A 57,671-nucleotide genomic window follows, 5' to 3' on the forward strand; every position below is an offset into this window, starting at 1 on the left:
CTGGATGAGGCGCAGGCCATCAAGAACTCCACGACCCGGGCCTCGAAGGCGGTGCGTTCCCTGCCCAGCCGCCACCGCATCGCCCTGACCGGCACCCCCGTGGAGAACCGCCTCTCGGAGATGCGCTCCATCCTCGACTTCTGCAACCCCGGCGTCCTCGGTTCGACGAGCTTCTTCCGCAACCACTTCGCCAAGGCCATCGAACGCGAACACGACGAGGTGATGACCGAGCGGCTGCGCCTGCTCACCGCCCCGTTCATCCTGCGCCGGCTGAAGACGGACCCCACCATCATCGACGACCTGCCGGAGAAGAGCGAGGAGATCATCACCGTCGAGATGTCCGCCGAACAGGCCGCCCTCTACAAGGCCCTGGTCGAGGACGTGCAGAAACGCCTCGCGGAACGCGAGGGCATCGCCCGGCGCGGCCTGGTGCTGGCCACCATCACGCGCATCAAGCAGATCTGCAACCACCCCGCCCAGTACCTCGGCGACGGCTCCCCGGTGACCATCCGGGGCCGGCACCGTTCCGGCAAGGTGGAGGAGCTCATGCGCCTGCTGGATGAGGCCATCGAGACCGACCAGCGCGTGCTCATCTTCACCCAGTACAAGGCCTTCGGAGACATCCTCGTGCCCTACCTGTCGGAGCGTCTCGGCGAGAAGGTGCCCTTCCTCCACGGCGGGGTGACCAAGACGGGCCGGGACCAGATGGTCGCTGACTTCCAGTCCGCTGAGGGCCCACGCGCGATGATCCTCTCCCTCAAGGCCGGCGGCACAGGGCTGAACCTCACCGCCGCGAGCATGGTCGTGCACATGGACCGCTGGTGGAACCCGGCTGTGGAGAACCAGGCCACCGACCGGGCCTTCCGCATCGGGCAGCAGAAGGACGTGGCGGTGTACAAGATGATCACCGCCGGTACGCTGGAGGAATCCATCCAGGACATCCTCGACGGCAAGACAGAGCTCGCCGGTGCGGTCATCGGCGAGGGCGAGGGCTGGATCACCGAGCTGGGCCCGGAGGAGCTGGCCCAGCTCATGAGCTACCGCGGGAGGGAGAACTAGATGCCGCAGCGCCCCAGCGACGACAACGTCATCTACGCCAACTTCGGCGCCCGCACCCGCGTCAGCGGCCCCGGCGAGGTCAGCTCCCCGCCGAAGCGCCGCCGCGCCACGCTCTCACCTGCGGCCCAGCTGCTTGCCGACGTCGCCACCTCCCGCACCGACTCCGGCCGGCTCAGCCGTGGCCGCCGGTACGCCGACGCCGGGCACGTCATCTCCCTGGACATCCGCGCCGGGCGGGCGCACGCCCGGGTCGCCGGTTCCCAGAACGAGCCCTTCGCCGTCACCGTCCAGCTGCCTTACCGTTCGACGGATGATCTCGCCGTGGTCGCCGCGGAACTGGCGCGCACCCCCGACGGCATGCGCCACGCACGGCAGGGTGAGGTGTCGCAGCACCTGCTGGAGGTGCTGCTCACCGACGACATCAACGACATCCGCCTGTCCTGCGACTGCCCCGACCCCGCCCCGGTGTGCAAACATGAGGTCGCTGTGCTGGAGAAGCTCGCCGCGAAGATTGACGCCGATCCGCTGGCCCTGTTCACCTTCCGTGGTCTGGACCTGACCTCCCTGGAGGAGGCGGTGATGTCACAGGCCAGGGACGCCTCCCGCGAGGCGGAGAACGACCCGGAGCTGTTCTGGACCGGCCGCCAGCTGCCCGGGCTGCCCGAACCGCGGGTGGCGCCGGCGCTGGATGATTCCGACCTGGATCTGCTGCACAAGGCGATGCGTTCGATCTCCTACACCAACGTCGACCAGCTGCGCGCGGTCTCCGACATCGAGGATCTCTACGACGCCCTGTGCCGGGAGGCCGTGATAGACAGAGAGTCATGACCGCGACAACCTTCATCCACACCTCTGACCTGCAGCTGGGCATGACCCGCTGGTTCCTGGCAGGGGAGGCGCAGGCGCGTTTCGACGCCGCCCGCCTGGCCACCCTCCGCCGCCTGGGGGAGGTCGCGCTCGAACACGGGGCGGAGTTCATCGTCATCGCCGGTGACGTCTTCGACTCGAACTCGCTCTCGGCGCAGACCACGGGCCGGGCACTGGAGGAACTGCGGCGGTTACCCGTCCCGGTGTATCTCCTGCCCGGCAACCATGACCCCCTGGTGGCGGACTCGGTCTTCCGGCGTCTCGACCTGCCCGGTGTCCATGTCCTCGCCGACTCCCAGGTGGTGGCGGTGACCGAAGGCGTGGAGCTGCTCGGCGCACCCCTGCTGGCACGCAAGGCCACCACCGACCTGGTCCGGCAGGCCCTCGACGGCCTGGAACCGACGGAGAAGATCCGCATCATGGTCGCCCACGGCCAGGCCGAGGCCCGCAGCAACGAACACACCCCCGACCTCATCGACCTGGCGCATGCCGAGTCCCGCCTGGCGGAGGGCACCATCGACTACCTCGCGCTCGGCGACACCCACTCCGCCCAGCCGGTGGGTACCTCCGGGCGGGTGTGGTTCTCCGGCGCCCCCGAGACCACCGACTTCCGCGACCACGCCACCGCCGGGGGTGGGGAGACCAACTCCGGCAAGGCCCTGGTGGTGAAAGTGGAGAAGACCACCGCCACCGACACCGCCGTGCAGGTGGCGGAGGTCACCACCGGCCAGTGGACCTTCGAGGCCCTCGACCGGGAACTGGGCGGGGAGGAGGACGTGGCGGAATTCCTCGCCGCCCTCGACGCCTACCCGGACAAGGAACGCACCGTGATCAAATACGGCCTGCGCGGAACACTGGACATGTCCGCCACCCGGCTGCTCGAGGAGGGCATCGCGCAGCGCGAACCCGTCTTCGCCTCCCTCCGGGAACGGGCCCGCCTGACCGACCTGCACCTGGAACCGGGCCCGGAGGAACTCGACTCCCTGGGGCTCACCGGTTTCGCCGCCACCGCGCTGGGCGAGCTGGTCGAATCCGCCGGGACGGACCCCACCGCCCGCGACGCCGTCAACCTCTTCTTCCGCCTGGCCAAGGAGAACTAGCCCCCATGCGTATCCACTCCCTGAGCATCCGCAACGTCCGCGGCATCGAACAGCTGGACCTGTCCGGCCTTCCCGAGACCGGCGTCATCGTCATCCACGGCGACAACGAACAGGGCAAGTCCACCACCGTGGAGGCCCTGCGCACCGTGCTGATGGAGAAGCACGGAACCACAAGGAAGGAGGTCAAGGCCCTCCAACCGGTGGGCCGGGACGAATCCCCCACCGTCACCCTGCACGCCACGATCGGCCCGCACACCTTCACCATCACCAAGAACTGGCTGCGCCGTGCCAAGTCGGAGCTGAACATCAGCACGCCCCGACGGGAGAACCACACCGGCCGGGAGGCGGATGAACGCCTCGAGGAGATCATCCGTGAGCACCTGGACGAAAATCTGCTGCAGGTACTGTTCATGAGTCAGGAGGACCTCGGCGAGACCATCAGCGCCGTGGGCATCCCCTCCCTGACGAAGGCACTCGACGGCTACGGCGACGACGGTGGGGAAGCCGATGCCGGGACCGAGGACACCGCCCTGCTCGCCGCCGTGGAGAAGGAGTACACCCGCTACTGGTCGGCTAAACGCGGCGACGCTGCCAACGACCTCAAGAATGCCCACCGGGCCTGCGAGGACGCCCGGACCGAGCACACGGCCGCCCAGGCCGGGCACCGCGAACTGCAGGGCTTCGTCGACCGCCACGACCGGGTCTCCGAACGGCGTGACCGCGACGCCGCAGCCCTGCCCGGGGCTGAGGCCGAGGAGACGGAGCTCGCGCAGAAGTCGGAAGTGGCCAGGCAGGCCCACGAGAAGGCGACCCACCTGCGCCGGGAACTCCAGCTGGCCACCGAGGCCCACCAGCGCGCCGGGGAGGCCGTGGCCCAGCGCGGCCGCCTGCGCCTGGCCGTGACGCAGGCCGAGGAGGAGCTCGAACTTCGCAGCCGCGGGCTGGAGGAGGCACAGCACGCCGCGGAACAGGAGCACACCCAGCTGCAGCAGCTGGGGGAACAGCTCGCCGCCGCGAAGCTCGATCTGGAGAAGACCGCCGGGCAGTTGCGGGAAGCACGCCGCCACCAGCGCCTGGTGACGGCCGCCGCGCGCCGGGCCGAGCTGTCCGCACAGCTCAGCCAGGTCGGCGAACTCAACGAGCGGGTCCGTGCGCTGCGGGAACAGGCCGGAGGCCGGCAGCTCACCGACGCTGATGTCACCGCCGTGGAGGAGGCCACCACGGAGGTGACCCTGCAGCGCCGCCTGCGCGAGCAGACCGCCGCGAAGCTTGAGCTGGGCGCCCCGGCCGGCACCCAGATCACCGTGGACGGGGAGTCCCGCACGTTTGACAGCGCCCCCCTCCACGTCGAACTCGCCCAGGGCACAGAGCTGACCCTCGGGGAGATCACCGCCCGCTACCTGCCCGGCCGCGACGAGACCTCCGGCACCGATCCGGTCGCCGCGGCCGGGGCCCGGCTCGCCGACCTGCTGGCGGAGCTGGGGCTGCCGGACCTGCCGGCCGTGCGGGCTGCCCGTGAGCAGGCCCGCACCGCCGCCGAGGAACTGGCCCAGCTGCTGCGGGAGCGCACCGGCCTGCTCGGCGGGGCGGATGAGGAGACACTCGCGGCTGAGCTGGCGCGCCTCGACCAGGAACTGGCCGAGGTGGAGCTGCCGGAAATCGACGCCGCCGCGGCCGCCCGCGCGGTCGAGGATGCGGAACAGGCCGAGGAGGAGGCGCGGAAACTCATCGACGTCCTGGGCGCCGACCTCGCCCCCTGGCAGGAACGCAAGGCCCAGACCACCCTGACCACCCTGAGTGTGCGGATCGAGGCCGCCGAGGCGAACCTCGCCGCCGCGCAGCAGAGTCTGGCAGAGGCGGTCGACCGCGCCGGGGACGAGATCCTGGAGACCGCTCTGCTCGAGTGCGGGAAGGTCCGGGAGGGGGCGGAGGCGCGTTCCCGGGATGCGGAGGCCGAGGTCGCCGCCGTGGATCCGGAGCTGGCCGAGAGTCTCCACCTGGGGGCGCAGGAACGGGTGGAGTCGCTGGAGGCGTCGATAAGCGAGGCCGAGCTGACCCTCCGCGAGCTGCAGGGGCGGATCGAACAGGCCACCGGTGCCGCGGAACGCCTGGACAAGGCGGCCGCGGCACTGGCGGCGGCGCAGCACCAGTTCGGCTCGGTCAGCCGCCGGGCAGAAGCCGTGCGCCTGCTGCGCGGCACCCTCCACCGGCACCGGGACGCCGCGCGCGCCCGCTACGCCCGGCCCTTCGCCGAGCAGCTGACCAGCCTGGCGCGCACCGTTTTCGGCCCGCAGGTGGAGTTCTCGCTCTCTGAGGACCTCGAGGTCACCCAGCGCAGCATCGGCGCGGACACGGTGCCGGTGGACGGGCTGTCGGCAGGGGCGAAGGAGCAGCTGGCGATCCTCACCCGCTTCGCCATCGCAGGCCTGACCTCCCGGGAGAGCGTCGACGGCACGGTGCCCGTCCCCGTGATCATCGACGACGCCCTCGGCTCCACCGACCAGGGGCGCCTCGGTCTGATGGCCACGCTGTTCAGCCAGATGGGCCGGACCAGCCAGGTGATCGTCCTCACGTGTGAACCCCAGCGTTACAACCGGGTCGTCGGGCGCACCGAATACGCCATCGAGGACCTCAAATCGAGCGGGATGCTGCTCTAGGAGAGCCGCAGGACGCCAGAACCCCCGCACCTCGAGGAGAGTGGGTGCGGGGGTGGAACTGGGGGAGAGGCCTTCCGGCCTCCGGGGTCTTAGGCCTGCTTGATGCCGGAGCCGTCAATCTCGATGGTGATCTGCTCGGAGACCAGCACGCCACCGGAGCCCAGCGGGGCCTGGAAGTCGACGCCGAAGTCCTTGCGGTTGATCTTGGTGGTGGCCTCGAAGCCGATACGGGTGTTGCCGAACGGATCCTCCTCGACGCCGAAGACCTCGACGTCCAGGGTGACCGGCTTGGTGATGCCCTTGAGGGTCAGGTCGCCGGTGACGGTACCGGAGTTGCCGTGGACATCAAAGGAGGTGGACTCGAAGGTCATCTCCGGGAACTGCTCGACGGCGAAGAAGTCGTCGCCGCGGACGTGGCCGTCACGGTCGGCGTTGCCGGTGTTCACGGAGGCGGTCCTGATGGTGGCCTTGACCACGGAGTTCTGCTGGTTCGCGGTGTCGACGACCGCCGAGGCCTCGAAGTCCTCGAACTTGCCGCGCACCTTGGTGACCATGGCGTGGCGGGCGGTGAAACCGATCTCGGTGTGGGTGGTGTCCAGGACCCAGGTGCCGTTGTAGTCAGTCATTTCTTGATCTCCTTGAGTTGGTGTGTGCTGTCGCTAAAATTCTCGACCGCTCCCCGGACTGCCCGGTGGGCCTGCCGTGGTGCGGTGTGATGACCACTCTAACAAATGTTGATGACTTGTCAACATGTGGTGTATGATTAGTTTCAACGAATAAGAAAAAAGCAGGTCATGGACCCTAACCACAGGAGTGGACACAGATGAGTGCAAGTACCGATCCGGCACCCGCGATTATTGATGCAACCTATGACGGGGTTATAGTCGATGACATGGCAACCGAGGCTCGTTGGCTCAACGATGAAGAACAGGCGGTGTGGCGGCTCATCCTCGCCGGCATGCGCAAGATCGACCGGGTGTTGGATGAGACCCTGCTGAGCTGCAGCGACCTCTCCAGCTCCGAGTTCTCCGTGCTGGTGTCCCTCTCCGAGGCGGAGGACCAGGCGCTGCGCCTGCGTGACCTCTGCGCCGGACTGGACTGGGACCGTTCGCGCACCTCCCACCAGATCACCCGCATGGAACGCCGCGGACTGGTGACCAAACGCAAGAGCGAGGGCGACGCCCGCGGCGTCATCGTCTCACTCACCGACGACGGCATGCGCCGGCTGCGCGCCGCCGCCCCCGAGCACGTGGAGAGCGTCCGCCGGGTCGTCTTCGACCACATGACGCCGGAGCAGCTGACCCACGTCAGGGCCTTCATGGAAGGTGTCGTCGCGGTGAGCAACGTGCCGGGCCACCCGGACTTCTGCGGCTCCCTCACGGAACCCGCCGACGCAGACACCGACTCCGACTGCTGAACCGGCTGGAGAGTCAGGGTTTCCTCAGGGCCTTTCCCCATGTTCTTCACCCCGCCGGGCTGACACAATGGGAGTTGACAGAGAAACAGACCTGAGGAGCCTGACATGAACGACTTCAACACCCCGATGCACCAGCGACGCCTCCACCGTTCCAGCACCGAGCGCTTCGTCGGCGGTGTCCTCGGCGGCATCGCCGAAACCTACGGCTGGAACCCCACCCTGGTCCGCCTGATCTTCGTGGCCTCCTTCCTCCTGCCCGGCCCCCAGATCCTGGCGTACATCATCGCCTGGTTCATCATGCCGCAGGGCTGAAAACATCGCCCGTCCCCCACGTGAGAACGTGGGGGACGGGCGGTGTTCCGCTTGCTAAGCGTAGAGACCTAGAAGAAGTCCTCTCGGGTGGCGTTCGGGTGCTGCGCCAGCGGGGTGACCTTGATGTCCATGTACTTGTACATCGGGAAACCGGAGAGCACCTCATGCAGGTGATCGTTGTCGCGCACATCGTAGATGGAGTAGTTGGCGTACTCGCCGACCACGCGCCAGATACCCTTCATCACGCCCTCCTTCTGGAGGTTGCCGGAGTACTCCTTCTCCCGGACCTGGAAATCGGCGACCTGCTCAGGGGTGAGGGAATCGGGGAACGTGACATCCATGCGTGCCAGAAACAGCATTGCGCGGCCTTTCATGATCGTGGGTACAGACGATTCCTCACCCTACCTGCGCCCACGGCACCCTGCTACAACACCCCGATGACGAAGATGAGCAGGAGCGCCACCGCCAGGATCAGTCCGCCCGTCGCCCACCACCGGTTTTTCGGGGCGGGCGCGGCAGCACGGATACTGGGAGGCTCGTCGGTCGTCTCAGGATTCGCAAGAGGCTCAGTCATGCCCCACAGGCTAGCCCATGCCCTGCGGGTGCCGAAACCTCCCGCCGGGCATGGGCTGCTGGTGCGTCAGAGGAGCTGACGCAGCACATACGGCAGGATGCCGCCGTGCTGGTAGTAGGCCTCCTCCGCCGGGGTGTCCACACGCACGACCGCCTCGAACTCGATGGTGCGGCCGTCATCGGCCTCACCCCGTACGGTGACTGTCTCCGGGAAGTCCTCCCGGCCCTCCAGGCCCGTGATGGAGAAGACCTCCTCACCGGTGATACCCAGACTCTCCGCGGACTCACCCTCCGGGAACTGCAGCGGCAGCACACCCATACCCACCAGGTTGGAGCGGTGGATGCGCTCAAAGGACTGCGCGATCACCGCACGCACACCCAGCAGCGTGGTGCCCTTGGCCGCCCAGTCACGGGAGGAACCGGAACCGTATTCGGTGCCCGCGATGACCACCAGCGGAACCCTCTCCTCCGCGTACTGCATCGCCGCCTCATAGATCGAGGTCTGCTCCCCGTCCGGGAAGTGGCGGGTCACGCCGCCCTCCGTGCCCGGGGCCAGCAGATTGCGCAGACGCACGTTGGCGAAGGTGCCGCGCACCATCACGTGGTGGTTGCCGCGGCGCGAACCGTAGGAGTTGAAGTCCTTCGGTGCCACGCCCTGCTCCTGCAGGTAACGGCCGGCCGGGGAGTTCGGGTTGATGTTGCCGGCCGGGGAGATGTGGTCGGTGGTGACGGAATCGCCCAGCAGCGCCAGCACGCGGGCACCCGTGACATCGGTGACCGGCTCCGGTTCCGCACCCATCCCGTCGAAATAGGGGGGCTTGCGGATGTAGGTGGACTCCCCGCTCCAGGCGTACTTGTCGCCCTCCGGTACGTCCATGCCGCGCCAGTTCTCGTCACCGGTGAAGACATCCGCGTAGCCCTCCTCGAACATCTCGGAGCGGACGTTCTCGCCGACCACCTCGCGGATCTCCTCGTCGGAGGGCCAGATGTCCCGCAGGTAGACGTCCTCGCCGTCGGCGTTCTTCGCCAGCGGCTCGGTGAGCAGGTCCGTGTGCAGGCTGCCGGCCAGCGCATAGGCGATGACCAGCGGCGGGGAGGCCAGGAAGTTCATCTTGACCTCCGGGTGGATCCGGCCCTCGAAGTTACGGTTGCCCGAGAGCACCGAGGCCACGTTGAGGTCGTTGCCGGTGGCCGCCTGACTGACCTCCGGGATCAGCGGCCCGGAGTTGCCGATACAGGTGGTGCAGCCGTAACCGATGTTGTTGAAGCCCAGGGCGTCGAGGTACTCCGTCAACCCCGCACGCTCCAGGTAGTCCGTGACCACGCGGGAACCCGGCGCCAGGGTCGTCTTCACCCAGGGGCGGGTCTGCAGGCCCTTCTCCACCGCCTTCTTGGCCAGCAGAGCCGCGCCCAGCATGACCGAGGGGTTGGAGGTGTTGGTGCACGAGGTGATCGCCGCGATGACCACGTCGCCGTGATCGATGATCGCCGGTGTCCCACCGATGGTCACATCCACCGGGTCACTGGGCCAACCCAGCTTCGCGTTGGCGGTCAGCTGCTCCCGGGTGAGCTTCCGCGGCGGCGGATCCTTCCGGGGGCCCGTCGTCAGGGAGACCGGGTCACTGGCCGGGAAGGAATCCGCGGAGGCGTCGTCCACGCCACCGTCGGCCGGCTCGTAGATGGATCGCTCGCCGGCGAGCAGACCCAGGACCGTCGCAGGGGCATCACCCAGCGGGATCCGGTCCTGGGGGCGCTTCGGCCCGGCGATGGAGGGCTCGACGGTGGCCAGGTCCAGCTCCACGACCTGCGTGTACTGGGCCGGGTTCTCCGGATCGTGCCACAGGCCCTGCTGCTTCGCGTAGGCCTCGACCAGCTTGATCTGTTGCTCCGCGCGGCCGGTCAGGCGCATGTAGTCCAGGGTCTCGTCGTCGATGGGGAAGATCGCGACCGTCGCACCGTACTCCGGGCTCATGTTACCCAGGGTGGCGCGGTTGGCCAGTGGGACACTGGCGACGCCGGGGCCGAAGAACTCGACGAATTTGCCCACCACCCGGGTCTCACGCAGCAGCTCGACCACGGTGAGCACGAGGTCGGTGGCGGTGGTGCCGGTGGGTAGTTCACCGGTCAGCTTCAGTCCCACGACCTCGGGGATGAGCAGGCTGGCGGGCTGGCCGAGCATGGCGGCCTCCGCCTCGATGCCACCCACGCCCCAGCCGAGCACACCGAGGCCGTTGACCATGGGGGTGTGCGAGTCGGTGCCGACGAGGGTGTCCGGGTAGGCCTGGGTCACGCCGTCGCGCTCCCGGGTGAACACCACCCGCGAGAGGTACTCGAGGTTGACCTGGTGGCAGATGCCGGTGTCCGGCGGGACCACCACGAAATCACTGAAGGACTCCTGCGCCCAGCGCAGCAGCTGGTAGCGCTCCTCGTTGCGCTCGAACTCCAGTTGCGCGTTGATGCCCAGGGCCTCCGGGGTACCGAAGGCGTCGGCGATCAGCGAGTGGTCGATGACCAGCTCACCGGGGATCAGCGGGTTGATCTTCTTCGGGTCGCCGCCCAGGTCGGTCATCGCGTCGCGCATGGCCACCAGGTCGACCACACAGGGCACGCCGGTGAAGTCCTGCATGAGGACGCGGGCGGGGGAGTACTGGATCTCCCGTTCGGAGGTGTCCTCCGGAGTCCAGTTGACCAGGGCGTCGATCTGCTCCCGGGTGACCAGGCGGCCGTCCTCGTTGCGCAGCAGGTTCTCCAGGAGAATCTTGAGGCTGTAGGGCAGGCGGGATGTGGTCTCCACCTTGTCCAGGCGGAAGATCTCGTAATCGGTGTCACCCACTCTCAGCTGATCGCGGGTGTTGAAACTGTTCGTGCTCATAACGGGCCATACCTCTCATGTGATGAGTGGCTGCCCCTTCATCAGAGCGCCGCACCGTGATGGGACAGGGTGTGGCGGAGGGGGTGCTCAACCACTCGGGAAACGGTCGGGGATGGGGCGGGGGAAGGTACTCAGGGGCGAGCTTCTCCGGGGATTCCGGCCATGGGCACCTCCAGGTTGCTCGTCAATTTCTCATGGGGAGCGGCGCCCGTGCTCTGCGGACGCCCTCATTTCCCAACGTACGTGACCTGGAACACTTCCGCCATGAGTTGCGGCTGGTTCTCCCTGCTTATCGACGTCCCCCGCCCAGCAGCCCGCCCAGCAGGTCACCGAAGATGCCACCGCCCGGGGCAGCCTGGCCTCCGCCGCCGCCGAGCACCTGGCCGAGAATCTGCTCGAGCATCCCGCCCTGCGAGGAGGCCGCCTCCGTGGTGCCGCGCTGCTGCAGCCGACCAGCCAGCCAGGACATGACGATCGGTGCGAGCAGTGGCAGCAGCTTCTTCACCAGGTCGTTGCCGCCGGCCACACCGCCGAGCTGGCTGACCACCTGGTCCTCCTGAGAGCCGAAGATGTGGTGGGCGATCTTGGCGCCGTCGTCGGTGTCGATGGCCTCGACATCCACCTCGCCCTCCGCGAGGGAGGGGTCATGCTTGCCCAGGGCGGTGGCCAGTGAATCCCGGCCCTCCGGGGCCTGGGCATTGGCGCCCATCCCCATCAACAGGGCGGGCAGGACGTTCTCGGCAGCCTGGCGGATATTCGCCGGATCCTCCCCGAGCTGGTTGGCGATGCGGTCGACGGGCAGCTTGGACAGAAGGTCATCGATGTTGGGTGACATGGTTCACATCGTAGTCGTGTTCATCCAGCCTGGGCGGGGTTCGGGCCCGGATTGCTGCTGCAGCCTGCGTGAGCGTGGGGAGCTGGTCGGGTGCCGGCGACATTCCATGATCTTCTGTCGCCTGCCTACATCTACGGGGAGGCATCCGGTGCTGCTGACTACCTGCTCACCCATGGACTGCGGGATCGTACGGACCACTCATGAGCGTGGATTGGGTTCATCGTCTGCGCCCCAGCTTGTCCCCACCTGAGCTGCACTGGGGCGCCGCGACCGTGACTTCCCGCATGCTCCATCTGCCGCTGCCTGGGGGCTGGCAGCTATTTTTCTGACCAACTCTGCAGAAAATCGCTTGTGGGTTCAGGGGTGGGGCGTGACCTCAGTGAGGCGGGGCCCGGTAGGGTGCAAAAATTCAGATCCCGGGCTCCGTCTTCGCGACGGTGACCCGGGATCTGCGGCTTCAGTCGAACCTGCACTGTTCCTACTGTCTCTTCCGGCACTCTCGTGACATCCGATCGAGTAGCTTCTGTGTTTTCTTTTGTTCGGTGAAGCACTACCTGAAGTGTAACCCAGCTCACTTCTGTTGGCAATGGCCCCGCAAAGAATTTTTCGACCGCAGGGGCCCCGGGCTGGTTGGGCCCGGCTTGGAGATGAAAAATGACACCGGTCCGACCCCGGAGAGAGGGGTGGAACGGTGTCTTCTGTTGTGTCCCCGACACGATTCGAACGTGCGACCTTTGGTACCGGAAACCAATGCTCTATCCACTGAGCTACGGAGACAGCGCGGCCATCCCATGCGGGATGGCAACGATGAAAGTGTAGCACCTGCCCGGTGCCGGGACCCAAATCACCCCACTCAGCCGTTCAGGCCCGGCACGTCGGTGGTCTCCACCCTCCCGGTGCGCAGGTAGTCGACGACAACCTCGTCGACGGCCTCGTTGCCCCAGGCGACGTGCCCGTGGCCGTTGCCGTGAACGGTGAGGACCTGGGCATTCATTGCCTCGGACAGGGGGCCGTGAAGGGAATGGGGGGTCTGCGGGTCGCCGGTGCCCTGGACGACGAGGGGGCGGGTGGCCAACGGGGAGCCGTCGATGGGCGGCAGGTCCGTCACGGGATCGGCACCGGAGCAGACCGCCCCGGAGGCGAAACGCGCGTTGGGGTAGGTGAAGATGTCACCGGTGACGTACTGGGCCCAGGCGTAGCGGGGGAGATGGCGCAGTGATCCCGGCTGGTGGTTTTCGTTGCAGATGAGCAGCAGCTGCATCTGCTCGCCGATCATCGAGTCACGTTCCTCCGCGAGTTCCTCCTCGGTCAGTTCCTCCTCCACCTCCTCGTAGGCGGTGTAGTAGTAGTCCTCGAGAGGTTCCTCGCCGTTGATCACCTGGGCGAGGAAGTCCCACTGCGCGACGTCGGGCAGTAGTTCGCGGGTGGTGTTGAGGGTGAGGGAATCGGACTGGTCACCACCGGTGAACACCTGGGAGGCCAGGCCCCGGAAGAAGGAGTTGAAGGAACTGGTGGCGTTCATGACACCGACCCCGAAGCCGCCGGTGAAGCCGAGTCCCGGCGGCAGGTCACCGGCGGTGGCGGCCGGGGCGGCGACCGTGGGGGTGGTGCCCGTCTCAGCGAAGACCTGCCGCGCCCATGCCCCGTGGACACCGCGCGGGGTGTCACCGAGGCCGTAGACGTCATTATTGGAAGCGACCCAGGCCATGAAGTCGTGGAGGGAGTCCTCGTAGCCTTCCTGCTGGGCGCCGAGGATGCCGTTCCAGGCCAACTCAGGGTTCATCACTGAGTCAAGAACGACCCGGTCGGTGTGCTCCGGATAGCGGGTGGCGTAGCCGGAGGCGAGGAAGGTGCCGTAGGACACCCCCAGGAGGGAGATCTGCTCCTCCTCCAGAGCCTGCCGGACCAGCTCCCAGTCGTCGATGGTGTTGCTGGTGGTCAGGGACGTGGGGTAACCGGGCGAATGCTGTCCACACAGTTCGCGGAGAAATCCGCCGCGACGCACGTGCATGCCCAGCGAGCTGGGTTCCTCCTCCCCACAGTTGACGGGGGTGGAGCCGGTCAGACCACGGGGCTGGACCGCCACCCGGTCCCATTCGGCCATGATGGCCACGGGCCAGATGCCGCCGTCGTTGTTGAAGAAGGAGTAGGCCTCCGCGCCGGGGCCACCGGGGTTGCCGAAGAGCGTGCCGCGCCGGGCGGTGGGGTCGACCGCCGGGATGCGGACGAAACCGACGGAGATCTGGGCGCCATCGGGCTCGGCGTGGTTCATGGGGACACCGATACGCCCGCATTCAGCGTTGCTGTCGCTGACCAGATCGGGGCACTCCTCCCACGTGATCTGCGGGGTCGGGGCGGCGACCACTGCCGGGGCCGAGGAGAGGAGCGCCGCGGCACCCAGGGCGGCGGCGAGGGGGCGGATCAGGGCGCGCATGCGGGCATCAACTCTCCGGTGGCGGCGGACGGGGGAAAATCTGGCAGGGGAACATCCTAACCCGGGGTGCATGTCTGCGAACTGTGAAAAGCCGGACACCCGGCGGGTGAGCGGAATATGAGAGCCTCCTGTCAGTGCACTACACTTTCTGCCCATGACACCTGCTGATCTTGCGTCCCTCATCCGGGAGACCGCCACCGAAGTGCTGGCGTCCCGCGACCTCGATATTTCTGTCTTACCCGAGCAGGTCGTGGTCGAGCGCCCCCGCAACCCCGAGCACGGCGATTACGCCACCAACCTGGCCCTGCAGGTGGCCAAGAAGGTGGGCACCAACCCGCGTGAGCTGGCGACCTGGCTTGCCGAGGCCCTCGTGGCCGACGCAGCCGTCGACTCCGCCGAGATCGCCGGCCCGGGTTTCCTCAACATCCGGTTGGCCGCCGCCGCGCAGGGTGAGATCGTGGCGAAGATCCTCGAGGCGGGGGAGCGCTTCGGCCACGTGGACCGCTTCGCCGGCGAGAAGATCAACCTGGAGTTCGTCTCCGCCAACCCGACCGGCCCCATCCACCTCGGTGGCACCCGCTGGGCCGCCGTCGGCGATTCCCTGGGCCGGGTGCTCACCGCCGCCGGTGCGGAGGTCACCCGCGAGTACTACTTCAACGACCACGGTGGCCAGATCGACCGCTTCGCCCGCTCCCTGCTGGCCGCCGCCAAGGGTGAGCCCACCCCGGAGGACGGCTACGGCGGGGACTACATCGGCGAGATCGCTGCGGCGGTCGTCGAGAAGCAGCCGGATGCGCTGAGCACCGGGGACCCGCAGGAGACCTTCCGCGCCATCGGCGTGGAGATGATGTTCGGGCACATCCGGGAATCCCTCCACGAGTTCGGCACCGACTTCGACGTCTACTTCCACGAGAATTCCCTCTTCGAGTCCGGCGCGGTGGACAAGGCCGTGCAGACGCTCAAGGACAACGGCAACCTCTACGAATCCGAGGGCGCCTGGTGGCTGCGTTCCACCAACTTCGGTGACGACAAGGACCGCGTCGTGATCAAGTCCGACGGTGAGGCCGCCTACATCGCCGGTGACATCGCGTATGTCGCCGATAAATTCGACCGCGGCCACACCCTGTGCATCTACATGCTGGGTGCTGACCACCACGGTTACGTCGCCCGCCTCAAGGCCGCGGCCGCAGCGCTGGGCTACGACCCGGACCAGGTTGAGGTCATGATCGGCCAGATGGTCAACCTGCTGCGCGACGGACAGGCCGTGCGCATGTCCAAGCGCGCCGGCACCGTGATCACCCTCGACGACCTGGTGGAGGCGATCGGCATCGACGCCGCCCGCTACTCGCTCATCCGTTCCTCGGTCGACTCCTCCCTGGACATCGACCTGGCGCTGTGGGCCTCCCAGTCCTCCGACAACCCCGTCTACTATGTGCAGTACGGACACGCACGCCTGTGCTCCATCGCCCGCAAGGCCGCCGAAGTGGGCGTGACCTACGAGAACGCCGACTACTTCCTGCTCACACACGAGCGCGAGGGCGACCTCATCCGCACCCTGGGTGAGTTCCCGGCCGTCGTGCTGGCTGCCGCCGAACTGCGCGAACCGCACCGTATCGCCCGTTACGCCGAGGAACTGGCGGGTGTCTTCCACCGCTTCTACGACAACTGCCAGATCCTGCCCAAGGCCGACGAAGAGGCCGCCCCGATCCACCCCGCCCGCCTGGCACTCGCCGCGGCAACCCGCCAGACCCTGGCCAACGCGCTCGGCCTGGTCGGTGTCACGGCACCGGAGAGGATGTAGTTGATGACCGACTTCAACGATCTGCCGGCACACGTCTGGCCCCGCAACGCCGTCCGCCAGGAGGACGGCGTGGTCACCATCGCCGGGGTGCCCCTGCCGGAGATCGCCGAGGAGTACGGCACCCCCGTCTTCGTCGTCGACGAGGACGACTTCCGTTCCCGCTGCCAGGACATGGCTCGCGCCTTCGGCGGCCCGGAGAACGTCCACTACGCCTCCAAGGCCTTCCTCACCCGCACCATCGCCCGCTGGGTCGACGAGGAGGGGTTGTCCCTGGACGTCGCCTCCCTCAACGAGCTGAAGATCGCCCAGGCCGCCGATTTCCCGGCCGGGCGCATCACCGCCCACGGCAACAACAAGGGCGCGGACTTCCTGCGCGCCTGCGTGCAGGCAGGTGTGGGCCACGTCGTCCTCGACTCCGAGCAGGAACTCGTCCTCCTCGACTGCATCGCCGCCGCTGAGCAGCGTGTGCAGCAGGTGATGATCCGCGTGAAGCCGGGCATCGAGGCCCACACCCACGAGGCCATCGCCACCAGCCACGAGGACCAGAAGTTCGGCTTCTCCCTGGCCTCCGGTTCGGCCTTCCGCGCCGCCGAGGCCGCCGTGCGGGCCCCGAACCTCGAGCTTGTCGGCCTCCACTGCCACGTCGGCTCCCAGGTCTTCGACGCCACCGGCTTCACCATGGCCGCCGACCGCGTCCTGGCCCTCTACTCGCGGATCCACCGCGAGCTCGGCGTCCAGCTGCCCGAACTCGACCTCGGCGGCGGCTACGGCATCGCCTACACCGAGGACGAGGAGGCCCTCGACGTCGACGAGGTCGCCCACGATCTGCTCACCGCCGTGGCCAAGACCGCCGCCGAGCTGGGTATCGACGCCCCCACCGTCCTCGTCGAACCCGGCCGCGCCATCGCCGGCCCCGGCACCGTCACCGTCTACGAGGTCGGCACCGTCAAGGACGTCACCGTCGACGAGGGTGTCACCCGCCGCTATCTCTCCGTCGACGGCGGTATGTCCGACAACATCCGCCCCGCGCTCTACGACTCGCGTTACGACGCCCGCGTGGTCAGCCGCTTCACCGAGGCCCCGGGCATCCCCTCCCGCCTCGTCGGCTCCCACTGCGAATCCGGTGACATCCTGGTCCGCGACGCGCAGTTCCCCTCCGACATCGAGACCGGCGACCTGATGGCCATGGCCGCCACCGGTGCCTACGCCTACGCGATGTCCAGCCGCTACAACGCCTTCGGTCGCCCGCCCGTCATCGCCGTCCGCGCCGGCAAGACCAAGCTCATGCTGCGCCGCGAGACCGTCGAGGACATCCTCGCGCTCGAGGCCTGAGCCGGTTAAGAGGAGAGAGCCACCCGGGGCTCCCCGGGAGTCACGGCAGGATGCCGGTGACCTCCTCAAGCAGGCGCAGGACGGTGAGGCTGTGGATCCTGCCGGTGGGCACCCCGAGGACCATGGAAGTCACCGGGGCCTCAGTGTCCATGGCCTTTGCGGTGGTGCGGTCCACGGTGCCGGAGGTCTGGCCGATGCACATGCGAAGTTCCGTGTGGGAGGCGTCGGCCTCGGCCCGGGCACCCGGTGTGCGTTCCCAGGCGCGCCGCCATGATTCATCGGCGGGGACGGAGAGGTTCTCCCGGGTGCCGCTGAGCATGGCGGGGGCACCGGTGCTGCGGGCGGCGGCCAGACGCTGACGTGCCTCCACGGCAGTGAAGGTCCCCCAGGTGATGCCCGCGGCCCGCTCGTCATTGCGGTCGACGAGCACGCGCAGGGGAGCGGTGGCTTCATCGTCCCGGTATCCCACCCGCTGGCCGGCGAGGTTGACCCGGTCAACGGCGGCGCGGATGTGCCCGGGCATGTCCGCGAGTTCGTCGGAGGCCTTGTCGGCGTGCCAGCTGCGGGCAGTGGCCATGTCATCGCGGGTGGCGGGGATGTCGCGGAGGATCTCGGCGGACCAGTTCGCGGCGAACACACCGGTGAGGGCGAGGACCTCCTCGTGTTCTGCGGGGGTGTGGATCACGGTGCAGGAATCTCCCGCGACGACGACCTCGGAGGCGGCGGCGGAGGGGACGTTCATGAGCGGGAGGCTGAGGAGGAGGGCCGCAGCAAAAAAAGAACGGACTGACACGTGGCCCCTTCCCGACGTAGAACACACCTGATATTTCCTCAGCATAAGAGAATGTGAATGTCCCGTCGAGTGCTCCATGCCAACTGTGCCACGATCGTGACCGCTGACCGGGGTGGACTAGACTGGCCCGGTATGCCCCGGCACCGGTGCCCGGGCACTGAGGAACGGTACCGGCCCCGCTAGGCTGGACCAGGAAAGTTTCCGTCACGGACTTGCGACACGACCCAGGAGAACAATGACCCAGAACAAGCAGCCCACGTACAACCCCGGCAAGGGAGTCGGCGAGCCGGTTGGTGTCGCCATCCTCGGCCACGGCACCGTCGGTTCTGAGGTGCTGCGTCTCATGGGTGAGTACTCGGATGCTCTGGCGCACCGTATCGGCGGTCCGCTGGAGCTCAAGGGTGTGGCCGTATCGGATCTGTCCAAGCCGCGTGAGGGGGTGGACGCCGCCCTGCTCACCGATGACGCGATGAGCCTGATCAACCGCGAGGACGTCGACATCGTCGTCGAGGTCATCGGCGGCATCGACTACCCGCGTGAGCTCGTGCTCGCGGCCCTGCGCGCCGGCAAGTCCGTCGTCACCGCCAACAAGGCCCTGGTCGCCGCGCACGCCGATGAGCTTGCCGACGCCGCCGACGCCGCCAACGTCGACCTCTATTTCGAGGCCGCCGTCGCCGCCGCCATCCCGGTGGTGGGCATGCTGCGCCGTTCCCTGGCGGGCGACAACATCCTGCGCATCTCCGGCATCGTCAACGGCACCACCAACTTCATCCTCGATGCCATGGAGTCCACCGGCGCCACCTACGGGGACGCGCTCGCCGAGGCCACCCGCCTGGGCTACGCCGAGGCCGACCCGACCGCCGACGTCGAGGGCCACGACGCCGCATCCAAGGCCGCCATCCTCGCCTCCCTCGGCTTCCACACCCGTGTGAAGTTCGACGACGTCCACTGCGAGGGCATCACCAAGATCACCGCCGAGGACATCGAGGCCGCCCGCAACGCCGGCTACGTGATCAAGCTGCTGGCCATCTGCGAGCGCGTCGCCGACGAGGCCGGAGTCGAGTCCGTCGCCGCCAGCGTCCACCCGACGCTCGTGCCGGCCGACCACCCGCTGGCCTCGGTCAACGAGTCCTACAACGCCATCTTCGTCGAGGCTGAGGCAGCCGGCCGCCTCATGTTCTACGGCAACGGTGCCGGTGGCGCCCCGACCGCCTCCGCCGTGCTCGGTGACCTCGTCGGCGCTGCCCGCAACAAGGTCCACGGCGGCCGCGCCCCGGGAGAGAACACCTACGCCAACCTGCCCATCGCGGACTTCGGCGACGTGACCACCCGCTACCACATCGACATGGAGGTCGAGGACCGCACCGGTGTCCTCGCCGAGCTCTCCGCCATCTTCGCGGCCCGCAACATCTCCCTCAAGACCGTCCGCCAGGAGGAGTCCGGGGAGAACGCCCGCCTCATCGTGGTCACCCACTCGGCGCGCGAGGCCGACCTCGACGCCACCGTCCAGGAGCTGAAGCAGACCTCCGCGGTCAAGGCCGTCAACAGCGTCATCCGACTGATCTAGCACTACAGACAAAGGACAGAACACTCATGAGCATCGAGCTCGAGGTGGGCACCCGGGCCACCGTCACCGTCCCCGGTTCCTCAGCCAACCTGGGACCCGGTTTCGACACCCTGGGCCTGGCCGTCGGCCTCTACGACACCGTCGAGGTCGAGGTCACCGAGGGTGGCCTCGAGGTCGAGGTCTACGGGGAGGGTGAGGATGACCTGCCCCGCGACGGTTCCCACCTGGTGGTCAAGGCCATCCGGTCGGGCCTCAACGCCGCCGGGGCCCAGGCCCCGGGCCTGCGCGTGGTCTGCACCAACGCCATCCCGCAGTCCCGTGGGCTCGGTTCCTCCGCCGCGGCCGCCGTGGCGGGGGTGGTCGCCGCGAATGCGCTGGCCGGTAACCCGCTGACCACCGACCAGGTGGTGCAGCTGTCCTCCGCCTTCGAGGGCCACCCGGACAATGCTGCAGCCTCCGTCCTCGGTTCCGCCGTGGTCTCCTGGACCACCACCCCCGTCGACGGCTCGCAGCCGGGTTACAAGGCGGTCGCCGTCGAGGTCGACCCGCGGATCCGCGCGACTGCGCTGGTCCCGGACTTCCACGCCTCCACGCAGGCCGTGCGCCGGGTCCTGCCCAGCCACGTCACCCACACCGATGCCCGCTTCAACGTGTCGCGGGTGGCCGTGATGACCGTGGCCCTGCAGAAGCACCCCGAACTGCTCTGGGAGGGCACCCGCGACCGGCTCCACCAGCCCTACCGGGCCGATGTCCTGCCGGTCACCGCAGAGTGGGTCAACCGTCTGCGCAACCGCGGCTACGCCGCCTACCTCTCCGGTGCCGGCCCGACCATCATGGTGCTGTCCACCGAGCCTGTCTCCGAGAAGATCCTCGACCAGGCACGCGAGGCCGGCCTCAAGATCCACGAGCTGGAGGTCGCCGGCCCGGTCCGCGTGGAGTCGTCGCGGGCCTGAGCCTTCTCAGAACCCGTGGGTGCGTTCGGATTCGGGGATCGGCTCCGCCAGCCGGGCGGGGCTGAAGGGCGCGACCCAGTCCTCGGGTTCTCCGGCGATGTCGGCCACCACGGCCTCCGCGGCGGACAATGCCCAGGCCAGCCCCCAGGCCCGGTAGCCGGTGATCACGTGGATGTTCGGGTGGCCGGGTAGGGCACCGATGTAGGGCATCCGGTCGTAGGGCATGTAGTCGCCGGCCAGCCAACGGTAGAGCACCTGTTCCACGTCATAGCGTTCGCGGACGTCCTCGATGAGGGTGCGGTGGCGGGCATCCATGTCGAAGGTGTCGTCGTCGTATTCGTGGCTCTCGCCACCGAAGACCAGGACCGGCCTGTCCTCGTGGTAGGCGGTGCGGATGGTGCGCATCGGCTCCTCGGTGGTCACATACATGCCTGCGGGGTAGTCACTGCCCTCCTTCAACTGCACCGCCAGGGCATAGGACATCTTCAGCCACATGAAACCCTCGAAGAGGTCCCGGCGCCAGAAGGGTTCGCCGCTGGCCTGCAGCACATGCCGTGCCTTCAGGTCCCCCTTGTCCGTGGGGACGGTGTGCGGCTCCCCGGGGATGATGTCGGTGGCCTTCGTCTCCTCGTAGATCACCCCGCCACGACTACGGAACTCCTCCGCGAGTGGGAGCAGGAATTTCCTGGGGTGGAACTGGGCCTGCCCGGCGAATTTCACCGCCCCGGCGATGTCGAAGGGCAGCCCGGTCTCCGTCTCGAAGCTGGCCGGCAGACCGAGCGAGACCGCGGCCTCGACTTCAGCATGCAGCTCGGGGATGCGTTCCTCCCGCCGGCTGTAGACGAAGGCATCCCGGCGGGAGAACTCACAGTCGATGCCGAGCTCCGCGCTGATGGCCTCGACCCGGTCGATGCCCCGCTGATTGGCGTCCGCGTAGGCCTGTGCGACCTCTTTACCGTGGCGGGCGATGAGATGGTCGTAGATGAGGTAGTGCTGGGAGGTCAGCTTTGCGGTGGTGCCACCGGTCGTCCACTCGGCCAGCCGGGCCTTGTCAATGAGCACGGTCCGCAGCCCGCGCCGCTGCGCATGGTGGGCCGCGACGATGCCGGTGATCCCGCCGCCGACCACGGCCAGGTCATAGACGGTGTCATCACCCGCCAGCTCCGGATAGTCCGTGCGCGGCGTGGTGGCCGTCCACAGTGATTCTTCCCTGCCTTCAATCGTGTCCGACATCGGTTCTCCTCACGCGAGGAGCGGGGGGAGGGGAGCAGCCTCGTTCCTCACTGTCGCGTCTGATTCTGGAACTGGAACAGCAGCGGTGCCCCGGATGGGGACGGCTGCTTTCATCATGACATGAAAGTGGTGGTCAGCGACGGAATCACCGGCGATTATCAGGAACAGCCTGGGAGGCTCTCAGCCTTCCGGCGTGGCCCCGTCCTCCTGGTTCACGCGCACCACGCAGGCCCCGTTGTCGGCGTAGGGCAGCAGCGTCAGGAAGACCGGTCCTGATTCCCGGCCGGGTCCGGAACCCGTGGCCTCCTGCAGGAAACCCTCGTGGAGGGCGCAGATGAAAGCACTCGGGCGGGGTTTGCCCTCGGTGACGAAGGGGCAGGAGTGCAGGGAGAGCTGGCCGAGGCCGTCCGATGCATCAGCCGGGCGGGCGACCGTGGGATCGAAACCCATGTCGCGGAGCTTGATGTAGAGCTGTTGGAGGATATCCGCCTCGTTGGCGGGGGTACGTCCCTCCTCGTTCATCCGGCGGGCCCAGTCCCGGCCGAGCTGCCGGGCCTGCTCGAGGATCTCCGGGGTGAGGGAACCGGTGCCCGCCAGGGCGCTGGTGAGGACCTCCACCAGGGAGACGTATTCGTTGACCACGGCCCGGTTGTCGGGGACCCGGACCTGGAAGACGAGGGAGGGCCGGCCGCGCCCTTCGGACTGGGTGGTGGCGACCCGGACCGCGCCGCGGCTGACCAGCTCATCGAGGTGGCCGCGGGCGGTGTTGACGTGCATCCCCAGTTTTTCCGCGAGTTCGGCGGAGCGGGCTCCGTGCGGGAAGGTCTGCAGCACGTCGAGGACCTCCCGCTGTTTGACGCTGAGCGGCAGCGCGTCCGAGAACAGCTCGACGGACGGGCGCGGTGCTGGTGCGTCCACCATGTGGGATCTTCCTCCTGTTATCTCCGGTTGGCCGGATGAACACGTACGGCCAGGGCCTTGGTCACGCAGTCGACGGCCGTGCCCGGTTCCAGACCGAGCGTGAGCGCGGAGCGACGCGTGACCGGCACGTGGAGCCGGGTGGTGCCGATCGAGACCGTCACCATCGTCCCTGTCCGGGTGGTCGAGGCAACTACTGAATCGACCCGCCCACGCCAGATGTTACGTGTTGATTCCTGCGGCTCCCCGCCACCAGCGGGTAGCCGCAGGGCGGTGGCCTCGGGCGGGAACACCGCGACCGCCGGATCACCCGGCTGCAGCTCATCGTCCACCGCACCGGCAAAAGTACCTGTCACGGTCAATTCTGTCCCCTGGATAGTGACCGTGTCAACCTCCCGGGCCGTGACGGTGCCGACTATCCGGGACAGTCCGGCCAGCTCAGCGAGGAAATCATTGGGTGGGACGTCGAGAAGCTCCGCGGTGGGGCCGGCGGCGGCGACCTCACCCCGTTCGAGGACCACCAGATGCTCGGAGAGGGTGGCCACGTCGACGGCATCGTGGGTGACCAGCAGGGTGGTGCGGTCCTGCGCGGCGGCACGCAGCAGCCGGCGCCAGCGGGTGGCGGAGGCGACGTCGATGGCGGCCAGCGGCTCATCGAGGATGAGCACCGCCGGTCGGGTCCCCAGGGCGCGGACCAGGGCAACCTGGGCGGCCTGCCCCCCGGAGAGCGCCGGCACGGAGACCTCCGCCAGCTCAGCCAACCCGGCCGCCGACAGGAGTTTCCCGGTCAACACGGGGTCGCGGGTGGCCATGGTCACCGCACCCGCGACGGTGGTGGTCCGCGGTAGGCCGGGGCGCTGGGTCAGCAGCACCACGCCGCGTTCGGCGGCCGGCACGAAGCGTCGGCCGTCGACGGGACGGTCACCGACGGAGATCTCCACGCCCCGCAGCCGCCCGGCGATCATCCCCATCAGTGTGGTCTTGCCCGAGCCGTTGGGTCCGACGACGGCGGTGATGCGCTCGGCGGGGAAGACGGTGCCGTCGGCGGTGACGGGTACCCCACCGGACCCGGGAGCGGTGAGGATACGCAGCTCATCGGTGTCGAGTTCCCCGATCCGCCGGGCGCAGGGCTGCGGTGTGCGCCGCAGGGCGGCAGGCAGGGCAGCGAGTGCGAGGACGAGGACGGCGAGGAAGATGAGGATCGCGCCGAGGGCGTTGGCGCTGCCCGGATCGGTCTCGCGTTCCAGGTAGATACCCAGCGGCATGGTGCGGGTGACGCCGGGCATGGATCCGGCGAAGGTCAGTGTGGTGCCGAATTCCCCCAGGGAACGGGCGAAAGCCAGGCCGGCGCCGGTGGCCACGGCCGGGGCGACGGCAGGCAGGGTGACTTTCCGGAGGATCTCCCGGGGCCGCATACCCAGGCCGGCCGCACTCGCCGGGATCTCCGGGTCGATCTGGCGCAGCGCTGAATCGACGGTGACCACGACAAAAGGCAGGGCGATGAAAATGTGGGAGAGCACGACGCCGGGGAAGGCGAAGGCGAACTGGAGGCCGAGGGCGTCAAGAAGCGGGGCGGTGATCCCGCGTCTGCCCACCGCCGCGGTGAGCGCCAGGCCGGCGACCACCGGTGGCATCGCCAACGGCAGCATGACCAGCAGCCGAATGAGCCTGCCCCCGCGCGGCCAGCCCTGGATCGCCAGCGCCAGCGGCACACCAAGCAGGGTGGTCAGCACGGTGGCCCACACCGCAGAGAGCAGCGTGACACGGAGCAGCTCGGCGGTGGTGGGGCTGGTGAGCACCTCACCGAAGCGTTCCCAGGGGACGCGGACGCCCAGCGCGAGGATGGGGCCGAGGATGAGGACGAGGGCGGTGACGGCGAGCAGCGTCACCGCGACCGGTGTGCGGGTGGGGGCGGGTTTCACGTTCAGTTGGCCGGGGTCCACCCGTGCCCGGTCCAGATGTCGACCATCTCGTCGTCAGCCAGGGCGTCGACGAAATCGGTGGCGGCCTGCTTGTCCGCGCCTGCGGTGGTCACCGCGGCGACGACCGCGTTGGGCTGGTCCCCGCTGCCGGGGATCTCGATGACCTCGACATCCGCGCCCGCGGAGAGGGCGTCGGTGCGGTAGACCCAGCCGGCGTCGGCCTCACCGGAGACGACCTTGCCCAGCACGTCGGCGACCTGGTGCTCCAGGGAGGCGGGTTCAGCCACGATGCCGGTGTCCGCGATGATGGCCCCGGATGCCGCACCGCAGGGGACCTGCGGGTCACAGAGGACGAAGGTGGTGCCCGCCAGATCGTCCACGGAGCCGATGTCCGCGGGGTTGCCTGCGGGCACGACCATGACCAGGGTGTTCACGGCCACGGCGCGCGGATCCCCGACCAGTCCCTGTTCCACGGCTCTGTCCATGTTCGCGCGGTCGGCGGTGATGAGGACATCACCCGGGGAGCCGTCCGCCAGCTGCTGGACGAGGGTGGAGGAACCGGCGTTGACGAAGTCCAGCTCCGCATCAGTCAGCGTCTGGAAATCATCGTTGAGCACGCGGGTGGAGGAGGCGCCGAGGACGGTCAGGGAGTCCGCCCCGGCCTCGGAATCCGAGTCGGTGGCGCAGCTGACCAGCAGCAGGCCGGCGGCGGGAGCGATGAGGCCGGCGGCACGGGGCAGACGCATGAGGGCACCTTTCAGGTGGGAATAGTTCAGGGGCCGGTACGTCAGACGTTAACGTACCGGCCCCTGATGTGCTGCAGGTCTGTGCCGCTCAGGCCCCGCGGGAGGGGGTCTGGTTGCGCTCGTCGAGCTGCTCGGTGTGGGAACGGACCGGCTCCCAGGCGACGTGCTCCTTCACCGGGCCGGTGCGGGTGTCGCGCGAGCGGTAGACCACGTAGGGGCGGGTGACGTAGCCGACCGGCGCGGAGAAGGCGTGCACCAGGCGGGTGAACGGCCACACCGCGATGATGGTGAAACCGGCGATGACGTGGACCTTGAACTGCCACGGCACATCGGCCATGAGCTCGGGCTGGGCCTGGAAGACCAGCAGCTGGCGCAGCCACGGCGAGATGGTCTCACGGTAGTCGTAGCCGTGTGCGCTGCCGAAGAGCTGGAGGGTGACCGTGGCGAAGAACCCGGAGACCAGCGCCGCGCCGAGCAGCAGGTACATGACCTTGTCGGAGCGGGACGTGGCCAGAAAGACCGTCCGGTTGACCACCCGCCGGTAGATCAGCCCCGCCAGGCCCAGCAGCGCGGCGATGCCGGCCAGGGTGCCCGGGTAGGTGGCGATGAGGTGGTAGGTGGCGTCGCTGATGCCCACGGCCTGGGTCCAGGACTTCGGGATGGCCAGGCCCATGAGGTGGCCGATGATGACGAAGACGATGCCCCAGTGGAACAGCGGGGACGACAGTCGGAGGAGCTTTGATTCGTAGATCTGCGAGGAATGGGTGGTCCAGCCGAACTGGTCGGTGCGCCAACGCCAGATGATGCCGATGACGAAGGCCGCGATCGCCAGCCAGGGGAAGGCCACCCACAGGAAAACATCGAAATTGTCCATGGTTGTGTCCTAGGGGATATCCGGTTGAGCGGTGGGGAAGGGCAGGGGGGTGCCGATGCCGACGAGTTCCGCCGGCGGCCCCGAACGAATGAGATCGAGGTAGCTGTGGGTGGTCTCCGCGTCGATTTTCGGCAGCGCCATCGCCACGGCGATGATGAGGTGCGCGAAGGGGGAGTTGAAGGTGGTCAGCGCCGTGCGCAGGACCTCAAGGCCGTCGCGGTGGGCGGCGAGCAGTTCCACGGTCTGGGCGTGCTGCCTCCCCTCCGACAGGGCGACGGCCTCGAGCACCACGCAGAGGTGGTCGGGGAGTTCCTCCCGCTGCTCCTGGAAGCCGAGCTGTTCCAGCGCCTGCCGGAAGGCGAGGATGGCGGTGCCGCGGGTGCGGGTGTCGCCGACGGAGTAGTAGGACAGGAACAGGGAACAGCGCCGGCGCTGGTCGAAGGTCTCCACGTAGTGCTCCTCCACCCCGCGGCGCCCCATGGCGCGGGCGGCGTCGGTGAAGGCCGCGAACTGCTCCGCGATGGCCGGAGGCAGTTGCTCGAGATGCGTGTCGACGGCCGCGATCTTCTCGCCGAAGTCCTCGCTCGGGTAGTCCAGCAGCAGGGAGGCGGCCATGGCCACGGTGCGGCGCTGGTTATCACTCACCCGCACCGGGCGGGTGATGTCGTCGGGGATGGGCCCGACGTGGTTGCGTGCCATCGCGATCAGTCCTTGGTGGTGTGGGGTTTGCCGTCCCTGCGGGGCGGGAACATCCCCTCCGGTCGGTCGCCGGTCCAGCTGAGCAGGGAGACCTTGCCCGCCGGCTCCGCGGCGTGGCTGGTGCAGGCCTCCGGGGCGCCCTCGCCCAGGTCGGGCATGTCGAGGAAGGCATCCGCCGGGTCGATGTCGCCGAAGGGGTCGAGCGAGGTGATGCCGCGCGGGGACTCCGGGGAGGCGGTGGGGATGACGTAGCGGTCATCGTATTTGGCGATGCCCAGCAGGCGGTACATCTTCCGGATCTGTTTGCCCGTCATCCCGACGGCCTCCGCGATGCGTTCCTGCGGTTCGTTGCCCAGGTTGATGTCGCGCATGTAGGAACGCATCGCCACCAGGCGCCGCAGCGAGCGTTCGACGGGTGCGGTGTCACCGGCGGTGAACAACCCGGCGAGGTACTCGAGCGGGATGCGCATCGTGGACAGGGCCGTGAACAGCACCTTGTCGTCCTCGCCGTCGTTGCCGGAGGCGGTGACGGCGTCGACGACCGGGGACAGCGGCGGGATGTACCAGACCATGGGCAGGGTGCGGTACTCCGGGTGCAGCGGCAGCGCGACCTCGTAGGTGAAGATGAGGTCCCAGATGGGGGACTGCTGCGCGGCGTCGATCCACGAGTGCGGGATGCCGGCCTGCTGTGCGGCGGCCACGACCCGGGGGTCGTGCGGGTCGAGCAGGATGTCCTTCTGCGCCTCGAAGAGGTCCTGCGGATTTTCGGTGGCCGCAGCCTCGGCGACGCGGTCGGCGTCGTAGAGCAGCACACCCAGGTAACGCAGGCGGCCGACGCAGGTCTCCGAGCACACGGTCGGCTGGCCGACCTCGATGCGCGGGTAACACAGGGTGCACTTCTCGGCCTTGCCGGACTTGTGGTTGAAATAGACCTTCTTGTACGGGCAGCCGGACACGCACATGCGCCAGCCGCGGCACTGGTCCTGGTCGACCAGGACGATGCCGTCCTCGGCACGCTTGTACATCGCACCGGAGGGGCAGGAGGACACACACGTCGGGTTGATGCAGTGCTCGCAGATGCGCGGAAGGTAGAACATGTAGGAGTCCTCGATCTCCTTGCGCACGTCCAGGTTCATCTGGTGCAGGACCGGGTCCTCGTCCAGGGTGGCGGTGGAGCCGCCGAGGTTGTCGTCCCAGTTGGAGGACCAGCTGATCGTGTTCATCTCCCGGCCGTCGAGCTGGGAGACCGGCCGGGCGGTGGGCTGGGTGTTCTGGTTGCCCGGCACCGCCAGCAGCTTGTCGTATTCGTAGGTCCACGGCTCGTAGTAGTCGTGGATGGTCGGCAGTTTCGGGTTGTGGAAGATGTTGAACAGCTTGGACAGGCGCCCGCCCGCCCGGGGCTTGAGCTTCCCGGAGGAGGTGCGGACCCAGCCGCCCTCCCATTTGTCCTGGTCCTCCCAGCCCCGGGGATAACCGACTCCGGGGCGGGTCTCGACGTTGTTGAACCAGATGTACTCGGTGCCTTCGCGGTTGGTCCAGGCCTGCTTGCAGGTGACCGAACAGGTATGGCAGCCGATGCACTTGTCCAGGTTCATGACCATGGCGATCTGGGCCATAACCTTCATTAGAACTGCACCTCCTGGGAGCGGCGACGGATCCGGGTGACCTCGTCGCGGTTGTTTCCGGTGGGGCCGATGTAGTTGAAGCCGTAGGTCAGATGGCCGTAGCCGCCCGCCACGTGCACCGGTTTGATCATGATTCGGGTCAGGGAGTTGTGGGTGCCGCCGCGGCGGCCGGTCCCCTCATTGAGCGGGGTGCCGACGGTGCGCTCCTGCGCGTGGTTCATGATCGCCGTGCCCTCCGGGATGCGGTGGGAGACGATCGCGCGGGCGGAGACGATACCGTTACGGTTGTAGAGCTCGATCCACTCGTTGTCGGCGATGCCGACCTTCTCGGCGTCCTTGTTCGACATCCACACCACCTGGCCGCCACGGGAGATCGACAGCACATGCAGGTTGTCGAAGTACTGCGAGTGGATCGACCACTTGTTGTGCGGGGTGAGGTAGCGGACGGTGACCTCGGGGTTGCCGTCCTCACCGGTGACCAGCTGGCCCGGGTTGGTCTCCCCGTTGAGGTGGAGCCGGTCCAGGGGCGGACGGAAGACGGGCAGAGCCTCGCCGTAATCGAGGAACCAGTCGTGATCGAGGTAGTAGTGCATGCGCCCCGACAGGGTGTGGAAGGGCTTGTCATACTCGATGTTGATGGAGAAGGCCGTGTAGCGGCGGCCGTTGCGTTTGTCACCGCTCCACTCCGGTGAGGTGATCACCTCCACCGGGCGTTCCTTCACCCGGTCCCAGTCGATGCGCGTTCCCTCGTGGCCGGCGATGAGGTCCGACATGTCGGTGCCCACACGCGCCCCCTGGTTGCGGAAGCCCTCCGCGGCGACCTCACCGTTGGACACCCCCGACAGGTGCAGGATCATCTCGATGACCTTGATGTCGGTGTCCAGGTCGGGGCGTTCCCCGGCCGAGAGGGTCTCGGAGGTGCCGTTCTTCACGGCGAGCTCCTCGACCTGTTTGGCCACGTTGTAGGGCGTGCCGTGCACACCGGTACCCTTTTCACCGGTCAGCGGGCCCAGGTGCAGCCACTTCTCGTGGATGCGGGTGTAGTCGCGTTCGACGGGGATGAGCTTGGCCATTGTCTGGCCCGGGACCAGCCCGGTCTCCGCCAGATCCGGGACGACGCCGTTGGGCATGCTGAGCTCGTCGGGGGAGTCGTGACCCAGAGGCGCGGTGATGATGTCGGTCTGGGTGCCCAGCCAGCGCACCGCCTGCTCTGAGACGGCGCGTGAGAGGTCCCGGAAGACCTCGAAGTCGGTGCGGGCCTCCCAGGGCGGGTTGATCGCCGCGTTGAAGGAGTGGATGAACGGGTGCATGTCCGTGGTGGACAGGTCGTGCTTCTCGTACCAGGTGGCTGCCGGCAGGACGATGTCGGAGACCAGCGTCGTTGACGTGTTGCGGAAGTCCGTGGTCAGCATCAGGTCGAGCTTGCCGGTGGGGGCCTCCTCCCGCCATCTGATCGATTCGGGACGCTCATGTTCCTCGAGCTCTGTCGCGGTGGCGTCGGAGTCCACGCCGAGCATGTGGCGCAGGAAGAACTCCGTGCCCTTGGCTGAGGAACCCATGAGGTTGGTGCGCCAGTTGAGCAGGATGCGGGGCCAGTTCTCCGGGGCGTCCGGGTCCTCAGCGGCGAACTGCATGTTGCCGCTCTCCAGCTCAGAGACCACATAATCCTTGATGTCCATGCCCTTGGCCTCGGCCTCATCGGCCAGCAGAAGCACGTTGCGGTTGAACTGCGGGTAGGCGGGCATCCAGCCGCGTTTCATCGACTCGATGAGCGTGTCGGAGAGCATCTTGTCGCCGACCACGCCGCGGTTGGCCAGCGGGGAGGCCAGGCGGGAGGCCTTCGAGTTGTCGTAGCGCCACTGGTCGGTGGTCAGGTAGAAGAAGCCGGTGGTGATCATCTGGCGCGGCGGGCGTTGCCAGTCCAGGGCGAAGGCGTACTGGGACCAGCCGTTCATCGGGCGCAGCTTCTCCTGGCCGACGTAGTGGGCCCAGCCGCCGCCGTTGACGCCCTGGGTGCCGCACATTGAGGTCAGGGCCAGGAAGGTGCGGTAGATGTTGTCGGCGTGGAAATAGTGGTTGACGCCGGCGCCCATGATGATCTGGCTGCGGCCCTGCGAGTCGTCCGCGTTCTGGGCGAATTCCCGGCCGATGCGGATTGCGGCGTTGGCGGGCACACCGGTCAGCTCCTCCTGCCAGGCGGGGGTGCCCGGGGAGCTCACGTCGTGGAAGTCGGTGGGCCACTGGCCCGGCAGGTTGAGCTCCGGGCGGGCGACACCGTAGTGGGCGAGCATGAGGTCGAAGACGGTGGTGACCTTCTTCCCGTCGACCACCCGGTAGGGCACGCCGCGGTGGACGATGCCGGCGCCGATGGGGCCGGTGCCCTGGACATCCTCGGGGTCCGCGTCGAGGTCGAAGCGGGGGAAGAGCACCTCCGCGGTGTCGAAGGTACCGGTGTCGGCCACGGACATGACGGATTCGACGCCGTCCTGGCGCAGGTTCCATTTGCCCACCCCGTCCTCGCCGTAACGGTCGGCAATGGTGCCGCCAGGATCGGCCACGGTGCCGTCGGGCTGCATGGTGAGCAGGCGGTGGGTGGCGTTGGCGGAGCCCTGCAGACCGGCATGGGTGCCGTCGGCGTCGAGAAGCGAGGCGGTGAGGAATTTGCCCGGCGTCACCGTGCCGTCCCCCCGCTCGTCCAGGGTGATGAGGAAGGGGGCGTCGGTGTATTTGCGCATGTAGTCGATGAAGTACGGGGTCTTCTTGCCCACGTGGAACTCGGAGAGGATGACATGGCCCATGGCGAAGGCCAGGGCGGCGTCGGTGCCGGGGTTGATCCGCATCCACTCGTCGGCGAATTTGGTGTTGTCGGCGAAATCGGGGGAGACAACGACCACCTTGGTGCCGTTGTAGCGGGTCTCCACCATGAAGTGGGAGTCCGGGGTGCGGGTGACCGGGATGTTCGAGCCCCACATCATCAGGTAGGAGGAGTTGTACCAGTCACCTGACTCCGGGACGTCGGTCTGGTCACCGAAGGTCTGCGGGGAGGCCGGCGGCAGGTCCGCATACCAGTCGTAGAAGGACAGGGCCACCCCGCCGATCATCTGCAGGAAGCGGGTGCCGGCACCGTAGGAGACCTGTGACATCGCCGGAATGACCGTGAAACCTGCGATCCGGTCGGGGCCGTACTGGCGGATGGTGTAGGTGTGGGCGGCCGCCGCGATCTCGATGGCCTCCTCATAGTTGATGCGGATCAGCCCGCCCTTGCCGCGCTGGGAGACGTACGCCTCGCGCTTCTCAGGCGTCTCCACGATCTCGCGCCAGGCCAGCACCGGATCACCCAGCCGGGCCCTGGCCTCCCGGTACATGTCCACCAGCACGCCGCGGGCATAGGGGTAGCGGACACGGGTCGGGGAGTAGGTGTACCAGGAGAAGGAGGCGCCGCGGGGGCAACCGCGGGGCTCGTAGTCGGGCATGTCCGGTCCGGTCGAGGGATAGTCCACGGCCTGGGATTCCCAGGTGATCACGCCGTCCTTGACGTAGACCTTCCAGGAGCAGGAGCCGGTGCAGTTCACCCCGTGGGTGGACCGCACCATCTTGTCGAAGGACCAGCGGTTGCGGTAGAAGATGTCCGCCTGGCGGCCTCCCTTGAGGAACAGCTGCTGGCCACTGTCGGTCATCTGGCCTTTACGCAGGAAGCTCCCGAACTTGAACAGCGGGTTTGCGGTCGTGGTGGTCATGGGGTGATCCTTTGCGCTTGGTCTCGTGGTACTTCGTGCGGTGGGGGCGGTCAGCCAGGGTGCGGGGCGTTGGGGCGGGCGTAGAAGATCCAGGTGAGGGCGGTGGCGAAGGCGAAGAAGACGACGCAGCCCCAGAAGAAGATGACGGGTGCTATCAGGGACAGCAGGACACCGACGATGAAGGGGCCGAAGGCACCCACTGCGCCGGTCCAGCCGATCACGCCGCCGGACTGCCGCTTGGGCAGGATCATCGGCATCTGCTTGAAGGTGCCGGCGTTGCCCAGGCCGGTGAAGAAGAACATGATGAGCATCGAGCCGAGGAACCAGATGTACTCGTCCGGCGAATCCGGGGTGAGGAAGAGGGCGGCGATCGCGGTGAAGATGGTCATACCCACACCGCCGATGAAGGTCCAGATCGCGCCGCCGAATTTATCGCACAACGGGCCCCACAGGGCGCGGACGAGCGCACCGATGAAGGGGCCGATGAAGGCGTAGGTCGCGCCGCGGGGCAGGTCCTCGGCGGCGTAGGTGGCGGCGAATTCGGAACCGGAGCCGAAGACATTGTTGATGATCAGCGCGAGCTGGGCCGCGAATCCGGAGAAGGCACCGAAGGTCATCAGGTAGATGATGGTCAGAAACCAGGTGTTGCGGTTGCTGAAGATGTCGATCTGCTCGCGGAAATTCGCCTTGACCGGAACGTCCTTGAGGTAGATCCAGGCAACGGCGGCCATGACGACCGCCCAGGGGACCATGAGGATGGCCGGGTTGTGGACGAACAGCGCCTCGCCTTCGCCGGAGCGCTGCGGGGCCACGAAGCCGATGCCCAGGAGGGTGACACCCATCAGCCACGGGGCGACGAGCATGATGAAGGACATGCCGAAGTTGCCCAGCCCGGCCTGCAGACCCAGGGCGGTGCCGGAGAGGCGCCTGGGGAAGAAGTAGCCGGTGGAGGGCATGAAGCCGGAGAACACGCCGCCGCCGATACCGGTGAGGAAGGCGAGGACGAGCAGCCACCAGTAGGGGGTGTTGGTGTTCTGGACGGCGAAGTACCAGCCGAGCATGGGGATGATGAACAGCAGCGAGGACATCGTGACCAGGCGGCGGGTGCCCATGGTGGCGGGCAGGAACATGAATACGAGGCGGAACAGGCCGCAGGCCAGACCCGGGATGGAGGTCAGCCAGTAGAGCTGGGTGGTGGAGAGGTCGAAGCCGATCGAGTTGAGGACCGGGGCGATGGCGGAGACCAGGTACCAGGTGGCGAAGCCGATGAAGAGGATGATCGTGGAGATCCACAGGGTGCGCCACGCGATGGAGGAGTCCCAGGTCTCTTCGTTCTCAGGGTCCCAGCCGTGCAGGACCCTGCCTTGCGTGTCGAGCGTTGTACTCATTGCTGATCCTCACTGAACAGGGGGCGTTTATTCAAGGAAAATCTGTGCTAAATACGACGGTATAACCTTTGTCCTGCGTTTTCAGCGGTTCGCGCAGGTTTTCTGATGTTTAATTGGAGACGGAGGGGCGCCCCATTTCCTTATGTTTAACAATGTCACCGGTGGTCCGGGCACCCCGTGGCCGGGGGCCCGTACCCCTGCCCTACACTATGGCACGGATCACACTGCCGTGCTGTAGAAAGGACTGGATATGACCTCCCGCCTGACCGGTATGGTCATCGTCACCTCCGACCGCATCCTCAGCGGGGAACGCAGGGACACCGCCGGCCCGCTGGCCTGTGGGCTGCTCGCGGAGGCCGGGGTTCCGGCCGGGATCGTTGTGGTCGAGGAGGGGGTGCAGGCTGTATCCCGGGCGCTTGCTGACGCCCGCGTCGCCACCCACCGCGTCATCGTCACCGTGGGCGGCACCGGCCTCGGACCCCGCAACCAGGCCCCGGAGGCCACCGCCCCGCTGCTTGAGGTCCGTCTCGACGGGCTGGTCACCCAGGTGCTCATCCAGGGGCTGGCGTCCACCCATCAGGCGGGCCTGTCCCGGGCGCTGATCGGGTTGACCGGCCGGGGTCCGACGGATGCGCTGATCATCAATTCCCCTGGCTCCACCGGCGGGGTCCGCGACACTCTCGGCGTGGTCTGCCCCCTGCTGCCGAACATCTTCGAACGCCTCGGCTGAATCAGTCCCGCGCCAGCTCGCCGTAGACCACGCTGCCCCCGCCGGCCCAGCCCACATCGGCGGAGATGCCGGACTGTTCACCCCCGATGACCCCGCGCAGCCGCCGCAGGGCGACGGTCTCGGCCCACTCGCGCTGCTCGATGCCGATGTGGCGGCGCCCGAGCTTATGGGCCACCGCCGAGGTGGTGCCCGAACCCAGGTGGTAGTCCAGCACCGTGTCGCCCGGCTCCGTGAAGCGTTCGATGAGCAGCCGCAGCAGCGCCTCCGGTTTCTTGCCGTTGCGGAAGCTGACCCCGCCTTCCGCGGCGACCCGGTTATAGGCCGCGTGGACATCGAGGAAATTGGGGTGGGGCAGGCACGTGTGGTCCGGAGAGAGCGGCACGCCCTGGAAGTAGGAGCCGTTGCGGTTGCCGTTACGCGGGGTGTGGAAGTAGCGGCGGCCCAGGCCGTCCGCGCCGATGCCGGGGACCTCGATGAGTGTCATCGGGGCCAGGTCGAGCGGCTCCAGGTGGGCGACCCAGAAGCGCCCCGAGGAGTTCTTCTCCCGCAGGGAACCCCGGATGGAGTGGGTGCGGAACATCCCCTCCCCGGGCGTGACGTCGACCTTGCGCCAGGCCTCCGGCGGGTAGATGGTGCATTCTCGCCCGCCGAGGACGGTCGGTGTGCCGGGGCCGGTGACCTCGACCCGCCAGCGGTAGTCGCTCAGGTCGCGTTCCCGCCGTCGGCCGGGCATGCGGAAGTCGGGGTCGCGGGAGTAGACGAGGATCTGCTCGACGACGTCGTGGAACTGTTTGTCCGCTGTCAGTGTCCGGTCGGGGTGGCGGACCAGGGCGTGGAGGACGGCGACCTTGTGCAGTCCCTCGAACTGGTCGAGCATCACCTCGAGGTAGGCGGACTGGTGGAAGCTGCACTGGAGGATGAAGACGGCGTCGTCGCGGAGCAGGGGCAGGGCGGCCCCGATCCGCTCGTGCATGAAACTCAGCCAGTCCGCCCGGCTGCGCCGGTCGGTATAGAGGTAGTCCGAACTGCCCGTGTTGTAGGGCGGATCGATGTAGGCCAGCCGCACCGTGCCACTGAGTAGCGGGGCCAGCGCCTGCAGCGCGGGCAGGTTGTCACCGCGCAGGATGAGGTTGTCGTGCGCGCCCAGGGCCGCGACCGGCTCGGTGCCGGAGCGGTGGTGCCGGTGCAGGGGGCCCAGCTGTGCGGGGGTCTGCGGGTGGGGGCTGTCCATGCCCTGCCAGACGAGGCGGACGCCGTGACGTACCGATGGGGAGGGCATACCCCGATTCTAACCTTTCTACAGGGCTTTTCAGGCGGTTCGCGTGAACTTCAGGCGCCAGTCGCGGGGTCCCTCCTGCAGGTAGGTCACCTCGAAGGTCCCGGCCCTGGCCTTGACCTCATCAAGCAGGGGGAGGGGGTTGTGCGGGGCGATGAGGATCATCGACTCGCCGACCCGGCGCGAACCCAGGGCGCCGTGGATGGCCCCGTGGCGGAGCGCATGCGGGATGATGGCCGCGTTGAGGACGGGTGCCTCGTCCACTTCGCGGGCGTCGGAGAGCGGCAGCTGCATATTCATGGTGGATGGTCCTCCGGGATCGGGGAAGCGGAACCGGCTCAGGCCTGTCACCCAAATAGTACGATATAAACCGTGGCAAAAAAGAAGTCCGCCGTGTGGCCCCGGGGCCTGCTGCTGATGTTCGCGGGGGTCTCCCTGCTCACCGGCATGCTCGCCGGGCTCACCCTCCTCGGCCTCTGGGCGGGCACTCCGCTCGCCTCCCTGGGCACCGACCACGGTGCCCTCATGGTCTTCGGTTTCGTCGGCGGGGCAATCGGGATGGAACGCACCGTCGCGGCGAGGACCCGCTGGGCCTGGGCTGGTCCGGTGGCCAACGCCCTCGGCGTGGTCACGCTCCTGGCCGGCGCCCCGCGGCTGGTCCCGGCCACGGCCTTCACCGTGGCCTTCCTCGTGCTGGGCGCGGTGTATGTACTCATCCACCGCCGCCAGGCCACCTACTCCGTCCTGGTCCAGGCGGTCGGGGTGATCGGGGTGGTCTTCGCCACCGTCTGGTGGGGCGGGGGAGCGGACTTCGCCGACATCGTCCCCTATGCCGTCGTCTTCGCCGTGGCCACCATCATCGGGGAACGCATGGAACTGGCCCGGGTCTCCTTCGCCGGCACCGTCGCGGAGACCACCATCACCGCCCTCGTTCTCGCCCTGGTCGCAGCGGCGCTGCTCTTCGCGGTGCAGCCGCAGCTCGGCTTCGCGCTCATGGGAGCACTGCTGATCGCGGTCGCCGTGGTCACCGTGCGTGTCGACGCCGCCCGCCGCCTCATCCACGCCGGGAAACTGCCGAAATACACCGCGATCTGCATGCTCGCCGGCTACGGCTGGCTCATCGCTGCGGGGCTGCTGTGGCTGGGTTTCGGGCACACCCGCGCCGGGCACCTCCACGATGCCGCCGTCCACTCCGTCTTCCTCGGATTCGTGGTCTCCATGATCTTCGCCCACGCCCCCTTCATCCTCGGTGGGGTCATCCGCAGATCCATCCCCTACCACGCCACCCTCTATGCCCCGGTGGCCCTGCTCCACGCCGGGCTGGTCCTGCGGGTCGTCGCGGACCTGCGGGCCGCCGACCTCGCCTGGGTGGGCGGGGGAGTCCTCAACGTCGCCGCCGTGCTGTTGTTCATGGCCACCGCCGTGACGCTGATCGCCACCGATAAACGCCGCCGCATCGCCCGGGAGCAGGCGCGGGCACGGAGGGCCGCCCGTGTCTGAGTTCCCACTCGCCGACGTCTCCCTGCGCCGACGCGGCCGCTACCACACGCTGGCTGCCGCGACGGTGGGCAGCTGGCTGCTCATCGGGTTGGGCATCATCCTCGCCCGGGCGCTCGGCGCGCCGGTCAGCTGGTGGGTGACGGTCCACGCCTTCACCCTCGGGGTGGTCACCACCGCGATCCTCATCTACTCGACCCACTTCACCGAGGCGTTGACCCGCACGGCCGCCGGCGGCTACCGCGGTGTGGTCACCCGGATCATCCTCGTCCAGGTCGGCCTGGTCCTGCTCGTCGTGGGTAAGGCCGGTTACGACTGGGGTGCGCTCGCTGATTTCGCCGCCACCCTGGTCATCTGGGCGGGGCTGTGGCACATGGCCGTCGTGTTCTCGCACCTGCGCAGCAGCCTGTCCGGGCAGTTCGCCGCCACCGTTCCCTTCTACCTCGCGGCCGCCGCCTTCCTCGTGCTGGCGGGGCTGATCGGCAATTTCGCCGGCCGCGGCGCCGGTGACTACACCGGCATGATCGCCGGGCACTCCCGCGCGGCCATCTGGGGCTTCGCCTTCCTCACCGTGCTGGGCACCGTGGTCACGCTCCTGCCCACGATCTCCGGCACCCGGATCAGTGACACCGCCCGGCGCCGCTGCACCCGGGCGCTGATCCTCCACTGTGCGGCCCTGCTCGGCGTGCTCATCGCGCACCTGCTCGGCCAGCCGGTGCTGGCCGGAGCACTTCAGCTGCTGGTCGTCGTGGCTGCGCTGCTGGTCATCCAGCCGGTGTTCGCCGGTGTCCTCGGCCAGCGGGCGCACTGGTCCACCGCGACCCTCAGCGTCACCGCCGGCCTGCTGTGGTTGATTGCGGTGTGTGCCGCGGATGCCGTGAGCACCCTGCTGGCCGCCGATGCCCGGCAGGTCACCGCCCTGCTGGCCCCCGCCTTCCTGGGGGCCGGCCTGGTCCAGCTGATCACCGGCGTCCTGCACCACCTGCTGCCCACCCTCATCGGCGGCGGCCGGGAGCAGGTCCTGCGGTCCCGGAGTATGGCCGACAGGGCGGGTGTGGCCCGGGTGCTGCTGCTCAACCTCGGGGCCGTGTTCACCCTGCTCGCCCCGGACGGGCCGGCACGCACGGCCGGGCTGATCATGATCGGGCTCGGCCTGGCCTCCCACGTCCTGTTCCTCATCCCGGCTGTCGCCGGCCAGCACCGGAAGGAGTCCCGTTGACCATTCCCGTGGGCGCCCCCACCCCAGACAACCGCCCAGAGCCCGGCCCGGAGGCGCAGACCGGCTGGGCCTCCTGGCTGGTGATCGGCCTGGCCATCGCAGCCGTCATCGTCCTCGGCGTCACCCTGAGCACCGGGCCAGGCCCCCAGCGGGCACAGGCCCCGGCCGGGACCACCCAGACCGGGGAGACCGTCACGCAGACCATCCGCATCGAGGGCATGTCCTACCACCCCAACCGGGTGGAGATCCCCGCCGGCAGCCGACTCGTCCTGGAGCTGGTCAACGGGGACAGTCAGCCGCACGACCTCACCCTCAACGGCTTCACCACCGAACTGATCGACCCGGGTGGCTCCGCCACCTTCGACGCCGGTGTGTTCACCGCGGACACGGAAGGGTGGTGCACCATCGCCGGGCACCGGGCGCAGGGGATGGTCTTCAACGTCGTGGTCACCGGCGCCACCGACACTTCCGCTCAGGCGACGGCCTCGGAGCAGAACCAGGTGACGGACGTGAACCCCTTCGCCGACGTGCCCAGTCCCGCCACCCGCCTGGCCGCCGACCTCCCGGAGGATGCCTGGTACGACCCCGCCCTCCCGCCCGCGCCCACCGGCACCGTCCACGAGCTGGCGTTCACCGTCTCCGAGGAGATCCGGGAGGTCGCCCCCGGCCACCAGCAGGCCCAGTGGCTGTTCAACGGCCAGGCCCCCGGGCCCACGCTGCGCGGGAAGGTCGGCGACACCTTCCGCATCACGCTCATCAACGACGGCACCATGGGACACTCCGTCGACTTCCACGCCGGGGAGGTCAGCCCCGACGCCCCCATGGCCACCATCTCACCGGGGGAGAGCCTGGTCTATGAATTCGTCGCCCGCCGCTGGGGGATCTGGATGTACCACTGCGCCACCGCCCCCATGAGCCTGCACATCGCCAACGGCATGGCCGGCGCCGTCATCATCGACCCACCGGAAGGCCTCGACGAGGTCGGCCACGAGTACACGCTGCTCGCTCACGAGATCTTCCTCGGCCAGCGCGACACCGGCGCCGACGCCGAACGCGTCAACGCCGGCCGCCACGACCTGGCCGGTTTCAACGGCTACCCCAACCAGTACGACCTGCGCCCCCTGGAGATCACCGCCGGGCAGCGGGTACGGTTCTGGGTCCTCAACATCGGCCCCGACAACCCGCTGAGCTTCCACATCGTCGGCGCCGTCTTCGACACCGTATTCAGTGAGGGCAGCTACTCCGTGCGCGCCGGGCTGGGGGAGTCCACCGGTGCGCAGGTGCTGCCGCTGCTGCCGGCCCAGGGCGGTTTCGTGGAGGTGACCTTCGACGAGCCGGGCACCTACACCTTCGTCAACCACATCATGACGGAAGGGGAGAGGGGGCAGCACGGCACCATCATCGTCCGGTGATGCCGACCTCACCGCGTTCGGCCAGTTCGCCGGGGGTGTCGTAGTCGCGTTCCGTGCCGTCGCCGTCGACCTCGATGACCAGGTCGGCGGCCCGCAACAGCTTCTTCGCCGCCTGATCACGCACGGTGTCCAGCCGGCCCAGCGCACGCTCCAGCCCCGCCGCCCGCCACACCGCGCACAGGGGCTGGACATGCCCGTCGGCGGCGCGCACGACAGCGGCGTCGGCTGCGGGGTGGTGGGCCAGGGCGTCGATGAGCAGGGACAGCAGGGCGGGTGAGTCCGGCGCGTCGACGGAGAGCACGGCGACGAGATCAGCCCCCTCCAACGTCTGGAAACCGGCGGCGATGCCGGCCACGGGGCCACCGAAGGGCGGGTCCTCGCTGACCACGGGCACGGCCACCCCCAGATCCGGTTGCGGAGAGACGACCACCACCTCGTGGTCGGACAGTGCCGCCAGGAGATGGTCGACCAGGCGGACACCGTCGAGGGTGACCTGCGCCTTGTCCACCCCGCCCATGCGCTGGCCGCGCCCGCCCGCCAGGACGATGACGGCAGGCATCAGCGCGGCAGCTCGCGGGACCAGTCGCCCGAACGCCCGCCCGATTTCGCGGTGATGCCGCAGGTGCGCAGGTAGGCGGAACGGTCCACACCCTTGACCATGTCGATGATCGCGAGCGCGGCGACCGTCACGGCGGTCAGGGCCTCCATCTCCACGCCGGTGCGGTCGGCGGTACGCACAGTGGCCTCGATGACGACGTGGTCGTCGAGGATCTCCAGATCGACCACGCAGCCGTGCACGCCGATGGTATGGGCCAGCGGCAGCAGATCCGGCACCTTCTTCGCCGCCGAGATGCCCGCGATCCGGGCGACGGCCAGGACATCGCCCTTGGGGACGGTCCCGTCGCGCAGCGCGGCCAGCACCTCCGGGGAGCAGGCGACCTCGCCGCGGGCGGTGGCCGCACGCACGGTCGGGTTCTTGGCGGTCACGTCGACCATGTGGGCCGCACCAGCGGCGTCGAGATGGGTGAACTTCATGGTTACCTTTCTTCAGGAACTAACTGGGCGCGGTCAGATGCGGCGCAGCAGGACACCGACGGTATCGCCGCCCTGCAGCCGACCGGTACCCGGCTCGATGAGTGCGACCCCGTCCGTGCCGGCCAGGGAGGCCACCAGATGGGAACCGGTGCTGTGCCGGTTGAAGGGGGCTGCGACAGGCCGGCCGCCGGACCAGTCGAGGTGGACCGGGGCGAGGAAGGTGCGCTCCGGGGAGGCCGGAAAACTTACCCCCTCCGCGACGGTGGCGCGGATATGCGGGCGCTCCCACAACCCCCGGGTCGGGACGGTACCGGAGAGCGCCGCCAGCAGCGGCGGCACGTACAGGAGCCAGGAGACGAAGGCTGCGACCGGGTTGCCCGGCAGGCACATCAGCACCGCCCGCCCACGGGTGCCCAGCCCCTGCGGTGAGCCCGGGCGCTGTGCCACGGTGCCGAACCACACGCCCTCGCCCGAGGTGGCCTCCCGCACCACATCGAAGGCCCCGACGGAGACCCCGCCGGTGGTGACCACCAGGTCATGGGTGGCGCACAGCCGGTCGAGCACCGCCCGGAAATCAAGGGGCCGGTCACCGGAATGGACCTGCGTGACCTCGATACCCTGCTCGGCGAACAGGGCCGCGAGCATCGGCCGGTTCGAGTCCGGCAGCTGCCCCGGACCCGGGCGCATGCCCGGCTCGACCAGCTCGTCGCCGGAGGACAGGACCGCCACGCGGGGGCGGGGGAAGGCGGTCACCCGGGGCAGGCCCGCGGAGATCAGCGCCGCGACGGCGCCCGGGTCGACGCGGGTGCCGGCGGGGACGACGACCTCACCGGGGGTGATGTTCTCCGCCAGCGCGCGGATGTGCCGGCGTTCCGGGCGCACGGACCGGATGGTCACCGAACCGGGGAGGGGCTGCGGGCCACCGGGGATGTCGGTGTCCTCGACGGGGATGACCCGCAGGTCACCGTGGTGCTCGCCGACGGGGGCACCGGTCATGATCCGCAGGGCCGTACCGGCCGGGACATCGGCGGCCACACCGCCGGCGGGGATCTCGCCGGAAACGGGCAGCGTCCACGGGCCGGGGCCGTCGAGGTCGCCGTCGCGCACGAGGAAACCGTCCATGGCGGAATTGGAGAACGGCGGGACCGGCAGCACCGCGACGGCATCGGCGGCGAGCACCAGTCCCGGGGCGTCGACGGGGGCGACGCTCACGGGCTCGCCGGGGGAGGCCAGGTCGAGGTCAAGGAGTGCTGCCAGATGTTCGGTGATGGACCGCATGGAGACGAGATTAGCCACCGATGGCGGACATGGGGCGGTCCGGCTGGAGGAAACCAGGATCGTCGATGCCGTGGCCGGGTAGTTTGCCCCACATCGCCCCGGCCCAGATGGCGGCGAGCTCCGCGTCCCCGGCACCCCCGCGGATCAGTTCCCGCAGGGAGGTCTCGGTGCGGGAGAACAGGCAGGTGCGGATCGCCCCGTCGGTGGTCAGCCGGGTGCGGTCGCAGTCGCCGCAGAAGGGCCGGGTCACCGAGGCGATCACGCCGATGCTGCCGTGCAGCTCCTGCTTATCGACGCCCCGTGCCTCCCACAGCGCCGCCGGGGCCGCCCCCCGGGGCTCCTCGGCTGGGCTGAGCACGAAGGCGGTGCGCAGTTGTTCCAGTATCTGCTCGGCGGTGACCATGTCCTCCCGCCGCCATTGATCGCGCGGCCCCAGGGGCATCTGCTCGATGAAGCGCAGCTGCGCGCCCCGGGCCAGGCAGTACTCGGCCAGCGGGACGATGTCGGCCTCGTTGACGCCGGGCATGATCACCGAGTTGACCTTGACCGGGTGCATCCCGGCGGCCACGGCGGCGTCGATGGCCGCCAGGACATCCGGCAGCCGGTCCCGGCGGGTCAGGCGGGTGTAGCGTTCCCGGTCGAGGGTGTCCAGGGAGATGTTGACCCGCTCCAGCCCCGCCTCCTGCAGGCCGGGGAGCCGGCGTGGCAGCCCCAGCCCGTTGGTGGTCAGAGCGGTGGACACGCGTCGGCCCTCGTCGGTGCGCAGCGCCGTGGTGGCGGCGATGATCTTCTCCAGCGATTTCCGCAGCAGCGGCTCCCCGCCGGTGAAACGGATCTGGCGGATACCCAGGCGGGTGACCGCGATGGTGATCAGCCGGATGACCTCCTCATCGGTGAGGGAGGCCTCTGTGGGCAGCCACTCCAACCCCTCAGCGGGCATGCAGTAGGTGCAGCGCAGGTTGCAGCGGTCGGTGAGACTGACGCGCAGATCCCGGGCGACCCGGCCGTAGGTGTCGACGAGTTCGCGGGCGCCGTCGATCCGCGGCGGTGGGGGTGTGCCTGGCCCGCCTCGCCCAGGAAAGCCCGGCAGAGGAAGTTGCGTCGTCATGTTCCTTATATCTTAGGAACCTGGGCCGCAGGATGCCAGGATCAGTTCTCCGGCCGGGGGTCCTTCGGCTGTCCCGGACCCTTGAGCGCGATGATCCTGAACTCTCCTTCGGCCAGGTGCTTGCGCAGATCCTTCTTGTCGAATTTGCCCACCGAGGTCTTGTCGATGTCCCGGACGAAGGTCCAGTACTCCGGCAGCATCCAGCCCGGGAGGGCGGAACGCAGGGCGTCGCGGAGTTGCTCGGCGGTCTGTTCCGTCTGTGCGATGTCCTCGTGCAGCACGGTCACCGCGAGCGGGCGCTCACCCCACTTCTCGTCGGGGTAGCCGATGACGGCGCACTCCACGACCTCCGGCTCGTTCATGATGATGTTCTCCAGCATGGCGGAGTAGATCCACTCACCACCGGAACGGATCACGTCGCGGGCGCGGTCGGAGACCGTGAGGAAACCGTCGGCAGTGACGGAACCTACGTCGCCGGTGCGCAGCCAGCCGTCGTCGGTGAACAGCTCATCTGCGTCGGTCACCTCCCGGCCCCGGAATTCGCTGGCGGTGCCGTCGCCGATCTCCGTGGGGGAGTGGTAGTAGGAGCCGGTGACGATGTTGCCGCGCACCTGGATCTCCCCCTGGTTGCGGTCGGTGGAGGAGACGACCTCACCGTCGTTGACCACCCGGTACTCCAGCAGGTTGGAGAACCGCCCCTGGCTGACGCGGTAGGTCCAGCGGGCCTCGCCCGAGGAACCGGACGGTGGCCGCGCGACGGTGCCGACCGAGGACGTCTCCGTCATACCCCACACGTGGATGATGTCGACGCCGTAGCGCTCCTCCCACAGTTCGATGAGGATCGGTGGGGCAGGGGAGCCGCCGACGTAGATCTCCGTCAGCGACATCCGCTCCGGCGGATTGTGCAGGTAGTGCACGATGAGCTGGATCCACAGGGTGGGCACGCCGTGCGCCACCCGGGGGTGCACCGCCGCGATGAGGCGGGCGAGCGTCGGGGCGGAGACGTCTGAATCGGGGAAGACCAGGGGAGTGCCCGACATGAAGGCCGCGTAGGGAACCCCCCAGGACAGGACGTGGTAGATGGGCACGCAGCACAGGAAGGACTCGCCGTGGGAGACGGCCAGGGAGTCAGTGGTGCGCAGGGCCATCGCCTGCAGGTAGATCGAACGGTGCGAATAGGCCACGCCCTTCGGCGGGCCGGAGGTGCCGGTGGAATAGCAGATCGCGGCGGTGGTGTTCTCGTCCAGGACAGGCCAGTCGTAGACGGTGGAACGGCCGTCGAGCAGCGCCTCATAGGAGTGGACCGCGATGCCGTCGGGAAGCTCCGCCATCACCGGGGCCAGGGGGCCGAGGCCGGTGAAGACCACCGCCTGCACCGAGGGGCAGTCCACCAGTGCCTTACCCAGCAGCCCGGCCAGCCGGGGATCGCAGACAATGACCTCGATCTCGGCGTGGTTGATGATGTGCTGGACCTGGTCGCTCATCAGCTGCTTGTTCAACGGGGCGAAGATCGCCCCCATGCTGGACACCGCGAACTGCACCTCCAGGTGCTCGGCGCAGTTGTGCATGAAGGAACCGACCCGCTGGTCGCCCGTGATCCCCAGATCGTCGTGCAGTGCGTGGGCGAAGGCCGCGGCCCGGGCGTGGATCTCATCGAACGTGGTCTCCTCGGCACTGTCGGTGCGCCACGTGGTCACCTTCGTGGTGGCATGCGCGGTGGAACCGTACTGGAGGATCCGGGAGATCGACAGCGGCACGTTCTGCATGGTGGAGAGCATGCCCAATACTCTAGCCCGGAGGGTCAATGCGGTTGTGTCAGCGGCATACGCTACAATGGCTGGAGATCGACGGGGGTCTGGGATTTTCCACACAGGCCTCCAGTCCGCCCGGACCCACGCGTCCACCCACCTTCTGTTGCTGTGCAGCCTGCCGGTTGCCGTGGCCTGGAAGGGTGCGGTCCTTCACGGTCCGGCCCGGTCTGATCTCCACCGAAGTACGGCTCCGTCCCCGTTCATGCCGCCCGAGGCACATATGCCCTGGGGTGGCGGGCGACGTCGAGTTGCTCAACTCCACAGAAGGCTTCCAGCCTGGTGCATGACGCATTCACCCACGGCACACCAGGGTCTGGTCAAGCAACGAAAGGACATCCGTGACCGATACGGACACCGCCACCGCTGCCGCTCCGGCCGACCTCGCGTCGCTGAAGATCCCTGAGCTGCGCAAGCTCGCCGCGGACAAGGGCCTCAAGGGGGTCTCCGGCCTGCGGAAGAGTGATCTGATCACCGCCATCCAGACTGGTGCTGTCCCGCCCCGTTCCCGTGCAGCTGCCCCGGCCGAGCAGGCCGCCCCGGTTGCCGCACCGGAACCGGCGGAGCAGGAAGAGAAGGCGGAGAAGACCGCCCCGGCCCGCCGGACCCGTGAGACCGCGCAGGAGCAGGCTGCTCCGGCGGGGGCCTCTGCTGAGGCCACTGAAACCGCCCAGGAGGGCGGTTCCGAGGAGCCACGCTACGAGTCCCGTTCCGCTGCCCGCCGTGCCCGCCGCAACCGTGCCCGTCACAGCCAGCGTGATCAGGAACCCGGCCAGGACCAGCAGGAGCAGAACCAGCAGCAGTCACAGGACTCCGCTGCCGCTCAGGAGCAGCCGCGCCAGGAACAGCCGCGCCAGGAGCAGGAACAGTCGCAGGACTCCGGGCAGGACCAGCAGGAGCATGGCCAGCAGCAGCGTGGCCAGCGTGAGCAGGGCCACCGTGAGCAGCGCAGTCAGCGTGGCCAGCGCGGGGACCAGCGTGATCACCGCGAGCAGCGCGGCGACAATGGTGACGGGGAGGGCCGCCGCGGTCGCCGCAGCCGCCGCAACCGTCGCGGTCGTGCGGGAGACCAGCACGATGGTGGTCAGCAGCAGCACCAGGATCAGCAGCAGGACTCCTCTGACCTGCACGATGTCGCCGGCATCCTCGACATCGTGGACAGCAACGTCGCCTTTGTGCGCACCACCGGTTACCACGCCTCCCCGGCGGACGTCTTCGTCCCCAACCAGCTGATCCGCCGTTCCGGCCTGCGCGCCGGCGATGCCGTGACCGGCAAGGTCCGTATGGGTGGCGGCCAGACCCACGGCCAGGGCCGCAACCGCCAGAAGTACAACCAGCTCGTCAGCGTCGACACCGTCAACGGTCTGAGCGTCGATGAGGCGCGCAACCGCCCGGACTTCGCCAAGCTGACCCCGCTGTACCCGAACCAGCGTCTGCGCCTGGAGACGGACCCGAAGATCCTGACCACGCGTGTCATCGACCTGATCATGCCGATCGGCAAGGGCCAGCGTGCGCTGATCGTCTCCCCGCCGAAGGCCGGTAAGACGACGATCCTGCAGAACATCGCCAACGCGATCTCCACGAACAACCCCGAGTGCTACCTCATGGTGGTGCTGGTGGATGAGCGCCCGGAGGAGGTCACCGACATGCAGCGTTCGGTCAACGGTGAGGTCATCGCCTCCACCTTCGACCGCCCGCCGGGAGAGCACACCGCGGTCGCCGAGCTCGCCATCGAGCGGGCGAAGCGCCTGGTGGAGCAGGGCAAGGACGTCGTCGTCCTGCTGGACTCCATCACCCGTCTGGGCCGTGCATACAACAACTCCTCACCCGCCTCGGGCCGTATCCTCTCCGGTGGTGTGGACTCCAACGCCCTGTACCCGCCGAAGCGCTTCCTGGGTGCCGCCCGCAACATCGAGAACGGCGGTTCCCTGACCATCGTGGCCACCGCCATGGTGGAGACCGGTTCTGCCGGTGACACCGTCATCTTCGAGGAGTTCAAGGGCACCGGTAACGCGGAGCTCAAGCTGGACCGCAAGATCTCCGAGCGCCGGGTCTTCCCGGCCGTGGACGTCAACCCCTCCGGCACCCGCAAGGACGAGCTGCTGCTCGCCCCGGATGAGGCTCGCGTCATGCACAAGCTGCGCCGTATCCTGTCTGCACTGGACCCCCAGCAGGCCATCGATCTGCTGATCAGGCAGCTGAAGAAGACCAAGAGCAACGGTGAGTTCCTCCTGCAGGTCGCATCTTCCGCCCCGATGGCCGCCGACAAGGATGAGGAGGACTACTCCTAAATGGCAGGACATGTCTCCGCGGTAGACGACATCGTCTCCGAGTACCAGGGCATCGAGGCGCAGATGTCCGACCCGGCCACGGCCGGTGACCAGGCGCTGTTCCGCAAGCTGTCGAAGCGCTATTCGGAGCTGCAGCCCATCATCAAGGTCAACAAAGAGCTGGTGAGCACCCGTGAGGACCTCGCGGACGCCCGCGAGATGGCCCATGAGGACAAGGAGTTCGCCGCCGAGGCCGAGCGCCTGGAGGCCCGTCGGGTGGAGCTCGAGGAACAGCTGGCGGATCTGCTGGCCCCGCGTGACCCGCATGACGCCGATGACGTCATCATGGAGATCAAGGCCGGTGCCGGTGGTGAGGAGGCGGCCCTGTTCGCCGCTGACCTGGCGCGCATGTACGAGCGCTACGCCGCCAAGCACGGTCTGACCTGGGAGGTTCTGGGCCTCTCCGAGTCGGATCTCGGCGGAGTCAAGGACATGACCTTGTCCATCCGTTCAAAGACCCCGTCCCGGGACGGTGCGTGGAGTGTCCTCAAGTTCGAGGGCGGCGTGCACCGCGTGCAGCGCATCCCCGTGACCGAGTCGCAGGGCCGCATCCAGACCTCCGCTGCCGGAGTCATGGTCTTCCCGGAGACCGATGAGCCCGGCGCCGTCGAGATCGACGAGAAGGATCTGCGCGTCGACGTCTACCGTTCCTCCGGCAAGGGCGGCCAGGGCGTGAACACCACCGACTCCGCAGTGCGCCTGACGCACCTGCCCACCGGCATCGTGGTCACGTGCCAGAAGGAGCGTTCGCAGATCCAGAACAAGGCGCGTGCCCTGCAGGTCCTGCAGGCCCGCCTGGAGGCGATGGAGCGCGAGAAGGCCGATGCCGAGGCCGCAGAGGGCCGTGCCGCGCAGGTGCGCACCATGGACCGTTCCGAGCGCATCCGCACCTACAACTGGCCGGAGAACCGCATCAGCGACCACCGCATCGGTTTCAAGGCCAACAACCTCGACAACGTCCTCGACGGCAACCTTGACGACCTGTTCACCGCCCTACGGGCGGCCGAGCGCGCCGAACGTCTCGAGGCCGAGTAAGGGATGAGTCCCCACCGTACGCTCCGCGACGCGCTTGCCGACGCCGCGGAGCGTTTCGCGTCCGCAGGCGTGCCCTCCCCGGAGGTCGACGCCCGCCTCATTGCCGCACACCTGCTGCAGGTCGGCCCCATGGAGGTCGCCCTGCGCTCGCGTGACGGAGTGCCGGACGGTTTCGAGGGAATGGTCGCCCGCCGGGAGGCGCGTGAGCCGCTCCAGCACATCCTCGGCCTGGCCCCCTTCGGGGCGCTGGACCTGCACGTCGGGCCCGGGGTGTTCATCCCGCGGCCCGAGACGGAGGTCCTGGCCGACTGGGGCGTGCGCCAGCTCGCCGGCAGCCTCTCACCCCGCGTGGTGGACCTGTGCACCGGCTCCGGTGCCCTGGCGCTCTACGTCGGACATGAGGTGCCGGGGGCGGAGGTGGTGGGCGTCGAGAAGCACGAGGAGGCCCTGGCCTGGGCCCGCCGCAACGCGGAGGGCACCGGTGTGGAGATGATCCGGGGTGATGTCACGGATCCGCAGCTGCTCAGCCGCTGGCACGGGACGGTCGACCTCGTGCTGACCAACCCGCCCTATGTCCCGCTGACACCGGACCTGGACGTGGAGGTGTACGCCGATCCGCCGCAGGCGGTCTTCGCCGGCGAATCCGGCATGGACGTCATTGAGGCGATGGCGCCGGCCATCCACGCGCTGCTGCGGCCCGGGGGAGCGGTGGGCATCGAACACGACGACACCACCTCCCCGGAGGTGCAGGATGTTCTGGCAGCTCACGGCGGTTTCCGCGACATCGCGGTGCTGCACGACCTGACCGGTCGGGCCCGCTTCGTCACCGCGAGTAAGGTGTAGCCCCATGAGCCGCATCTACAACTGTGCCGACGAGACCGAACGCGCCGAAGGTATCCGCGCCGCCGTCGACGCCGCCCGCGGCGGCCGCCTGGTCGTCATGCCCACCGACACCCTCTACGGGCTGGGCTGCGACGCCTTCGACAACCAGGCGGTGGCCAATCTCCTGGCCACCAAACACCGCGGCCCCGATATGCCGGTGCCGGTACTCGTCGGCTCCTGGGACACCATCCGTGGCCTTGTCCGCGAGTTCACCCCCCAGGCGCAGGCCCTCGTGGAGGCCTTCTGGCCGGGTGGGCTCTCGCTGGTCGTCCCCCAGGCGCCCTCGCTGCCGTGGAACCTCGGTGACACCCGCGGCACCGTGATGCTGCGCATGCCGCTGCACCCCGTGGCCATCGAACTGCTCCGCGAGGTCGGCCCCATGGCCGTGTCCAGCGCGAACATCTCCGGCCAGGAGCCGCCCACCACCGCCATCGCCGCGAAACAGCAGCTGGGCACCGCCGTGACCGTCTACCTCGACGGCGGCGAAACCCCGGTGGGGAAGCCCTCCACCATCATCGACCTCTCCGGCCCCGCCCCGCGCATCCTGCGGGAGGGCGCGATCTCGGCGGAGACGATCGGCGAGGTCATCGGCGTGGAGCCGGAACTGCTGCGGAGCAGGGCCTAGAAGGGGAGGGGTCCACCATGGGCGCTGGTGTCCCACTGCGTGAACTCGGCCTGGTGATCCTCGTGGCGGCCGCGGTCACCTACCTCGCCACGGGTGTCATCCGCTCCCTCATGGTGCGTTCGGGCCGGATCGCCGAGATCCGGCAACGCGACGTCCACACCCAGCCCACCCCGCGGCTGGGTGGGGTGGCGATGTGCTCCGGTTTCCTCGCCGCCGTCTTCCTGGCCAACCAACTGCCCGCGTTGACCAGGGGATTCATGCCGATCACCCCGGAGATGAACGCTGTGGTGTGGGCGGCCTTCGCCATCGTGCTCGTCGGCGTGCTCGATGACCTCTTCGAACTCGACGCCATCACCAAACTCATCGGCCAGGTGCTCTCCGCAGTCATCCTCAGCGTTCTCGGCCTGTCCTGGACACTGCTCTACCTGCCTTTCGGCGACGGCACGACCGTGGTACTCGACCAGCTGCAGGCGACGATCGTCACCACCATCTTCACCGTCGCGCTGATCAACGCCATCAACTTCGTCGACGGCCTCGACGGGCTGGCCGCCGGCCTGGGCATGATCGCCGGTGGCGCGATCCTGCTCTTCTCCCTGACCGTCCTCCACGACCAGGGTGGGGCGGTCTCCGCCTACCCGCCGGCCATCATCGCGGCCGGACTGGTGGGCATCTGCCTGGGATTCCTGCCCCACAACTTCGAGCCCTCCCGCATTTTCATGGGGGACTCCGGTTCCATGCTCATCGGCCTGCTGCTGGCCGCCGCCTCCACCTCGGCCTCCGGCAAGATCAACATGTCCCTCTACGGCACCGCGGACATGGTGGCGCTGATGAGCCCCATCATCGTGGTGGCCGCGGCGATCTTCGTTCCGGTGCTGGACCTGGTTCTGGCGGTGGTGCGCCGACTGGCCAAGGGCACCTCGCCGTTCGCCGCCGATAAACTCCACCTGCACCACCGGCTGCTCTCCCTGGGGCACACCCACCGGCGTACCGTGCTCGTGCTCTACCTGTGGGTCAGCGTGGTGGCCTTCGGGGCGGTGAGCTTCTCCGTGGTGCCGGTGCGGGTGGCGGTCGCCCTGACGCTGGTGGCGCTGGTCGTGGCGTTCCTGGTCACCCTCATCCCGCTGCGCGCCGGCAAACTGGGCCGGCGGACCCCGCCGACCCACGTGGTCGCCCACACCGATCCCACAGGTTGAGGCCCCGGGCCGCCGGGTAGGATCCGGAGTCGTGACTACTCCTGATAATGCACCGGAGAGCGCCCCGCGCTCGGAATTCGACGACCCCCGCCGCCCCCTCCTGCGGGCGGTGCGCTTCGGCACCATCGCGCTCGTCGCCATCACGATCATCTCGCTGGCGGTCTGGGGTGGCGTGCGCGAGCTCCCCGGCATCTGGGGCGTGCTGATCGGGGCGGCCATCGGCGGCGGTTTCGTCCTGCTGACCGCGGCGAGCGTCCTGTTCACCTCCTCGACCAACCCGGCCACCACCGGTGCGGTGGTCCTGGGCAGCTGGCTGCTCAAGATCGTGGTGCTCATCATCGTCCTGGCCCTGATCCGGGACCTGACCTTCTACGACCGCACCGCGCTGCTGGTGACCACGGTCCTGGCGCTCATCATCGTCCTGGCCACCGAGGTGTGGGGCGTGATCACCGCGCGGGTCACCTACGTCAACTAAATCCGGTTCACCTGCAGAAGGGCTGGGGAAGAGCTGCGACGGGGGCGTCGGCAGGCGGCGGGACCGCCGCATCGGGGGCGGAAAACGGGGGTGATCACCCCCGCGGGGCGGGCGGATCGACCGCATGTGACGGACCTTACAGCCGCCCCCAAAGCTGCCGATACAGGGCATATTAGGGGCGTGACGCGGGGCGTATCGCGCCACGTCAGCAAACATTTCCGGGCCCCGTGGGAGAATTCAGAACCACCCTGATAAGCTGTCCTGCGGGTTACCCCGGCATGTGGAAGCGGCACCTGTGGAAACACGGTGACGCCGTACAGGGCTGCGGTACATCCCCAGTCACCGCCTTCGCTGATGTGCGACGGAGTCCGAGGTGGTGGCGGAAAGAGATTTTCAGACGTCCATCGCACCGTATGGGAAATGACACTCCGCATACGGCCCGAACACGGGAGAGAACGCTGAGCGTTACAACACTGGCCATGAGGGGCGAATTCCACGCACCCGAACTGGATCCTGAATTTTTCCCGGGGCAATACTACGGCCACATCCTGTTTGAGGATTTCGCAAACGGATGGTTCGCACTGGACCGACTGATGCTCGTCCGCATTCTGATGACGATCATTCTGGCGGTCCTTTTCCTTGTCGCCTTCCGGAACACCAAGCTGATTCCGTCAGGCCTGCAGAACTTCGCAGAACTCGCACTGGATTTCGTCCGGGTGCACATCGCCGAGGACATCCTGGGCAAGAAGGAGGGGCGTCGGTTCCTGCCGATCATCGCCACCATCTTCTTCGCCGTCCTGGCATTCAACCTCCCGACGATCATTCCGGGGCTGAACATCTCGCCCAACGCGCGTATCGGCATGCCGATCGCGCTGGCGATCCTGGGCTACATCACGATGATCTACGCCGGAGCCAAGCGTTACGGCTTCGGTAAGTTCATCAAGTCCTCGGTGGTCATCCCGAATCTTCCACCGGCACTGCACATCCTTGTCGTGCCGATCGAGTTCTTCTCGACGTTCATCATGCGGCCGGTCACTCTCGCGCTTCGTCTCATGGCGAACTTCCTCGCGGGACACCTCATTCTGGTCCTCCTGTACTCCGCCACGAACTTCTTCTTCTGGCAGCTGAACGGTTGGACCGCACTGTCTGGTGTGACCATCATCGCCGCTATCGCGTTCACGCTCTACGAGGTCATCATCATCTTCCTGCAGGCGTACATCTTCGCCCTGCTGGTTGCTGTGTACATCGAGCTGTCGTTGCACGCGGACTCCCACTGACAAGTCGCGAACCTCGCGGCCAACTGAATAACCCCACTTCAATCACCACCTGAAGTCCCGGTCTAACCCCCTGACCGGGCACCAAGAAAGGGAACGACTTTCATGAACGAGATCATCCTGGCTCAGGCAACCGAGTCCACCATCGGCGGCCTCGGCACCATCGGCTACGGCCTCGCCACCATCGGCCCGGGCCTGGGCATCGGTATCCTCGTCGGCAAGGCCCTCGAGGGCATGGCACGCCAGCCCGAGATGGCCGGCCAGCTCCGTACCACCATGTTCCTGGGTATCGCCTTCGTTGAGGCCCTCGCCCTCATCGGCCTGGTCGCCGGCTTCCTGTTCTAATTTCGAGCGGAAACACACCCCTTTAAGACTGGAGACTCATGACGAACGTCATTTACTACCTTGCGCAGGAGGCTGAGACCCTTCCCCTCGAGGGCGGGAACTCGATCCTTCTGCCCAAGGCATACGACATCGTCTGGTCCATCATTCCGCTCGTCGTTATCCTGCTGATCTTCTGGAAGTTCGTTCTTCCGAAGTTCCAGGAGGTCCTGACTGAGCGTGAGGACCGGATCAAGGGTGGCATTCAGCGTGCCGAGGCCGCACAGGCCGAGGCAAAGGCCGCACTTGAGAAGTACAACGCGCAGCTCGCCGAGGCCCGTGCCGAAGCAGCCGAGATCCGTGAGCAGGCCCGCGAGAAGGGCAAGCTCATCGAGGCTGAGATGAAGGCGCAGGCCGCCGAGGAGAGCAACCGCATCATCGCATCCGGTGAGAAGCAGCTGTCGGCCCAGCGTGAGCAGGTCGTCGCAGAGCTTCGCCAGGAGATGGGACAGAACTCGATCAACCTGGCCGAGCGTCTGCTCGGTGGCGAGCTTTCCGACGCCACCAAGCGTTCCGGCACGATTGACTCGTTCCTGTCCGAGCTCGACACCGTCGCACCGGCAGGAAAGTGAGCGCCATGCACGCAGCGAGCCGCGAAGCACTAGCAACGGTTGAGTCCCACCTGGACGGTCTCGTCCGGGGTTCGGGCAAGGCCGTCGCCGTCGCCGCCCAGACGGGCACCGAGCTTTTCGACGTCGTCGAGGTTCTCGACGGTGACCGCGCCCTGCGTGTCGCGGTCGCCGAGGCCTCCGCCACGCCGGAGCAGCGCACGGGCCTGATCCGGACCGTGTTCGGCGGCAAGGTCTCCGACAGCACCCTCTCGGTGCTCAACGAGGCCGCCGCCAACACCTGGTCCACCCCCCGCGAGTTCCGCGCAGGTCTGGTGGCCCTCGGCCGCCGCGCTTTCCTGCGTGGCGCCGAGGAGCAGGGTCAGCTGGGACAGGTCGAGGACGAGCTGTTCCGACTCTCCCGTGTCCTGGACCGTGAGGGTGAGCTGACCCAGCTCCTCTCCGACAAGACGACGGACCCGGCACGCAAGCGTGGCCTGCTGGCCGGCGTTCTCTACGGCAAGGTCAACATGTTCACCGAGGCGCTCGCGCTGCAGGTGATCGGCCGTCCGGAGAAGAACCCGATCGACGACATGACGAACCTGGTTGAGGCAGCCGCGCAGCTGCAGGGCCGGTCCGTCGCACACGTCGTCGTGGCCGAGCAGTTGAACGCAGGCCAGCAGGCGGCGCTCGCCGACAAGCTGGGACGAATTTACGGTCGTGCGATGTCCATCCACTCTGAGGTTGACCCCAGCCTCCTCGGTGGCGTGACCATCCGCGTCAAGGACGAGATCATCGACGGCAGCCTGGCGGGCAAGCTCGCCAAGCTGCGGACGAACCTCTCCTGAGACACGACTACAGACGAACTATAAATATGCTGGAAGATACAACCGAGAGCAGGAAGAACATGGCGGAGCTGACGATCTCCTCCGATGAGATCCGTAGCGCGATAGCGAACTACACCTCGAGCTACTCCGCGGAGGCCTCCCGTGAGGAGGTCGGCGTGGTCATTTCGGCAGCTGACGGTATTGCCCAGGTTTCGGGCCTCCCGTCGGTCATGGCGAATGAGCTGCTTGAGTTCCCCGGCGGCGTCATCGGCGTCGCACAGAACCTTGAAACCGACACCGTGGGTGTCGTCGTGCTGGGTAACTTCGAGTCCCTGGCGGAGGGCGACGAGGTCAAGCGGACCGGCGAGGTCCTCTCGATCCCGGTCGGCGAGAAGTTCCTCGGCCGAGTAATCAACCCCCTCGCTGAGCCGATTGACGGCCTGGGAGTCATCGAGTCCGACAAGACCCGCGTGCTGGAGCTGCAGGCTCCGGGCGTGCTGGACCGTCAGCCCGTCGAGGAGCCCCTGGCCACCGGCATCAAGGCCATCGACGCGATGACCCCGATCGGCCGCGGACAGCGACAGCTGATCATTGGTGACCGTAAGACCGGCAAGACCGCGGTCTGCATCGACACCATCCTCAACCAGAAGGCCAACTGGGACTCCGGCGACAAGACCAGGCAGGTCCGCTGTGTCTACGTCGCCATCGGTCAGAAGGGCTCCACCATCGCGGCGGTCCGGAAGACCCTGGAGGAGCACGGCGCCCTGGAGTACACCACCATCGTGGCTGCTCCGGCATCCGACTCCGCCGGCTTCAAGTGGCTCGCCCCGTTCACCGGTGCAGCCCTGGCCCAGCAGTGGATGTACGAGGGCAACCACGTCCTCGTCATCTACGACGACCTGACCAAGCAGGCCGAGGCCTACCGTGCGATCTCCCTGCTGCTGCGCCGCCCGCCGGGCCGTGAGGCCTACCCGGGTGACGTGTTCTACCTGCACTCCCGTCTGCTGGAGCGTGCCGCGAAGCTCAACGATGAGCTCGGTGCCGGTTCGATCACCGCACTGCCCATCATCGAGACCAAGGCGAACGACGTGTCGGCCTTCATTCCGACCAACGTCATCTCCATCACCGACGGCCAGGTCTTCCTTGAGTCCGACCTGTTCAACCAGGGTGTCCGCCCGGCCATCAACGTCGGTGTCTCCGTCTCCCGTGTCGGTGGCGCCGCCCAGACCAAGGGCATGAAGAAGGTCGCAGGTTCCCTGCGTCTGGACCTCGCCGCCTACCGTGACCTCGAGGCTTTCGCCACCTTCGCCTCTGACCTGGATGCCGCATCCAAGGCTCAGCTGGAGCGTGGCCAGCGCCTCGTCGAGCTGCTCAAGCAGGCCGAGAACTCCCCGCAGGCCGTCGAATACCAGATCATCTCGATCTGGCTCGCCGGTGAGGGCGCCTTTGACGTCGTTCCCGTCGAGGACGTCCGTCGCTACGAGTCCGAGCTGCACGAGTACCTCCGCGCCAACGTCGCGGACGCCTACGCTCAGATCGACGGCGGCAAGGCCCTGTCGGACGAGTCGCAGGCTGCCCTGCTGGCCGCCAACGACGAGTTCGCGAAGACCTTCCAGACCACTGACGGTCGCCCGGTCATCAACGAGCCCGAGGTTGATGCGCTGTCCAGCGACCAGCACAAGAAGACCCAGCTCACCGTCCCCCGCAAGACGGCCAAGAAGTAAGGGCCTCCATGCCCAACTTTGAATCCGTCAACAACAACGAAGGGAGGATTGTGAACCATGGCTAATCTTCGCGAATTGCGTGACCGTATCCGGTCCGTCAACTCGACCAAGAAGATCACCAAGGCTCAGGAGCTGATCGCCACCTCGCGCATCACCAAGGCCCAGGCCAAGGTCGAGGCTTCCCTGCCGTACGCACAGGAGCTGTCCAACGTGATGGAGCGCCTCTCTGAGGCGAGCTCCCTCGACCACCCGATGCTGCACGAGCGCGAGGACGGCAACGTCGCCGCCATCCTGATCGTGTCCTCGGACCGTGGTATGGCCGGTGGCTACAACCACAACGTCTTCAAGAAGGCTGCAGAGCTGGAGAAGATGCTGGAGGAGGCCGGCTACGAGGTCGTCCGTTACGTCACGGGCGGTAAGGCCGTCGGCTTCTACAAGTTCCGCGACGCAGAGATCGCCGGACAGTGGACCGGATTCTCCCAGGACCCGTCCTGGGAATCCACCCACCATGTCCGTCACCACCTCATCGATGGCTTCAACGCAAGCTCGAAGGGTGAGGCCAAGTACCGCGACGGCCTCAACTCCGAGGGCGCTGCGATCCGTGGTTTCGATCAGGTGCACGTCGTGTACACCGAGTTCGTCTCGATGCTGTCCCAGGTTCCGGTGGCACACCAGCTGCTGCCGATCGAGCCTGTCATCCGTGAGGATGAGCTGGACACCGGCGAGTCGATGCTGGAATCCGGCAACGAGCTCACCCCGGACGTCGATTTCGAGCCGGACGCGGACACCCTGATGGATGCGCTGCTCCCGAAGTACGTGTCCCGTCGCCTGTACGCGATGTTCCTCGAGGCGTCCGCCGCCGAGTCGGCATCCCGCCGTAACGCGATGAAGTCTGCGACTGACAACGCAACCGAGCTGGTCAAGGACCTCTCGCGCGTGGCCAACCAGGCCCGTCAGGCACAGATCACCCAGGAAATCACAGAGATTGTCGGTGGCGCGGGTGCGCTCGCCGATAGCGGAGAAAGTGACTAGAAAATGACTACAGCTCTCGCAGAGCAGAACGCACAGCAGGCGTCCAGCGCCGGCCGTGTCGTGCGTGTCATTGGTCCGGTCGTCGACGTGGAGTTCCCGCGCGGCGCGATGCCGGCCCTGTACAACGCACTGACTGTCGAGGTCACCCTCGAAGCAGTCGCCAAGACCATCACCCTCGAGGTTGCCCAGCACCTCGGTGACAACCTCGTCCGTGCAGTCTCCATGGCCCCGACCGACGGCCTCGTCCGCGGCGCCCAGGTCGTGGACT

50 protein-coding genes and 1 tRNA gene (2 of these 51 cut by a window edge) are annotated in these 57,671 nt (G+C 67.8%); 27 read left to right on the forward strand and 24 right to left on the reverse strand.

Annotated elements, in window-relative coordinates; genetic code table 11:
- The 4 genes in view from NYP18_RS04710 to NYP18_RS04725 are tightly spaced (at most 5 nt apart) and all read left to right on the forward strand, a layout consistent with a single transcriptional unit that may run on beyond the window.
- Positions 1-1,059, forward strand: the final stretch of a protein-coding gene (locus NYP18_RS04710) for a DEAD/DEAH box helicase (RefSeq protein ID WP_259427022.1). 2,040 nt of this gene lie to the left of the window's left edge; only the last 1,059 of its 3,099 coding nucleotides appear in the window; the start codon falls outside the window, past its left edge; it ends in the stop codon at positions 1,057-1,059.
- Complete coding sequence (locus tag NYP18_RS04715) at positions 1,060-1,887, forward strand: SWIM zinc finger family protein (RefSeq protein ID WP_259427023.1); 828 nt, start codon at positions 1,060-1,062, stop codon at positions 1,885-1,887.
- Positions 1,884-3,026, forward strand: a complete 1,143-nt coding sequence (locus NYP18_RS04720) for a metallophosphoesterase family protein (RefSeq protein WP_259427024.1) — start codon at positions 1,884-1,886, stop codon at positions 3,024-3,026. Before NYP18_RS04715 ends, NYP18_RS04720 begins: the two co-directional genes overlap by 4 nt.
- Before the next feature lie 5 nt (positions 3,027-3,031).
- A complete protein-coding gene (locus NYP18_RS04725; RefSeq protein WP_259427025.1) occupies positions 3,032-5,683 on the forward strand; it encodes an ATP-binding protein in 2,652 nt (883 codons plus the stop codon).
- Positions 5,684-5,772: 89 nt separating this feature from the next.
- On the opposite strand, the gene NYP18_RS04730 is transcribed toward NYP18_RS04725, so the two are convergent.
- Entirely contained in the window at positions 5,773-6,309 is a 537-nt protein-coding gene (locus NYP18_RS04730) for a YceI family protein (protein WP_259427026.1), read from the reverse strand.
- A 266-nt stretch (positions 6,310-6,575) separates the two neighbouring features.
- Here NYP18_RS04730 and NYP18_RS04735 point away from each other — a divergent pair, with 266 nt between their 5' ends.
- Together NYP18_RS04735 and NYP18_RS04740 are read left to right on the forward strand one after the other, a co-directional pair.
- Positions 6,576-7,100, forward strand: a complete 525-nt coding sequence (locus NYP18_RS04735; RefSeq protein ID WP_259427027.1) for a MarR family winged helix-turn-helix transcriptional regulator — start codon at positions 6,576-6,578, stop codon at positions 7,098-7,100.
- Positions 7,101-7,205: 105 nt separating this feature from the next.
- Positions 7,206-7,412, forward strand: coding sequence for a PspC domain-containing protein (locus tag NYP18_RS04740; protein ID WP_259427028.1), 207 nt, complete (start codon positions 7,206-7,208; stop codon positions 7,410-7,412).
- 68 nt (positions 7,413-7,480) lie between these two features.
- Here NYP18_RS04740 and catC read toward each other — a convergent pair whose 3' ends face one another.
- The 6 genes from catC to NYP18_RS04770 all read right to left on the reverse strand — a co-directional run bounded on the left by catC (position 7,481) and on the right by NYP18_RS04770 (position 14,126).
- Complete coding sequence (catC, locus tag NYP18_RS04745) at positions 7,481-7,771, reverse strand: muconolactone Delta-isomerase (RefSeq protein ID WP_259427131.1); 291 nt, start codon at positions 7,769-7,771, stop codon at positions 7,481-7,483.
- A 65-nt stretch (positions 7,772-7,836) separates the two neighbouring features.
- Positions 7,837-7,986: a hypothetical protein gene (locus tag NYP18_RS04750; protein ID WP_259427029.1), complete on the reverse strand. Its 150-nt coding sequence runs from the start codon at positions 7,984-7,986 to the stop codon at positions 7,837-7,839.
- 66 nt (positions 7,987-8,052) lie between these two features.
- Positions 8,053-10,857 (reverse strand): aconitate hydratase, encoded by a 2,805-nt coding sequence (locus NYP18_RS04755; protein WP_259427030.1) that lies wholly within the window; start codon positions 10,855-10,857, stop codon positions 8,053-8,055.
- A gap of 289 nt (positions 10,858-11,146) precedes the next feature.
- The gene (locus tag NYP18_RS04760; RefSeq protein ID WP_259427031.1) at positions 11,147-11,692 is read right to left on the reverse strand and encodes a DUF937 domain-containing protein; all 546 of its coding nucleotides are present in this window, start codon (positions 11,690-11,692) and stop codon (positions 11,147-11,149) included.
- 704 nt (positions 11,693-12,396) lie between these two features.
- A tRNA-Arg gene (locus NYP18_RS04765) sits at positions 12,397-12,469 on the reverse strand.
- Between the two features lie 76 nt (positions 12,470-12,545).
- Positions 12,546-14,126, reverse strand: coding sequence for an alpha/beta hydrolase (locus tag NYP18_RS04770; protein WP_259427032.1), 1,581 nt, complete (start codon positions 14,124-14,126; stop codon positions 12,546-12,548).
- Positions 14,127-14,280: 154 nt separating this feature from the next.
- On the opposite strand from NYP18_RS04770, the gene argS reads away from it, so the two are divergent.
- Together argS and lysA are read left to right on the forward strand one after the other, a co-directional pair.
- Complete coding sequence (gene argS, locus NYP18_RS04775; RefSeq protein WP_259427033.1) at positions 14,281-15,927, forward strand: arginine--tRNA ligase; 1,647 nt, start codon at positions 14,281-14,283, stop codon at positions 15,925-15,927.
- 3 nt (positions 15,928-15,930) lie between these two features.
- Positions 15,931-17,259: a diaminopimelate decarboxylase gene (lysA, locus tag NYP18_RS04780; protein ID WP_259427034.1), complete on the forward strand. Its 1,329-nt coding sequence runs from the start codon at positions 15,931-15,933 to the stop codon at positions 17,257-17,259.
- A gap of 40 nt (positions 17,260-17,299) precedes the next feature.
- On the opposite strand, the gene NYP18_RS04785 is transcribed toward lysA, so the two are convergent.
- Positions 17,300-18,001 (reverse strand): hypothetical protein, encoded by a 702-nt coding sequence (locus NYP18_RS04785; protein ID WP_259427035.1) that lies wholly within the window; start codon positions 17,999-18,001, stop codon positions 17,300-17,302.
- A 286-nt stretch (positions 18,002-18,287) separates the two neighbouring features.
- Here NYP18_RS04785 and NYP18_RS04790 point away from each other — a divergent pair, with 286 nt between their 5' ends.
- Together NYP18_RS04790 and thrB are read left to right on the forward strand one after the other, a co-directional pair.
- Positions 18,288-19,619, forward strand: coding sequence for a homoserine dehydrogenase (locus NYP18_RS04790; RefSeq protein ID WP_259427036.1), 1,332 nt, complete (start codon positions 18,288-18,290; stop codon positions 19,617-19,619).
- Positions 19,620-19,645: 26 nt separating this feature from the next.
- Positions 19,646-20,572 carry a homoserine kinase gene (thrB, locus tag NYP18_RS04795; protein WP_259427037.1) on the forward strand — a complete coding sequence of 309 codons (927 nt, stop codon included), beginning with the start codon at positions 19,646-19,648 and terminating at the stop codon, positions 20,570-20,572.
- A 6-nt stretch (positions 20,573-20,578) separates the two neighbouring features.
- Here the strand turns inward: thrB and NYP18_RS04800 are convergent, their stop codons facing one another.
- The 9 genes from NYP18_RS04800 to NYP18_RS04840 all read right to left on the reverse strand — a co-directional run bounded on the left by NYP18_RS04800 (position 20,579) and on the right by NYP18_RS04840 (position 33,714).
- Positions 20,579-21,805 (reverse strand): NAD(P)/FAD-dependent oxidoreductase, encoded by a 1,227-nt coding sequence (locus NYP18_RS04800; RefSeq protein WP_259427038.1) that lies wholly within the window; start codon positions 21,803-21,805, stop codon positions 20,579-20,581.
- A 180-nt stretch (positions 21,806-21,985) separates the two neighbouring features.
- Positions 21,986-22,726 carry a helix-turn-helix transcriptional regulator gene (locus NYP18_RS04805; protein ID WP_259427039.1) on the reverse strand — a complete coding sequence of 247 codons (741 nt, stop codon included), beginning with the start codon at positions 22,724-22,726 and terminating at the stop codon, positions 21,986-21,988.
- Positions 22,727-22,743: 17 nt separating this feature from the next.
- A complete protein-coding gene (locus tag NYP18_RS04810) occupies positions 22,744-24,645 on the reverse strand; it encodes an ATP-binding cassette domain-containing protein (protein WP_259427040.1) in 1,902 nt (633 codons plus the stop codon).
- A gap of 2 nt (positions 24,646-24,647) precedes the next feature.
- Positions 24,648-25,391, reverse strand: a complete 744-nt coding sequence (gene modA, locus NYP18_RS04815) for a molybdate ABC transporter substrate-binding protein (RefSeq protein WP_259427041.1) — start codon at positions 25,389-25,391, stop codon at positions 24,648-24,650.
- An 88-nt stretch (positions 25,392-25,479) separates the two neighbouring features.
- The gene (gene narI, locus NYP18_RS04820; RefSeq protein ID WP_259427042.1) at positions 25,480-26,265 is read right to left on the reverse strand and encodes a respiratory nitrate reductase subunit gamma; all 786 of its coding nucleotides are present in this window, start codon (positions 26,263-26,265) and stop codon (positions 25,480-25,482) included.
- A 9-nt stretch (positions 26,266-26,274) separates the two neighbouring features.
- Complete coding sequence (narJ, locus tag NYP18_RS04825) at positions 26,275-26,964, reverse strand: nitrate reductase molybdenum cofactor assembly chaperone (RefSeq protein ID WP_259427043.1); 690 nt, start codon at positions 26,962-26,964, stop codon at positions 26,275-26,277.
- A gap of 5 nt (positions 26,965-26,969) precedes the next feature.
- Complete coding sequence (gene narH / locus NYP18_RS04830) at positions 26,970-28,589, reverse strand: nitrate reductase subunit beta (RefSeq protein ID WP_259427044.1); 1,620 nt, start codon at positions 28,587-28,589, stop codon at positions 26,970-26,972.
- Positions 28,589-32,326, reverse strand: coding sequence for a nitrate reductase subunit alpha (locus tag NYP18_RS04835; protein WP_259427045.1), 3,738 nt, complete (start codon positions 32,324-32,326; stop codon positions 28,589-28,591). Before NYP18_RS04835 ends, narH begins: the two co-directional genes overlap by 1 nt.
- Before the next feature lie 50 nt (positions 32,327-32,376).
- Positions 32,377-33,714 carry a nitrate/nitrite transporter gene (locus NYP18_RS04840; protein WP_259427046.1) on the reverse strand — a complete coding sequence of 446 codons (1,338 nt, stop codon included), beginning with the start codon at positions 33,712-33,714 and terminating at the stop codon, positions 32,377-32,379.
- Between the two features lie 250 nt (positions 33,715-33,964).
- Between NYP18_RS04840 and NYP18_RS04845 the strand changes: the two genes are divergently transcribed.
- Positions 33,965-34,444 carry a molybdopterin-binding protein gene (locus NYP18_RS04845; RefSeq protein ID WP_259427047.1) on the forward strand — a complete coding sequence of 160 codons (480 nt, stop codon included), beginning with the start codon at positions 33,965-33,967 and terminating at the stop codon, positions 34,442-34,444.
- A 1-nt stretch (position 34,445) separates the two neighbouring features.
- Here the strand turns inward: NYP18_RS04845 and NYP18_RS04850 are convergent, their stop codons facing one another.
- Together NYP18_RS04850 and NYP18_RS04855 are read right to left on the reverse strand one after the other, a co-directional pair.
- A complete protein-coding gene (locus NYP18_RS04850) occupies positions 34,446-35,723 on the reverse strand; it encodes a DNA methyltransferase (protein ID WP_259427048.1) in 1,278 nt (425 codons plus the stop codon).
- A gap of 30 nt (positions 35,724-35,753) precedes the next feature.
- Positions 35,754-36,014 carry a DUF2249 domain-containing protein gene (locus NYP18_RS04855; RefSeq protein WP_259427132.1) on the reverse strand — a complete coding sequence of 87 codons (261 nt, stop codon included), beginning with the start codon at positions 36,012-36,014 and terminating at the stop codon, positions 35,754-35,756.
- A 78-nt stretch (positions 36,015-36,092) separates the two neighbouring features.
- On the opposite strand from NYP18_RS04855, the gene NYP18_RS04860 reads away from it, so the two are divergent.
- Genes NYP18_RS04860 through NYP18_RS04870 form a run of 3 tightly spaced genes read left to right on the forward strand, consistent with a single transcriptional unit; the run spans position 36,093 to position 39,848 of the window.
- Complete coding sequence (locus NYP18_RS04860; protein WP_259427049.1) at positions 36,093-37,220, forward strand: DUF8744 domain-containing protein; 1,128 nt, start codon at positions 36,093-36,095, stop codon at positions 37,218-37,220.
- Entirely contained in the window at positions 37,213-38,436 is a 1,224-nt protein-coding gene (locus NYP18_RS04865) for a beta-carotene 15,15'-monooxygenase (protein ID WP_259427050.1), read from the forward strand. The genes NYP18_RS04860 and NYP18_RS04865 overlap by 8 nt, the downstream gene beginning before the upstream one ends.
- Entirely contained in the window at positions 38,433-39,848 is a 1,416-nt protein-coding gene (locus NYP18_RS04870) for a multicopper oxidase domain-containing protein (RefSeq protein WP_304503586.1), read from the forward strand. Before NYP18_RS04865 ends, NYP18_RS04870 begins: the two co-directional genes overlap by 4 nt.
- On the opposite strand, the gene mobA is transcribed toward NYP18_RS04870, so the two are convergent.
- From mobA to NYP18_RS04895, 5 genes are read right to left on the reverse strand one after another with little or no spacing between them, the layout of a single operon-like run.
- Complete coding sequence (mobA, locus tag NYP18_RS04875) at positions 39,835-40,407, reverse strand: molybdenum cofactor guanylyltransferase (RefSeq protein ID WP_259427051.1); 573 nt, start codon at positions 40,405-40,407, stop codon at positions 39,835-39,837. The two genes, NYP18_RS04870 and mobA, sit on opposite strands and share 14 nt — an antisense overlap.
- Positions 40,407-40,883 (reverse strand): cyclic pyranopterin monophosphate synthase MoaC, encoded by a 477-nt coding sequence (moaC, locus tag NYP18_RS04880; protein ID WP_259427052.1) that lies wholly within the window; start codon positions 40,881-40,883, stop codon positions 40,407-40,409. Before moaC ends, mobA begins: the two co-directional genes overlap by 1 nt.
- 33 nt (positions 40,884-40,916) lie before the next feature.
- Positions 40,917-42,161, reverse strand: coding sequence for a molybdopterin molybdotransferase MoeA (locus NYP18_RS04885; protein ID WP_259427053.1), 1,245 nt, complete (start codon positions 42,159-42,161; stop codon positions 40,917-40,919).
- 10 nt (positions 42,162-42,171) lie between these two features.
- The gene (moaA, locus tag NYP18_RS04890; RefSeq protein WP_259427054.1) at positions 42,172-43,269 is read right to left on the reverse strand and encodes a GTP 3',8-cyclase MoaA; all 1,098 of its coding nucleotides are present in this window, start codon (positions 43,267-43,269) and stop codon (positions 42,172-42,174) included.
- A gap of 41 nt (positions 43,270-43,310) precedes the next feature.
- Complete coding sequence (locus tag NYP18_RS04895) at positions 43,311-45,047, reverse strand: long-chain fatty-acid--CoA ligase (RefSeq protein ID WP_259427055.1); 1,737 nt, start codon at positions 45,045-45,047, stop codon at positions 43,311-43,313.
- A 371-nt stretch (positions 45,048-45,418) separates the two neighbouring features.
- Here NYP18_RS04895 and rho point away from each other — a divergent pair, with 371 nt between their 5' ends.
- From rho to atpD, 13 genes are all read left to right on the forward strand, one after another.
- Positions 45,419-47,368 carry a transcription termination factor Rho gene (gene rho, locus NYP18_RS04900; RefSeq protein WP_259427056.1) on the forward strand — a complete coding sequence of 650 codons (1,950 nt, stop codon included), beginning with the start codon at positions 45,419-45,421 and terminating at the stop codon, positions 47,366-47,368.
- Entirely contained in the window at positions 47,369-48,442 is a 1,074-nt protein-coding gene (prfA, locus tag NYP18_RS04905; protein ID WP_259427057.1) for a peptide chain release factor 1, read from the forward strand.
- A gap of 3 nt (positions 48,443-48,445) precedes the next feature.
- Complete coding sequence (gene prmC, locus NYP18_RS04910) at positions 48,446-49,285, forward strand: peptide chain release factor N(5)-glutamine methyltransferase (protein ID WP_259427058.1); 840 nt, start codon at positions 48,446-48,448, stop codon at positions 49,283-49,285.
- A 4-nt stretch (positions 49,286-49,289) separates the two neighbouring features.
- Positions 49,290-49,949 (forward strand): L-threonylcarbamoyladenylate synthase, encoded by a 660-nt coding sequence (locus NYP18_RS04915; protein ID WP_259427059.1) that lies wholly within the window; start codon positions 49,290-49,292, stop codon positions 49,947-49,949.
- 17 nt (positions 49,950-49,966) lie between these two features.
- Complete coding sequence (locus tag NYP18_RS04920; RefSeq protein WP_259427060.1) at positions 49,967-51,142, forward strand: MraY family glycosyltransferase; 1,176 nt, start codon at positions 49,967-49,969, stop codon at positions 51,140-51,142.
- Between the two features lie 31 nt (positions 51,143-51,173).
- Entirely contained in the window at positions 51,174-51,617 is a 444-nt protein-coding gene (locus NYP18_RS04925; RefSeq protein WP_259427061.1) for a Cg1360 family ATP-synthase-associated protein, read from the forward strand.
- A 479-nt stretch (positions 51,618-52,096) separates the two neighbouring features.
- Positions 52,097-52,894: a F0F1 ATP synthase subunit A gene (gene atpB, locus NYP18_RS04930; protein ID WP_259427062.1), complete on the forward strand. Its 798-nt coding sequence runs from the start codon at positions 52,097-52,099 to the stop codon at positions 52,892-52,894.
- A gap of 102 nt (positions 52,895-52,996) precedes the next feature.
- Positions 52,997-53,236, forward strand: coding sequence for an ATP synthase F0 subunit C (locus NYP18_RS04935; RefSeq protein ID WP_259427063.1), 240 nt, complete (start codon positions 52,997-52,999; stop codon positions 53,234-53,236).
- A 38-nt stretch (positions 53,237-53,274) separates the two neighbouring features.
- Positions 53,275-53,844, forward strand: a complete 570-nt coding sequence (locus NYP18_RS04940; RefSeq protein WP_126119451.1) for a F0F1 ATP synthase subunit B — start codon at positions 53,275-53,277, stop codon at positions 53,842-53,844.
- A 5-nt stretch (positions 53,845-53,849) separates the two neighbouring features.
- Positions 53,850-54,668: a F0F1 ATP synthase subunit delta gene (locus tag NYP18_RS04945; RefSeq protein WP_259427064.1), complete on the forward strand. Its 819-nt coding sequence runs from the start codon at positions 53,850-53,852 to the stop codon at positions 54,666-54,668.
- 59 nt (positions 54,669-54,727) lie between these two features.
- Positions 54,728-56,371 (forward strand): F0F1 ATP synthase subunit alpha, encoded by a 1,644-nt coding sequence (gene atpA / locus NYP18_RS04950; RefSeq protein ID WP_259427065.1) that lies wholly within the window; start codon positions 54,728-54,730, stop codon positions 56,369-56,371.
- 57 nt (positions 56,372-56,428) lie between these two features.
- Positions 56,429-57,403, forward strand: coding sequence for a F0F1 ATP synthase subunit gamma (locus NYP18_RS04955; RefSeq protein ID WP_126119448.1), 975 nt, complete (start codon positions 56,429-56,431; stop codon positions 57,401-57,403).
- Positions 57,404-57,406: 3 nt separating this feature from the next.
- A protein-coding gene (atpD, locus tag NYP18_RS04960; RefSeq protein ID WP_126119447.1) for a F0F1 ATP synthase subunit beta crosses the window boundary here: on the forward strand, positions 57,407-57,671 show its beginning. It continues 1,181 nt past the right edge of the window; only the first 265 of its 1,446 coding nucleotides appear in the window; its start codon is at positions 57,407-57,409; the stop codon falls past the right edge of the window.

The organism is Corynebacterium lemuris, assembly GCF_024919295.1.
GTDB classification, from domain to species: domain Bacteria; phylum Actinomycetota; class Actinomycetes; order Mycobacteriales; family Mycobacteriaceae; genus Corynebacterium; species Corynebacterium lemuris.

Coding starts and splice junctions, on each gene's coding strand:
- NYP18_RS04715 (WP_259427023.1), top strand. CDS start 1,060: ATGCCGCAGCGCCCCAGCGACGACAACGTCATCTACGCCAACTTCGGC.
- NYP18_RS04755 (WP_259427030.1), bottom strand. CDS start 10,857: ATGAGCACGAACAGTTTCAACACCCGCGATCAGCTGAGAGTGGGTGAC.
- catC (WP_259427131.1), bottom strand. CDS start 7,771: ATGCTGTTTCTGGCACGCATGGATGTCACGTTCCCCGATTCCCTCACC.
- NYP18_RS04725 (WP_259427025.1), top strand. CDS start 3,032: ATGCGTATCCACTCCCTGAGCATCCGCAACGTCCGCGGCATCGAACAG.
- narI (WP_259427042.1), bottom strand. CDS start 26,265: ATGGACAATTTCGATGTTTTCCTGTGGGTGGCCTTCCCCTGGCTGGCG.
- NYP18_RS04895 (WP_259427055.1), bottom strand. CDS start 45,047: ATGCTCTCCACCATGCAGAACGTGCCGCTGTCGATCTCCCGGATCCTC.
- NYP18_RS04920 (WP_259427060.1), top strand. CDS start 49,967: ATGGGCGCTGGTGTCCCACTGCGTGAACTCGGCCTGGTGATCCTCGTG.
- NYP18_RS04750 (WP_259427029.1), bottom strand. CDS start 7,986: ATGACTGAGCCTCTTGCGAATCCTGAGACGACCGACGAGCCTCCCAGT.
- NYP18_RS04720 (WP_259427024.1), top strand. CDS start 1,884: ATGACCGCGACAACCTTCATCCACACCTCTGACCTGCAGCTGGGCATG.
- NYP18_RS04790 (WP_259427036.1), top strand. CDS start 18,288: ATGACCCAGAACAAGCAGCCCACGTACAACCCCGGCAAGGGAGTCGGC.
- mobA (WP_259427051.1), bottom strand. CDS start 40,407: ATGCCTGCCGTCATCGTCCTGGCGGGCGGGCGCGGCCAGCGCATGGGC.
- NYP18_RS04785 (WP_259427035.1), bottom strand. CDS start 18,001: ATGAACGTCCCCTCCGCCGCCGCCTCCGAGGTCGTCGTCGCGGGAGAT.
- NYP18_RS04915 (WP_259427059.1), top strand. CDS start 49,290: ATGAGCCGCATCTACAACTGTGCCGACGAGACCGAACGCGCCGAAGGT.
- thrB (WP_259427037.1), top strand. CDS start 19,646: ATGAGCATCGAGCTCGAGGTGGGCACCCGGGCCACCGTCACCGTCCCC.
- narH (WP_259427044.1), bottom strand. CDS start 28,589: ATGAAGGTTATGGCCCAGATCGCCATGGTCATGAACCTGGACAAGTGC.
- modA (WP_259427041.1), bottom strand. CDS start 25,391: ATGCGTCTGCCCCGTGCCGCCGGCCTCATCGCTCCCGCCGCCGGCCTG.
- NYP18_RS04940 (WP_126119451.1), top strand. CDS start 53,275: ATGACGAACGTCATTTACTACCTTGCGCAGGAGGCTGAGACCCTTCCC.
- NYP18_RS04945 (WP_259427064.1), top strand. CDS start 53,850: ATGCACGCAGCGAGCCGCGAAGCACTAGCAACGGTTGAGTCCCACCTG.
- NYP18_RS04855 (WP_259427132.1), bottom strand. CDS start 36,014: ATGCAGCTGCCGCTCTCCGACGCCCGCGAAGTGGACGAGGCACCCGTC.
- prmC (WP_259427058.1), top strand. CDS start 48,446: ATGAGTCCCCACCGTACGCTCCGCGACGCGCTTGCCGACGCCGCGGAG.
- prfA (WP_259427057.1), top strand. CDS start 47,369: ATGGCAGGACATGTCTCCGCGGTAGACGACATCGTCTCCGAGTACCAG.
- NYP18_RS04805 (WP_259427039.1), bottom strand. CDS start 22,726: ATGGTGGACGCACCAGCACCGCGCCCGTCCGTCGAGCTGTTCTCGGAC.
- NYP18_RS04885 (WP_259427053.1), bottom strand. CDS start 42,161: ATGCGGTCCATCACCGAACATCTGGCAGCACTCCTTGACCTCGACCTG.
- NYP18_RS04845 (WP_259427047.1), top strand. CDS start 33,965: ATGACCTCCCGCCTGACCGGTATGGTCATCGTCACCTCCGACCGCATC.
- NYP18_RS04770 (WP_259427032.1), bottom strand. CDS start 14,126: ATGCGCGCCCTGATCCGCCCCCTCGCCGCCGCCCTGGGTGCCGCGGCG.
- narJ (WP_259427043.1), bottom strand. CDS start 26,964: ATGGCACGCAACCACGTCGGGCCCATCCCCGACGACATCACCCGCCCG.
- NYP18_RS04760 (WP_259427031.1), bottom strand. CDS start 11,692: ATGTCACCCAACATCGATGACCTTCTGTCCAAGCTGCCCGTCGACCGC.
- moaA (WP_259427054.1), bottom strand. CDS start 43,269: ATGACGACGCAACTTCCTCTGCCGGGCTTTCCTGGGCGAGGCGGGCCA.
- NYP18_RS04935 (WP_259427063.1), top strand. CDS start 52,997: ATGAACGAGATCATCCTGGCTCAGGCAACCGAGTCCACCATCGGCGGC.
- NYP18_RS04835 (WP_259427045.1), bottom strand. CDS start 32,326: ATGACCACCACGACCGCAAACCCGCTGTTCAAGTTCGGGAGCTTCCTG.
- atpB (WP_259427062.1), top strand. CDS start 52,097: ATGAGGGGCGAATTCCACGCACCCGAACTGGATCCTGAATTTTTCCCG.
- NYP18_RS04730 (WP_259427026.1), bottom strand. CDS start 6,309: ATGACTGACTACAACGGCACCTGGGTCCTGGACACCACCCACACCGAG.
- NYP18_RS04740 (WP_259427028.1), top strand. CDS start 7,206: ATGAACGACTTCAACACCCCGATGCACCAGCGACGCCTCCACCGTTCC.
- NYP18_RS04850 (WP_259427048.1), bottom strand. CDS start 35,723: ATGCCCTCCCCATCGGTACGTCACGGCGTCCGCCTCGTCTGGCAGGGC.
- argS (WP_259427033.1), top strand. CDS start 14,281: ATGACACCTGCTGATCTTGCGTCCCTCATCCGGGAGACCGCCACCGAA.
- lysA (WP_259427034.1), top strand. CDS start 15,931: ATGACCGACTTCAACGATCTGCCGGCACACGTCTGGCCCCGCAACGCC.
- NYP18_RS04840 (WP_259427046.1), bottom strand. CDS start 33,714: ATGAGTACAACGCTCGACACGCAAGGCAGGGTCCTGCACGGCTGGGAC.
- atpA (WP_259427065.1), top strand. CDS start 54,728: ATGGCGGAGCTGACGATCTCCTCCGATGAGATCCGTAGCGCGATAGCG.
- NYP18_RS04955 (WP_126119448.1), top strand. CDS start 56,429: ATGGCTAATCTTCGCGAATTGCGTGACCGTATCCGGTCCGTCAACTCG.
- NYP18_RS04800 (WP_259427038.1), bottom strand. CDS start 21,805: ATGTCGGACACGATTGAAGGCAGGGAAGAATCACTGTGGACGGCCACC.
- moaC (WP_259427052.1), bottom strand. CDS start 40,883: ATGAAGTTCACCCATCTCGACGCCGCTGGTGCGGCCCACATGGTCGAC.
- NYP18_RS04735 (WP_259427027.1), top strand. CDS start 6,576: ATGGCAACCGAGGCTCGTTGGCTCAACGATGAAGAACAGGCGGTGTGG.